The following is a 48,897-nucleotide window of genomic DNA, read 5'->3' on the forward strand; positions in this document are numbered from 1 at the left end:
TTTCACTATTGAAGACGAAACTGATGGCGGTGAAGACATCCGCATGAAATACCGTTACCTTGACATTCGCAGAAATCCGGTAAAAAACGCTTTGCTTTTTCGTCATAAAGTGGCTCAAGCCGTTAGAAATTATTTATCTGCTTTAGACTTTTGTGAAGTAGAAACACCTTATTTAATTAAATCTACTCCAGAAGGAGCTCGCGATTTTGTGGTGCCAAGCCGTATGAATGAAGGACAATTTTATGCGCTTCCGCAATCACCTCAAACCTTCAAACAGTTATTAATGGTGGGCGGAATGGATAAATATTTTCAAATTGTAAAATGTTTCAGAGATGAAGATTTGCGTGCCGATAGACAACCCGAGTTTACTCAAATCGATTGTGAAATGGCATTTGTGGAACAAGAAGATATCTTAAATGTTTTTGAAGGATTAACACGCCATTTATTAAAAGAAATCCACGGATTGGAAGTAGAAAAATTCCCAAGAATGACCTACGATCATGCCATGAAAACCTACGGAAATGACAAGCCAGACATCCGTTTCGGAATGGAGTTTGGCGAATTAAATGCCGTAGCACAACATAAAGATTTCCCTGTATTTAACTCGGCCGAATTGGTAGTTGGAATTGCAGCTCCGGGGTGCGCCACATTCACAAGAAAAGAAATTGATGCCTTAATTGACTGGGTAAGACGTCCACAAATTGGTGCAACAGGAATGGTTTATGTAAAATGTGAAGAAGACGGAACCTATAAATCATCGGTAGATAAATTTTACGATCAAGCCGATTTAGCGCAATGGGCAAAAATTACCGGCGCAAAAGCAGGTGATATGATTTTTGTTCTTTCGGGTCCTAGCGATAAAACAAGAAGTCAACTTTCAGCCTTGAGAATGGAATTAGCAACACGATTGGGATTAAGAAATCCTGCAGAATTTGCTCCATTATGGGTAGTTGATTTTCCATTATTAGAATTAGACGAAGAATCAGGAAGATGGCACGCCATGCACCACCCATTTACTTCTCCTAAACCAGAAGATATGGAATTGCTTGCAACCAACCCAGGTAAAGTTCGTGCCAATGCCTACGACATGGTGTTAAATGGAAATGAAATTGGAGGAGGTTCAATTCGTATTCACGATAAAGCAACTCAACAATTGATGTTTAAATATTTAGGTTTCACCGAAGAAGAAGCCCGCAACCAATTCGGATTCTTAATGGATGCCTTCCAATTTGGCGCGCCACCTCACGGAGGTTTGGCATTTGGATTGGATCGATTAGTCGCTATTTTAGGTGGACAAGAAACCATTCGTGATTTTATTGCCTTCCCAAAAAACAATTCGGGTAGAGATGTAATGATTGATGCTCCATCCGTAATTGATGAATTGCAATTGAATGAATTACATATCAAATTGGATATGAAGTAATTAATATCAAATTCGCAACTAATTAGAAAGCAGTTATTTAATAAATAAAAAATAACTGCTTTTTTATTTAATTTATTGAAAAATATTCAAACATTTACCTGAAAATCATTTATTTATAAATGAACTTTGTTAAAAATAATTTCATTTTTTATTTATTTTTTGTTTGCTATGTCATAAATAAGTATATCTTTGAACATTATTAATTTTTTACATTACAAAATGCGCACAGGAACAGTTAAATTTTTCAATGAATCAAAAGGTTACGGATTCATTACAGATGATGAAAATGGAAAAGACATTTTCGTTCATGCTACAGGTATTAAAGCGGAGTCACTAAACGAAGGTGACAAAGTTTCTTACGAAGAAGAAGAAGGAAGAAAAGGTAAAGTGGCTGCTCAAGTAGTAGTTATCGAAGACTAATATATATTATTTTTTGGTTACCTCAATGGTCAAAACGCCCCGAAAAATCGGGGCGTTTTTTTATGCCTAATTATTTTATTTAGAATTGATTTAAATAAGTGTTTTTAAGCAATAAATAAGAAACGTTTAACCTTAGCTTTTTGCGAATTAAATAATGCAGTGTATATTTGTGCAAATTTTGAATAAGACTATAAAATTTACACTATGCAATCTACACAACACGACTATATTCCAATTCTAATGCAAGCACTTCTTGCCATAGGATTTGTTGTTGCAACTATCATTGGATCAAGCTTTTTGGGTCCAAAAAGACATTCAAAAAATAAAGATAAGAACTTTGAGTGCGGAATTGAATCGGTAGGAAATGCACGTATTCCTTTTTCTGTAAAATACTTTTTAGTTGCCATCCTTTTTGTACTATTTGATGTGGAGGTAATATTTTTATACCCATGGGCTGTTAATTTTAAAGAATTAGGCATCGATGGGATGATAAAAATGATTGTTTTTATGTTATTGCTTTTAGTTGGCTTCTTCTATATCATCAAGAAGAAAGCTCTTGAGTGGGAATAATTAATCTTGAATTTAATTACGAATTTAAATGAGTGATTCTAAAATAAATATGGTTGCTCCTCCAGAAGGAGTTACAGGAGAAGGATTTTTTGCAACCAAGCTTAATGACGTAGTTGGTTTAGCAAGAGCTAATTCTTTATGGCCACTTCCATTTGCAACTTCTTGTTGCGGAATTGAGTTCATGGCAACAATGGCATCGCATTATGACTTAGCACGTTTTGGAATGGAGCGTGTGAGTTTTTCTCCTCGTCAAGCGGATATGTTATTAGTAATGGGAACTATTTCTAAAAAAATGGCCCCAATTTTAAGACAAGTATACGAGCAAATGAGTGAGCCAAGATGGGTAATCGCCGTTGGAGCTTGCGCAACCTCGGGTGGTGTCTTTGACACTTATTCTGTGTTGCAAGGGATAGACAAAGTAATCCCTGTGGATGTATACGTTCCAGGATGCCCACCTCGACCAGAACAAATTGTAGACGGCGTAATGCAATTACAAGAATTGGTAAAGAACGAATCGGTAAGACGAAGAAATTCTCCAGAATATAAAGAATTATTAGCTTCTTATAACCTATAATATGGCTTTAGAAACGACTACAATACAAGAAAAATTGACTTCAAAGTTTGGCGATAAAGTGTTAAACTTTCACATGAGTCGCGACATTTTTTCTTTCGAAGCTACCCCGGATGCAATTCACGAAGTAATTCGAACCCTTAAAGTTGAAGAAGATTTAAACTTCCATTTCCTAACTGATTTATGTGGCGTTCACTATCCAGAAAATGAAGTAAGCCATCAATTTGCTGTAGTATATCACATGCACAATTGGGTAGAAAATGTTCGTTTAAGAATCACAACTTATTTATCAGGAGAAAATCCAGAATTAAATACAATTACCGATTTATTTTTAACTGCCAATTGGATGGAAAGAGAAACTTTCGATTTTTATGGCATTAATTTTATCGGTCATCCGCAATTGAAACGAATTTTGAATATGCCTGAGATGGTTTCGCATCCGTTGCGTAAAGAATTCCCAATGGAAGATGGAGGAAGAACAGACAAAGACGATCGTTTCTTTGGAAGAACACCAAATAATGGATAATTATTAATTATCAATTTATAATTTAAGATGTCAGACTTATTATTATTACCAGAGCATCGTTATGCCAAAATCATTGAACAGACGCGCAACGAAGACGGAAGCGAACTTTCAATATTAAATCTTGGGCCAACGCACCCTGCTACACACGGTATTTTTCAAAATATCTTGTTGATGGATGGAGAACGAATTCTTGATGCAGAACCAACTATTGGTTACATTCATCGTGCCTTCGAAAAAATTGCAGAAAACCGTCCTTTTTATCAAGTAAATGTCTTGACAGACCGTATGAACTACTGTTCATCGCCTATCAATAACATGGCATGGTGGATGACTGTAGAAAAATTATTAGAAATTGAAGTTCCAAAACGTGCTCAATACTTAAGAGTAATCGTAATGGAGTTAGCGAGAATAGCTGATCACCTTATTTGTAATTCGATTCTTGGAGTGGATACTGGAGCCTATACCGGGTTCTTATATGTATTTCAATTTAGAGAAAAAATATACGAAATCTACGAAGAAATTTGTGGTGCTCGATTGACTACAAATATGGGTAGAATTGGTGGATTTGAAAGAGAATGGTCTGAAGAGGCATTCAAAAAATTAGACACCTTTTTACAAGATTTCCCAGTTGCTTGGAAAGAATTTGAAAACCTTTTCGAAAGAAACAGAATCTTTATTGATCGTACGGTTAATGTAGGTCCGATTTCTGCCGAACTTGCAATGCAATACGGATTAACAGGTCCGAATTTAAGAGCAGCAGGAATTGATTATGATGTAAGAAAAGCACAGCCTTATTCGTCTTATGAAGATTTTGATTTTGAAATTCCAGTAGGAAAATCAGGAGATACTTACGATCGTTTTTGCGTTCGTAATGCCGAAGTTTGGGAAAGTATAAGCATCATCCGTCAAGCCTTAGCAAAATTACCAGAAGGTCCAATACATGCTGATGTGCCTGATTATTACCTTCCTCCAAAAGAAGATGTATACCACAATATGGAAAGCTTAATATATCACTTCAAAATTGTGATGGGTGAAGTTCCTGTTCCAGTTGCCGAAATTTACCATGCTGTAGAAGGTGGAAATGGAGAATTAGGATTTTATTTGGTAACCGACGGAAGTAGAACGCCCTACCGTTTACACTTTAGAAGACCTTGCTTTATCTATTACCAAGCCTATACCGAAATGATTAAAGGCGGCATGTTATCGGATGCTATTGTAATATTATCCAGTTTAAATGTAATTGCAGGAGAATTAGACGCATAATAATTATGGAAAGATCACATATCAAACAAGAAATAAACATGACTGAATCTTTGATGTCTCGCATCAATGAATTAATTAGTCATTATCCAGAAGGCAAAAAGAAATCGGCTTTACTTCCCGTATTGCATGAAGTTCAAGATGCTCATGACAATTGGTTAAGCACCGATTTACAAATTAAAGTAGCTGAAATTCTCGAAATACAACCAATTGAAGTTTTTGAAGTGGTGACTTTTTACTCCATGTTCAACCAAAGACCAATTGGAAAATACATGTTTGAATTTTGCCAAACTTCTCCTTGTTGTCAAAACGGAGTTGAAGATTTAATGGATTACACCTGTTCTAAATTGGGAGTTAAAGTGGGTGAACCAACTGCAGACGGACAATTTGAAGTACGTGGAGTAGAATGTTTGGGTGCTTGTGGTTATGCACCAATGATGCAATTGGGAGATTTTTACCAAGAGCATTTAACCAAAGAAAAAATTGATCAGTTAATTTCTGACTGTAAAGACGGAAAAATCACTTTACACGATAAATAGTATCATGGGAAGAAAAATATTATTAGACAAAATCAATGTTCCGGGAATTAAAACTTATGAAGTATACCGTAAAGAAGGCGGTTATGCATCGGTAGAAAAAGCCTTGAAAAAAATGACCCCGGATGAAGTTGTAGAAGAAGTAAAAACTTCGGGACTTCGTGGTCGTGGTGGTGCAGGATTTCCGGCTGGAATGAAATGGAGTTTCATCGATAAAAAATCGGGCAACCCAAGACATTTAGTTTGTAATGCTGACGAATCAGAACCAGGTACTTTTAAAGACCGTTTCTTAATGGAATACATTCCGCACTTATTAATAGAAGGAATGATTACTTCAAGTTACGCTTTGGGTGCCAACCTATCCTACATCTACATTCGTGGAGAATACATGTGGGTTTATAAAATATTAGAAAAAGCCATTGCCGAAGCAAAAGCTGCTGGGTGGTTGGGTAAAAATATATTAGGATCTGGATACGATTTAGAACTTTATGTTCAAATTGGTGGTGGAGCCTACATTTGCGGTGAAGAAACTGCACTTATTGAAAGTTTAGAGGGTAATCGTGGAAATCCTAGATTAAAACCACCATTTCCAGCTGTAAAAGGACTTTGGCAAAATCCAACCGTAGTAAATAATGTAGAAACTATTTCGGCTGTGCCATGGATTATCAATAATTCAGGTGCTGATTATGCAGGAATAGGAATCGGTCGATCTACAGGAACCAAATTAATTTCGGCTTCAGGTAATATTAAAAATCAAGGTGTTTACGAAATTGAATTGGGGTTATCTGTTTATGAATTCATGAATTCAGATGAATATTGTGGCGGAATGCAAACCGACAGACCTCTTAAAGCCTTAGTTCCTGGAGGTAGTTCGGTGCCAATTTTACCAGCTGATTTAATTTATAAAACAGCTGCTGGAGAAGACCGATTGATGACCTACGAAAGTTTATCTGACGGAGGATTTGCAACCGGATCGATGCTAGGTTCTGGAGGATTTATCGTGTATGATGATAGAGCTTGTATCGTTCGTAATACTTGGAATTTTTCTCGTTTTTACCACCATGAATCTTGCGGACAATGTACACCATGTCGTGAAGGAACAGGATGGTTAGAGAAAGTATTGTGGAGAATTGAAAACGGCCAAGGTCGTGAAGAGGATATCGAATTGTTATGGAGCATCCAATCTAAAATTGAAGGAAACACCATCTGCCCACTAGGAGATGCTGCTTCTTGGCCAGTTGCTGCTGCAATTCGTCATTTTAGAGACGAGTTTGAATACCACATTCGTTTCCCAGAAAAAATAAAAAATAGAGATCACTTTGTAGCAGAGCCTTTTGAAAAAGTAAAGCACTTAGTAGCAAAACAAATAATATAATTTAAAAGTCAGAAGTTGGAAGTTGGAAGTATGAAGTGGAAACGCTTAACTCAAAACTTTTAATCTTTTAAACAAATAGATAATGAAAGTAACCATAGACGGTCAAGAAATTGAAGTTGAAGCAGGAACAACCATCCTGCAAGCGGCTCGTATGATTGGTGGAGAATCCGTTCCGCCAGCCATGTGTTATTATTCTAAACTAAAAGGTACTGGTGGGAAATGCCGTTGCTGCTTAGTTGATGTAACCAAAGGTAGCGAAGCAGATCCACGACCAATGCCAAAATTGGTAGCATCTTGTATTACAGGATGTCAAGACGGAATGGAAGTTGCCAGCAAATCTTCAGAAAGAGTAACGGAAGCGCGTAAAGCTGTAACCGAATTCCTTTTAATCAACCACCCATTAGATTGCCCAGTATGCGACCAAGCGGGAGAGTGTGATTTGCAAAACTTAAGTTTCGAACACGGTAAATCAGAAACGCGTTTCATTGAAGAAAAAAGAACTTTCGAGCCCGAAGATATCGGTCCCTATATTCAATTACACATGAACCGTTGCATCGTTTGTCAACGTTGTGTGGAAGTTGCCGATCAATTAACCGATGGTAGAGTTCACGGTGTTTTAAATCGTGGTGATCACTCTCAAATTTCGACTTGTATCTCAACGGCAATTGACAATGAATTCTCTGGAAACATGATTGATGTTTGCCCGGTTGGAGCATTAACCGATAAAACCTTCCGTTTCAAATCGAGAGTTTGGTTTAACAAACCATTCAATGCACACAGAGAATGTACCACTCCAGGATGTTGCGGAAAAACAACCGTTTGGATGTTTGGAAACGAAATTCAAAGAGTTACTGCAAGAAAAGACGAGTACCATGAGGTAGAAGATTTCATTTGCAATACGTGTCGTTTTGATAAAAAAGAAGTTTCGGATTGGGTTATTGAAGGTCCGAGAAAATTCGAAAAAGATTCGGTTATCAACCAAAATAAAAAATACAATACCACTGAAAAAGTAGTTATTGAAACTGAAAAAGGTATTCTTCTAGGTAGAGATCAAGACCGTAAAAAAATAAGTATGGCCGAGATTGGATACAATGAAAAAATAGATGGTAACCCAATAAATTCAAAGCAAAATGGATAGTAGTACCACCTTCATTATAGAAAAAAGTGTGATTATAGTTGTGGTTTTTGCTGTAACTATGATCATGGCGATGTATTCTACTTGGGCAGAACGAAAAGTTGCGGCTTTTCTTCAAGATCGAGTTGGTCCTAACCGTGCCGGATGGGGAGGATTATTACAACCCCTTGCAGACGGAATGAAACTTTTTGCAAAAGAAGAATTTGAACCAGACACCAAAAATAGATTTTTGTTTTTTGTAGGACCTGCCATTGCAATGAGTGCGGCCTTAATGACTAGTGCTGTAATTCCGTGGGGTGATAAATTACATATTTTTGGAAGAGATGTAGTGCTTCAAGCTACGGATACCGATAGTGCTTTACTTTATATTTTTGCAATTGTTTCTATTGGAGTATACGGAATCATGATTGGTGGATGGGCATCTAATAATAAGTTCTCGTTAATGGGAGCCGTTCGTGCTGCATCTCAAATGGTTTCCTACGAAGTTGCCATGGGATTATCAATGATTGCTTTATTAATGTCAACCGGAACATTAAGCTTGAAAGAAATATCGGTTCAACAATCTGGTTTGCATTGGAATGTTTTTTACCAACCGCTATCGTTTCTTATCTTTTTAATTTGTGCTTTCGCAGAAACCAATAGAACCCCTTTCGATTTAGCAGAATGTGAATCGGAATTAATTGGAGGTTACCACACCGAGTATTCTTCCATGAAAATGGGATTCTATTTATTTGCTGAATATGCAAATATGTTTATTTCTTCTACTATTATATCCGTATTATTCTTTGGTGGTTATAACTATCCTGGAATGAGTTGGGCAGTAGAACATTGGGGAGTAAACCTTGCAAATATTATTGGTATGGGAGCCTTGTTTGCAAAACTTTGCTTTTTCATTTTCTTCTTTATGTGGATTCGTTGGACGATACCAAGATTTAGATACGATCAATTAATGAATTTGGGTTGGAAAATATTAATTCCACTTTCAATTGTAAATATTATCATCACGGGAATTATCAATTTAAGAGGTGAAATTTTAACTTATTTTGGGTATTAATTAGGAAATAACAATTATGTCATCAATACAAAATATTTCATTATCAGGTAGTAAAAAGCAAGTTTCCAACAAGGAAATGACCTTTTTAGAAAGATTATACCTGATTGCCATAGTAAAAGGTTTGTGGATAACCATCAAACACTTTTTTAGCAAAAAAGCAACCATTCACTATCCAGAACAAGTTAGAGAATTTAGCCCTGTTTATCGCGGAAGACACATGTTAAAACGTGATGAACAAGGTAGAGAAAATTGTACAGCTTGTGGTTTATGTGCACTTTCTTGCCCAGCAGAAGCTATTACTATGAAAGCAGCGGAGCGTAAGCCAGAAGAAAAACATTTGTACCGCGAAGAAAAATATGCTGAAATCTATGAAATCAATATGTTGCGTTGCATTTTCTGCGGATTGTGTGAAGAAGCTTGTCCTAAAGACGCGATTTACCTAACTATTTCAAAAGAATTAGTGCCAGCACAGTACGATAGAGAAGATTTTATTTTTGGAAAAGACAAATTGGTTATGCCTCTAGAAATGGCTATAGCAAATACTAAAAACCTAAATTAATATGGCACCAGTACTAATTATATTTTATATCCTAGCGGCTTTTACACTGGCAACAGCCTTTTTAACTATTTACAGTAGAAACCCAATTCATAGTGCTATTTACTTGGTATTATGTTTCTTCTCAATTGCTGGACATTACCTATTGTTTAATGCGCAATTTTTAGCAATTGTACATATCATCGTTTATTCGGGAGCCATAATGGTACTCTTCTTATTTACCATCATGTTGATGAACCTTAACAAAGAAGACGAAGTCCACAAACCGAGAATTACCAGACTTGGTGCTATTACTGTTTTTGTATTATTAAGTACCGCTTTAGTGCTAATCTTTATGTACTCTAAACCATTCGTGGGTGAGTATTATACAAGCCACGAAGATTTCCAATCAATAAAAAAATTAGGAACCGTTTTATTAGACGACAAAGACGGATTTATGGTTCCGTTTGAATTTGCTTCAGTATTGTTATTAGTAGCCATGATTGGAGCAGTATTATTGTCTAAAAAAGAAAAAACATCTAAATAATATGGAAAATATTTTAAATCAAATAGGTATAGAAAATTACATTTTCCTTTCCGTTTTACTTTTTTGTATCGGAATTTTTGGAGTGTTGTATAGAAGAAATGCCATCATCGTGTTCATGTCAATCGAAATTATGCTGAATGCAGTCAATTTATTATTCATTGCATTTTCAACTTATTGGCAAGATGCGAAAGGAGAAGTATTTGTATTCTTCTCGATGACAGTAGCCGCTGCCGAAGTTGCCGTAGGATTGGCATTACTTGTTTCGGTTTTCCGAAATATAGGATCGGTAGATATTTCAAATTTAAAGAACTTAAAAGGATAATCCCTAATGGACAATAACTTAGTTTTACTCTTATTATTAACCCCATTTGTTGGGTTCTTATTTAATATTTTCTTCGGAAAAAAAGCAGGAAAAGGAATTGCTGGCGCCATCGGAACTGGAGCAGTTGTAGTATCTTTTGCTATGAGCGTGTATTTCTTCATGCAATTAAACGCTACCGGAAAACCAGTTTCTGTTACCTTATTGGATTGGATCCAAATAGGAAAACTTAAAGTAGATTTAGGAATTTTATTAGACCAATTGTCGTTATTATGGTTGCTATTTGTAACCGGAATTGGTTCTTTAATTCACTTATATTCGATCAGCTACATGCACGATGACGAAAATATGCACAAGTTTTTTGCGTATTTAAATCTATTCGTATTCTTCATGATTACTTTAGTAGTTGGAAGCAACTTACTAGTTATGTTTATCGGTTGGGAAGGCGTTGGACTTTGCTCCTACTTACTTATCGGATTTTGGCATAAAAACCAAGACTACAATGATGCTGCTAAAAAAGCATTCATCATGAACCGTGTTGGTGATTTAGGTTTCTTGATTGGAATTTTCATTTTAGCAGGAATGAGTAATACATTGGATTATTCTGGGATGAAAAGTATGATTGAAATAAACAATGCTACACATACTTCTATATGGTATTCGGTTGCTGCTTTATGTTTATTCATCGGAGCAACCGGTAAATCAGCGCAATTACCACTTTACACTTGGTTACCTGATGCGATGGCGGGACCAACACCTGTTTCTGCATTAATTCACGCGGCAACGATGGTAACAGCTGGTATCTTTATGATTACTAGAATGAACTTCTTATTTGATTTAACACCAGAAGTTCAAAACATCATCGCTATTGTTGGAGCAATAACTGCATTATTAGCAGCTTCAATTGGATTGCTTCAAAATGACATAAAAAAAGTATTAGCATATTCAACAGTTTCACAATTAGGATTAATGTTCTTAGCCTTAGGATTGGGCGCTTATAACGTGGCTGTTTTCCATGTAATCACACATGCATTCTTTAAGGCATGTTTGTTCTTAGGATCTGGATCAGTAATTCACGCCTTACATGGCGAACAAGATATGCGTAAAATGGGTGGTTTGCGTAAAGCAATGCCAATAACTTTTGCAACCATGTTAATTTCAACATTAGCCATTGCAGGTATTTTCCCATTCGCAGGATTCTGGTCTAAAGATGAAATCTTAATGGTTGCTTTTGAGCACAATAAAGCGTTATGGATTATCGGATCTATTGCATCCATCATGACGGCTTTCTATATGTTTAGATTGATGTATTTAACTTTCTTCAGAGACTTTAGAGGAACCGAAGAACAAAAACACCATTTACACGAAAGTCCGAGTTTAATTACCTTACCGTTAATCATTTTAGCTGCTTTAGCAACTGTTGGCGGATTAATTAATTTACCAGGAAGCAATTGGTTAAACCATTTCCTAGAGCCAATTTTAGCAGGAAAACACGAAGAACATGCTCTTGGAAGTCAAGAATATATGTTAATGGGAATTGCATTAACAGGTGCGATTATTGGGATTTTTTGGGCGTATGCCAAATATATCAAACAAGGTTTTGTTCCAAAACAAGATTCAGAAATTGTTGGTGTTTCTAAAACCATTTACAACAAATATTATGTTGATGAATTGTACACCTTTTTAATTGTAAAACCATTAAACTCACTTTCTAATTTCTTCAGAACTACTCTAGAGCCAGCTCTTGGTGGAATCGTTTATGGATTTGGAAGTGTTGCAAATGGATTAAGCAATCAAGGTAAAAAAGTACAATCTGGAAGTATTGGATTGTATCTTTTTGCTTTTGTAATTGGAGTTTTGGCAATAGTTAGTTATTTATTTTTAGCACAATAATTTAAAGAAAATGAACGTATCCCTAATATTATTTATCCTTTTAATTGGTGCCTTAGTAACCTTCCTTTCTGGAAATAAATTGGCTTCCAAAGTGGCCCTGTTCTTTAGTTTGGCGGCTTTAGGTTGCACCACTGTTTTAGTAAATCACTTTCTAGGTGGAGTAAACATCAGCCTTAATAATCCTTGGATTTTACAACCTAATGTTTCTTTTGCATTAAAAGCAGATGGATTGGCCCTTGCTATGGTTTTATTAACGGTGTCTTTGATTCCGATAATCATCTTATCTTCCTTTGCAAATAAATACAATAACTCCAAAAACTTCTATGCTTTAGTATTGTTCATGGCTTTTGCAATGACCGGAACTTTCCTTGCTGAAGATGGTTTGTTATACTATATTTTCTGGGAGTTGTCTTTAATTCCAATCTACTTTATTGCATTAGTTTGGGGTAACGGAGATTTAGAAGAACGCAAAAAAGCAGTAGTAAAATTCTTTATTTACACGCTGGCAGGTTCGTTATTTATGCTAGTTGCTTTTGCTTATTTATATGACAAAGCAGGTAGTTTCATGCTGTCTGATTTAACTAAATTAAACTTATCTGTAACTGAACAATTCTGGATATTCTTCGCTTTCTTTTTAGCTTATGCGATTAAAATTCCGATTATTCCATTCCATACATGGCAAGCAAAAGTGTACCAAAAAGCACCAACTGTTGGAACCATGCTTTTATCAGGTATCATGCTTAAAATGGGATTGTACAGCGTGATCCGTTGGCAGATTCCTATTGCTCCATTAGCAGCTAAAACCTACATGCCAACCTTAATTGGGTTGAGTATTGCGGGAGTAATTTATGGTTCGATTGTGGCTTTACGCCAAAAAGATGTGAAAAAATTATTAGCCTATTCATCATTAGCTCACGTAGGGTTAATTGCTGCAGGTTGTTATACATTAACAGCAGATGGTATCAGCGGAGCAGTATCACAAATGATTGCACACGGTTTTGTAGTTGTTGGATTATTCTTTGCTGCTGAAGTAATTTACAGAAGATTAAATTCGAATAAAATTGAAGAACTTGGCGGAATTCGTTCACAAGCACCAAAGTTTACATCGCTGTTTATGATCTTAGTCTTGGCGTCTGTTGCTTTACCAGGAACATTCAACTTCATTGGAGAATTTACCGTTTTGTATAGTTTATTTCAAGTAAATATTTGGTTTGCCGTTCTTGGTGGAACAACCATTATTTTGGGAGCTTACTATATGTTGAAAATGTTCCAAAATGTAATGCTTGGTGAAACCAATACTAAAGCATTTGCAGAAGTATCTATAAATGAAACAATTGTTTTTGGGATACTAATTGCCTTTTTATTATTCTACGGAATCCATCCAAAACCAATTGTTGATTTGGTAAACCCAAGTGTACAAGAAATTCTAACTCAAATTAATAGATTTAACTAATACAAATGAATACACTAATAGCAATATCAGGTTTAGGCGTTTTTTGTCTTATAGCTGAAATCTTTAATTTAAGAAAAGCAATTGTTCCGGTAGTAATTTTAGGATTACTAGCTCTTTTAGGAACTACTTTACACCTTTGGACTTTAGGTTTTTCTGCAAATGAAAAATACAGTAATATGATTGCAGCCGATTCAACTTCTTCTGCATTTACTTCGCTGTTTATTCTACTTACAATTTTTATTGTTGCTATGGGAAGTGAGGTATACAAAGAGCATGAAACTAAAATTTCCGATTATATTTCGATCAAAGTTTTTCTTTTGGCTGGAGCTATTGCCATGGTTTCTTTTACCAATCTTGCCATGTTCTTTATAGGAATTGAAACCCTTTCAATCGCATTATACATTTTAGCCGGTAGCAGCCGATTGGATATAAAAAGCAATGAAGCAGGAATGAAGTATTTCCTAATGGGATCTTTTGCTTCTGGAATTATTTTATTCGGAATTTGCCTTATTTATGGTGCTATGGGAAGCTTTGATATTGCAGAAATTTCGAATGCATCTTTATCTGCCGAATTACCTTCTTGGTTTCCAATTGGGGTAATTTTAGTAGTAGTGGGAATGTTATTTAAAATTGCAGCGGTTCCGTTTCATTTTTGGGCTCCCGATGTTTACGAAGGTGCTCCTTCACTTGTAACAGGTACCATGAGTACTTTAGTAAAAGTGGTTGCTATTGCTACCTTATACAAATTAGTAACGGCATTAAACCTGAATTCATCGTTTGATAATCAAGATATCTTAACCTCATTTCAACTCATAATTATTGTGGTTTCTATTGCCTCAATGACTGTTGGAAATATTATGGCTTTACGCCAAAATAATGTAAAAAGAATGTTGGCATTTTCCGGTATTTCTCACGCCGGATTCATGTTAATGGCTTTACTAACCGTAGCTAATTCTTCTTCTACTTTATTGTATTATACTAGCGCTTATGCACTAGCCGGAATTGCAGCTTTTGCTGTGATTATTACTGTAACTAGAAACAAAGACAACGAAGATGTTGTTAATTTTAACGGCTTAGGAAAAACCAATCCATTAATGGCAGCGGTCTTAACTGCAGCTTTACTTTCTATGGCGGGAATTCCTATTTTTTCTGGTTTCTTTGCGAAATTTATGCTGTTTACACAAACCATTAAAGCAGGTTACCTAGTGGTAGTTATTGCCGGGGTAATCAACTCAATTGTGAGTGTTGGCTATTATTTCAAATTAATATTGGCTATGTACACCAGAGAGCCAAATGAAGAAAAACAAGAAACTCCGTTCGTGTATTATGCAGTGTGTGTAGTTTCTATTTTACTAAATGTAATCATCGGATTGTATCCTTCATTAGTGACCAATTTATTGAAATAAGAAATCCTTTTTCAAATCATATCAAAACCATCAAAAGCAATTTTGGTGGTTTTTTTTAATATAAATTAATCCGAAAGGAATCCCTATTTGACTATATTTTATAGAGAAAATAAAATGGGTTTTGACGGGGAAGCATCATTTTCAAAAGATGCAATTTGTAAATTCAGAAAATAACTTCCATCTCTAACAGAATCATCAATATAAATCAACTCGGTAATGGTACAATTTAATCTTGCATCTGCATTTAAATTAGTTGTATTTTTCACATTCCAAAATGCCTTATGTGCAAGTAATTTTCCTTCATCTTCCTCTCGGTCAACACTTGGCAAATCAATTAGAAGGTGTTCAATTCCAATTTCTCTAATAAAAATTGCCGCTTCCTCAGCGAGATAAGGCGGATTTGTTTTTGAATAATTTTGATGTTTTTTGGATTCTAAGTTAGGTAGTGTTCGAATAACAATTGCTTCAGGAGATTTACCATTTAAAGCATTTTCAATTTGAGATTTGGAGATTATACTGTCTTCCCCAACGCGTTCTGGAGTAACCGAAATCAATTCGGAAGTGAAAAAAAACTGCTTTAAACATTGATTAATCGAGTAAAATTCTCTTGTAATGTGCCCTAAACATTCGGTGTGAGTGCCATGACCATGTGGATTAAAGAAAATGTTATTGAAATTTGTAGAACTTCCCTCAGAAACTTTCCCTATCCAATCTCCAAATTTTACCGGTTCTATTTCGGGCTTTTCAATATACCAAGCAATAGGATTTGTATCGGTATTGGTTAAAGGAATCGAAATGTCTATAGGTTTTGACAAATCAATTTCAAAAGTCTGGTTTTTATGGATAATCGTTGTTTTCAAAAGAATGATTTTATTCCAAATTTAGTAAAAATAAATCGGATGCAATTCCATCGCTCAAGAACTTCCCTTTTTGAGTAGTTCTTAAAATTTCATCATCCATAAATAATAAATGATCCTCAATATATCGCGCTGCTTGCTTGTTTAAATAGTGTAAATAGATTGGGCCAAATTCCTTTTCAATTCGTTTTAAAGAAACGCCCCACATGGTTCGCAATCCAGTCATAATGTATTCATTATAACGGTCTGTTTTAGATAAGATTTCGGTTTCTAAGGGCAAAATGCCTTCCGAAATAGATTTTATATAAACCGAATTATTAGAAACATTCCAGCCTCTTTTTTGTCCGTCATAACTATGAGCAGACGGACCAATACCAATGTATTTTTTACCCAACCAATAACTCGAATTGTTTTTTGAAAAATAATTTTCTTTTCCAAAATTGGACAATTCGTAGTGAATAAAATTATTTTCGTTGAGTTTTTCTACCAATATTTGAAAATGCTCTTGGGCTACTTCTTCGTCTGGTTGTGGAATTATTTCTTTTTGAATGAACGAATACAAAGCCGTTTTTGGCTCCACCGTTAAGGCATAACTAGAAATATGCGGAACATTAAAAGACAAAGCCATTTCTATATTTTGCATCCATATTTCATTACTCATTCCGGGGATACCGTATATCAAATCAATGGAGATATTGTCAAAATATTGGGTCGCTTCTTCTAAACATTTTTTGGCTTCCGCCGAATTATGAGCCCGATTCATCATCTTCAAATCATCTTCAAAAAAAGATTGAATCCCAATAGAAAGTCGATTGATTTTGAGATTGGAAAGTGCAACTATTCGTTCTTTTGATAAATCATCCGGATTGGCTTCAAGGGTTATTTCTGGATTCTTAACAACATTATAATTAGAGTAAATTTCGGCTATCAAAAATCTTAAATCTTCAATCGCTAATAAAGAGGGTGTTCCTCCACCAAAGTAAATGGTTTCTACAACCGCATCTTCAAACTCGTTTTTTCGCATTTGAATTTCTTTGGCTAAAGCCAAAATCATTTCGTTTTTTTTCTTCATTGAAGTAGAAAAATGAAAGTCGCAATAATGACAGGCTTGCTTGCAAAAAGGAATGTGAATGTAGATGCCGCTCATTGATTATTTCTTTACGCGATCTTCATTTTGTTTTACAAAAGCATCCCAACCAGAATAACTTTTTGCACCAACAACTTTCCCTGAGTTGAAAAAATGACAAACCGCAGCAGCTAAACCATCAGTGGAATCTAAATTTTTAGGAAGTGTTTTTAGTCCCAATAACTGTTGTAGCATTTTAGCAACTTGCTCTTTTGTGGCGTTTCCGTTTCCGGTTATAGCCATCTTAATTTTTTTCGGCTCGTATTCAGTAATCGGAATATCTCTAGACAATCCTGCTGCCATTGCAACACCTTGAGCTCGTCCTAATTTCAACATCGATTGCACATTCTTACCAAAAAAAGGTGCTTCAATAGCTATTTCATCGGGGTGATGGGTATCAATCAATTCAATGGTTCGCTCAAAGATGACTTTTAGCTTTTGATAATGGTTGTCGTATTTACTCAAAATCAATTCATTCAACTGAATGAATTCCATTTTTTTATTTACAACCCTAATCAAGCCAAAACCCATAATCGTGGTTCCAGGGTCAATACCTAGTATGATGCGCTCGTTTGCCAATTATTTAGTTTCAAGATTAAAAAATCTAAGCAAAGTTTTGTGTTTCTTTGCAACAATGATTTCAATTTCTCACAAAGCTAAACAATTCGGCGTTTTTATAATCAAACTTTTGATTGTAATTGCAGCTTTTTATTTCATCTACCATGAATTAGCAAATAATAGCCAGCTCGATTGGAATAAATTTTTGGTTTTGTATCGAAAAAATCAGTCGGTAGCTGGAATTAGTTTTTTATTGTTCCTAAGTTTTTGTAATCGCTATTTTGAAATTTTAAAATGGCAAAATTTAGCACAAGAAGTTAAAGTAATTTCAAAACTTGAAGCAACCAAGCAAGTACTTGCCGCCCTAACACTTGGGGTATTTACTCCGGTTGGTGTAGGTGAATATGTTGGAAAGGCTTTGTATTTTGATAAAAAAGACACCAAAAAAATTGTTTTTTTAAACCTTCTTTGCAACGGAATTCAAGTGTTCGTTACAGGAGTATTTGGTTTAATAGGAATGCTCGTTTTAGGCTATTATTATTGGAGTGCCTTGTTAATATTAAGTTGCTTTTTAGTGCTTTTAATTTCATTTTTTACCAAAAGAATTTTGATTCAAGGACACTCTATTGAGAATTTCATTTCTAGAATCAATGCCATTCCAAAAAAAATACATCACAATAACATCCTACTTGGTTTGGCTAGGTATTTGGTTTTTTCACACCAATATTATTTTTTGTTTGTAGCTTTTGATGTTAATTTGCCATACGTAAATTTAATGGCGAGTATAACTACGGTTTACTTATTGGCCTCCATTATTCCAAGTTTTCAGTTTTTAGACTTTGCTTTAAAAGGAAGTTTGGCAGTTTATTTCTTCGGAGAATTGGGAGTTAATCAATGGATAACGGTATTTGTAACTACATTAATGTGGTTTTTAAACATTGTATTACCTGTTATTATTGGAAGTTACTATGTTTTAATATTTAAATTAAAGAGCGTTAAATTATAGGTTATGGTATTTGTGTTATTTTTTATTTTGTTGCTATATAGTGTGTTTATTGTGCAATTATTATTTGGGTTTAACAAACTAAACTATTTTGAAAAAACTGAAAAACCACCTCAAAATTCGTTTTCAATTATTGTCCCATTTAGGAATGAAGAAAAAAACCTGCCTAAGCTTTTAAAATCAATTGCCAACCTTAATTATCCAGTTGAAAAATTTGAAATTATATTGGTGGATGACTTTTCTAGTGATGCTTCCGAAAGAGTTTGCATCAACTGGCGTTTGGCTAATGGCTTAATCGAATCGACACTTTTAGAAAACTTACGGCTATCCAATTCTCCAAAAAAAGATGCTATTTCACGAGCCATACCCATTGTAAAGCACCCTTGGATAATCACTACGGATGCCGATTGTGTGGTCCCAAAAAACTGGCTTACAACTTTAGATAATTTTATACAAGAGAAACAACCCGAAATGGTAGTGGGTGCTGTAGTTTATAAAACTAAAAACAATTGGATGCATCATTTTCAACAACTCGATTTAATGAGCCTCCAAGGAACTACAATAGGTAGTTTTGGACTTGATAAACCGTTTATGTGCAATGGCGCTAATTTTGCCTATACGAAGCAATTATTCCTAGAAATTGGTGGCTTCGGAGGAATTAACAGCATGGCAAGTGGTGATGATGTTCTTTTGTTACAAAAAGCAATTGCTCACAATTCTGATAAAGTGGGTTATTTAAAAAATAAAAACTTCATTGTAAAAACCAAACCCATTAATGACTTGTTTGAACTCTTTATGCAGCGCGTTCGGTGGGCAAGTAAAACTTCAAGTTATAAAAATAATTACGCCAAAATACTTGCAGTAATTGTATTGGGAATGAATTTATCTTTATTGCTTTCTCTCGGACTTTGTTATTATGGTAAAATAAACTTTTGGTATTTAGTCTTTGCTTTTGGAATTAAATACTGCATTGATTATTTATTACTTTATAAAACAAATTCTTATTTGAGAAAAAAGAAACTATTTCCCCCTCTTGCAAGTAGTCTTTTATATCCTTTGTTTTCATCTTTAGTTGCCATTTACTCAATTTTTGGAAGTTATAGATGGAAAGGCAGAAGCTTTTATAGTTAAAAACTAAGATCAGAATAATACTATTATTTATAAGAAAATACTTATAAATTCTTATTTTTGACAAAAAAAATGATTAGATATTCCCCCTTATCTATCTTAATCTTTTTTCTGTTTACATTATTTTCGGGAGTTGCTCAAGAAAGTATAGCTGAAAAAGATTTTATGGTGCGTTATTTTTCAGATCGATTAGAACTTGCTTTTGATAAAGCAAAATTACCAAGTACTTTAAAAGTTATTGATGTTTTTTCAAATAATGAAATAGCTATTGAGAAAACTACCAATCCAAATTATTTTATAATAAATTCCATAAAACCTTCTCAGTTTTTCAAAATTGAATACACCTTGAAGGATGCTAAAACAAGCACTTTAAGTACCGTGATTGCATCAAAATCAGCATCGAGCGGAACAATAAATGTTTATTTCAATCATCCAGTTGACACTAGTTTTAGTCAAACGCAAGTCGCAGTGAATTTGGCTGATACTTTAGATAATATGCTGATAAGCTATATTGATAATTGTGTTGCAACATTGGATATTGCCATTTACAATTCTTATTCTCCCTCTGCAGCAGCAGGTATTGCCGGAGCTATTAATGCAGCCTATGCAAGAGGTGTTCAAGTACGAATTATTTATGATGGAAGCACAAGTAGCGTAATGATACCATTGTTAAATAGTGCGATTCCTACCCTTGCAAGCCCTACAACTTCGAGCTATTCCATAATGCATAATAAGTTTGTCATTATCGATGCCAATTGTAATAATCCATTTTTATCTTATGTATGGACCGGCTCTACCAATTGGACAGTAGCTCAAATTGATGGTCCAGACAAAAATAATGCAATTGTAATTCAAGATCAAACTCTAGCGGCAGCCTATACACTAGAATTCGAAGAAATGTGGGGAAGTTCTACAGCTCAACCGAATACTACAAATTCAAAATTCGGTCAGTACAAAACAGACAATACTCCGCATAATTTTATTATTGGTGGGAGAACCGTTGAAAGTTATTTTAGCCCATCTGATGGAACTACATCTAAAATAATTTCTTCAATAAATTCGGCCAACTCCGATATTGAAATTGCAGTAATGAATTTCACAAGAACCGATATAAGTTCAGCAATTTTCAATAAATATGCTGCAGGTGTTACGAATATTAATGTTTTGGTAGATAGTAGTAATCCAACAAGTAATCAAATATCCAATTTACAGGCAGGCTTATTACCTAATCATGCAGTTGTTGATGCAGCTACAGGAATTATGCACCACAAGTTTATGGTTGTAGATAATTTTGATAACAATTCAGATCCGCAAGTTCTTACCGGTTCTCATAATTGGAGTACTTCTGCCGAAACTAAAAATGATGAAAATACACTGATCGTTCATGATGCCAATATTGCCAATCAGTATTATCAAGCTTTTGCAAATGTATATCAAGCTGCTGGAGGCATAATAATCAATCCATTAGCCAATTCAGAAAACCAACTTGAAGATTTCAAAAATCTAAAAATAATACCAAATCCAAATAATGGTGTTTTCCAATTGTTCTCAAGTGTACCAATAGACTCTTTAGATATTAAAATTTACGATGTATTAGGAAAACTTGTGCAAGAAAAGCACTTTACTGAATTCGTCAATAGTTTGATTGATATGACTTCAGAAATGGCTGGTTTTTATGTAATGGAAGTAAATCATGACGGTAATTCTTTTCACTATAAAATAGTAAAAAATTAATTATTTTTTGCCGTTTTCCGTTTTAATAATAACAGGTAAAATAAATTGAGTTTTTACCGGAATTCCTCTTTTTATTGCTGGATTGACTTTAGGGAAATCAACTAATTTTATTTTTAAAATGCTATCTATTTTAATGGTGTCATATGCAATCGTATCGCGAGGAAATTGGGGTTCAAATTGCAATGAAGCGTCCGAGTTAATAGTAACTTTTACTTCAATAGTATCTAATTTTGGAAATAAAATTTTTAAAGTGTCAATGCTTAATTTCTGCTGAATTGTGCTTTGCATAAATTCAAAAAAACATTGTTTGCGTTGTATGGGATTCGTTAATTTCTCACAATCGGCTATAGTTGGATATTGATCTACTTCTTTCCAATTGATTTCTTTCATTCGTTGATTCAATAAATCTTTTTCATTAGGCACTTGCTTCTCAAAATATTGACAAGATTGAAAAAGGACCACTAAAAAAAATAAACTTATCTGTTTCAATTGTTTGCTAATTATACAACTCCCCAAAAATAGTAAAAAATAAAATAGTTTCCTAAAAGCAAAAAAGCCATCCATTAAAGGATGGCTTTGATTATGTGAAAAACTTAATCAATTAGTTTACAATTATTTTCTTGATTTCCTTTTGATTGGAATCTGATGTTACTTCTACAAAATAACTTCCTTTTGCTACTTCTTTGAGATTTAAAGTTTCAATTGCATTGGCAGAATTGTAATTTTCAGTTTTTATTGTTCTACCAAGCATATCAATTAATCTAATTTGTTTTACAGTTGTATTTCCTGATAACTGAACCGTTAGTTGTTCTCTAGCAGGATTTGGAAAAACACTGAAATTTAAATTTGAAAATTGATCAGAAGCAAGTGCTTCAACTGTCACATCAATAGTTGTAACACCTGCACATTGCCCAGCATTTGGAATAAAAGTATAGGTTTGTGTTCCTAAGGAAGTAGTTGAAATTGATGATGGTGACCAAGTTCCTGTAATTCCATTATTAGACACTGTTGATAAACTATCAGGAGTTGCATTTTGATAATACGGTCCATAAGTGTTAAATAATGGAGCAATAGTTGTATTTACTGTATCTGTTGTTAGAACAAAAGATCTCGTTTCAACGCAACCGGTTGATATTTTTTTAACCCCAGCCCAAATTACTTCTCCATTAGTGCCTACATAATTGGTATTATTGGTTATTGGATTGGTTAAATTTTGTGCATCAGTTTGATTATGATAATAGGTTACTGCATAACCATTTGCTATTAAACCCGTTAATATTACTGGAGTATTGGATGTTAAATTATAAGTAGACCCTTGACATGCTGTTAAATTAGTAGGATTTGTGATGATCATTGGTGCAGCAAACTCAACATTAATACATTGTGTAGTTGGACACGAAATACCCATAGGATAAACAGTAACACATAGTTGCCCTGATTGATTAATAGGCACACATGACCCCGTTACATTTGGTATTGCAACTCCATTTAACGACCACTGATGTAATATTGAATTAGATAATCCAGTACATATTTGCTGTGTAGTTCCATAACAAGGAGCTGATCCATTAGACACTAAAAAATCATTGGGTAAATTCACTAACTGATTAGCATTAAAACTATTAGCTTCAATAAAAACTGCGGAATCAAAAGCATTATCACTCACATTTGCGATTGCTAATTTAATATGATAGGTTTCTCCACATTGAACCGTTGTAGTTGCAGGTAATACCTTGGTGTGACCATCATATTGAGAACCAAAATTAACATTTGGAGTAGATCCAGTACCATTATTTATATAAAAATCTGAATTCAAAACATTGTTTATTGTGTTAATTGTAATTGGAGTATTTGTTGAAGGCAAAACCGCAAGATTTTTAGCATTACCACTAAAAGGACCCGTAATTCCGGGACCGCTAATAAAGAATCCAAAAACGTCATTATAATTTGAATTAACAAATTCTAAATATTCTTCGGAAGCAAAAACAAAATTGAAACTTAAATTTTGTCCAATTGGAACAAAATCAAATTCTATAGATGCTGTATTTCTTACTGTACTAGTGGTTAGCAAAGCTAAATCTGGATCTCCAGTTATTGGGCTAGCAGGCGCCAAACTTGCTCCTGAAAGATCATTAGGCCCTTCAGCAACCATGGAATTCCCAGTAGAAAGGATAATTCCATTAGTAATTCCTACACTTGCTGTTCCATTCGAGAATTTTCCTATTTGATCAACAATCGTATTTGCAGCAGTAGTCGAACCATTAAATTTAATATTGGTTACAGTGACTCCACTTCCTAATAAATAATTTTGAATGTATTCTGCTGGTGTTAAAGCATTATTTCCAACTATAATTTGGGCGTGAATTGTATTAATTGAAATAATAAACACGAAAAGTAGTATTTTTTTCATAGGAAATCTATATGTTAAATAATTGAGCAAAGTATTAATTCATTGCTAATTACAAATATATAATTTTAATTTTAAGTTGATCTCAAAAAAATTAACATTAACAAAAAAAGTGAGTTGAAAGTTATTAAAAGCAAAAAAGCCATCCACAATAAAGTGGAAAGCTTTTCATTGGTCTAACTACTAAACCGTGATGCGAGTTACAAATTCGCATCGAAAACAACACAACTAATTTTGAATGAACTACTGAAAAATAACTATTCAGCACTTGCATTTCATATGCTTTATTGGGCAAAAAAGCACTTTGTTTCCAAAGTGCTTTTTCCCAATTTTAGCGGTCTGGACGGGACTCGAACCCGCGACCCCATGCGTGACAGGCATGTATTCTAACCAACTGAACTACCAAACCTTCGCTTTATTGCGGTTGCAAATATACACCCATTTTTAAAATTAGCAAGTGTTTCAATGCTTTTTTTTATTAATTTTTTACTTGATTTAGCATTAGTTAACCAAACATTTGTTTTTCAGCTAAATATGTAGTCAAGATTTTATCAAAATTTGCCCCAACATTTACAGGAACATACTTGATTTTATTTTGTGCACAAACTAGAGAGAGATTTTTAAAGTAATCTTTCAGATTTTTCTCATACTCCTCTTTTACATTTTCCGCAAATAGATTCACAACTTCTCCAGATTCTACATCTATAAATTTTCTTGGGGTATTGTCAAAGTCAAAATTTAATTCTGTTTTATCATCAATAACATGAAATAAAACTACCTTATGTTTGTTGTGTTTTAAATGCTGTAAGGCGTTGAGTAATTCCTCTTGATTCCCGTCTTGAAACATATCTGTGAAAATAACAATCATCGATCTGCGATGAATTTTTTCTGCCACTTGATGTAAAAAAGTGATGGTATCTGTAGCTTTGGATTGCTTTGGATGATCTAGCAAATCTTCTAGCCTATGTAATAACATTCTATGGTGGCGATCACTTCCTTTTTCGGGAGCATAATATTCATAATTATCCGAAAAAACACTCAATCCAACTGCATCACGCTGCTTTTTCAACAAACTCATAAGCACCGCAGAAGCCAAAACCGAAAATCCGATTTTACTTTCATAAAAATTTTGATTTGCCTCCAACTTTGGATAATGCATGGATGAGGAATTGTCAATTATCAAATGACAACGAAGATTGGTTTCTTCCTCAAATCGTTTGGTAAATAATCGATCTGTTTTGGCAAAAAGCTTCCAATCGATGTGCTTCGTGCTTTCACCGATGTTGTAAATTTTATGTTCGGCAAATTCGGCAGAAAAACCATGAAAAGGTGATTTATGCATCCCCGAAATAAAGCCTTCCACAACTTGGTTAGCCAATAGTTCGAGATGTTTAAATCCAGAAATAAGTTCTTTTTGTTCTTCTATTTTCATAATTCAAATATAATTTGAAAATTTCAAAATGTTTCTATTTCTAATAAATTATATTAATAAAAAAAGGTTCAGCTTTCACTGAACCTTTTAATCTATTTATTTTCTTTAATTATAACAAAGCGTCAATTGCATCGGTATAGGTTTTTTTCGGAGCAACTCCAACTTGACGACCAACTACTTCTCCGTTTTGGAAAATTAATACCGTAGGAATGTTTCTCACACCATATTTCGCAGCAAATTCTTGGTTTGCATCTACATCTACTTTTCCAACTACAGCTTTGCCTTCGTATTCTGAAGAAACCTCATCGATAACTGGTCCGACCATTCTACATGGTCCACACCAGGCTGCCCAAAAATCAACTACTACTGGTTTATCTGATTTTAAAACTACTTCATCAAAAGTAGCATCTGTTATTGCTAATGCCATATCTTTTTTATTAAATTTATTTATGTTTTCGTTTATCTAGGCAAATATAATTAATTATTTTATGGATGAAATGTAACAAGTATTACTTTTCGCTATTTATTAATTAATTTAGTTTATAGTTAACCGGAACTTTATCTAATTCTTCCAATAATTCTTTGGAAATTTTGACTTTCAATTTTCTGCTTGGCATGGCCAATCTTGTAACAACTCTATTCTCTTCAACTGAAATTGGCATATTCACCTCCATGTCGGGCTCGTTTAATTCGGATTCCAAATCAACTGCCACCTCATCCAAATCACCTTCTTCAGATTCAGCAGGAATTGGTAGTGCTACCGGCATATTTTGCTCTAGGATTTTGGTTACTTTTTCTATTTCTAATACTTCAAAATTAACCGAATTCTCTCCAGTATTTGCTTTAAAAAGTTCGCTCAATCTTTGAATTAAATTTGAATTCAAATCTTGAATATTCAAATGAATGGATAACTTTTTGGCGAAAGCCGGCAAAACATCAGCCAAGAATTTTGCGTCTTGAAAGGTAATTCTTGGATCCGATTTTTTTCCGGTGTCCCGATTTACCCAACCGTCTTTTACGCTAATTTTGAAATAAATGAATTGATTGTTGACTAAAAAATGTCGGAATTTCAGATATTCTTCGTCAAATATTCTAAAGTCATGGCTTTCATCATAACCTTCTAAAGTGAAAGAGGCCCAATCTTTACCTTTCTGCCCAGTGCGGTATTGTACATTAGTTACAATCCCTCCAAAAGTTAAGTTTTTACCTACAAGTGGTTCTAAATTTTTTAATTGAGCCAATTTAATATTACAGAAATAGTTCATTTCATATCGATAATCATCCAGTGGATGACCAGAAATATAAATACCAACTACTTCTTTTTCCTTAGCCAGTTTTTCCATCGTACTCCATTCGGCACAAGGAGGCACGATTGGCTCGGCAATTTGTACTTCACTGGCTTCGCCAAACAAACTGACTTGCGATGAATTTTCATTTTCCTGAAATTTCGAACCATAACGAATTGCCTTCTCTAAAAAGGTAATTCCATCTCCATCCAAGTGGAAATATTGCGCGCGATGGGTATCTTCAAAACAGTCGAAGCCACCTGCATATGCTAAACTTTCAAAAGCTTTTTTATTGGCTGCACGCAAATCTATTTTTTTGGCTAAATCAAATATTGATTTATAAGGAGCGTCTTTTCTATTTTGTACAATGGTATCTACGGCATTTGCTCCAACACCTTTTACGGCTCCTATTCCAAATCGAACAGCATAATTATCATTTACCGTAAACTTATAAAACGATTCATTCACATCTGGTCCTAGCACCTTCAATCCCATTCGCTTACATTCTTCCATAAAGAAAGAAACTTGCTTAATGTCGTTCATGTTATTAGACAAAACCGCTGCCATATATTCGGCTGGATAATTGGCTTTTAAATAGGCTGTTTGATAGGCAATCCAAGCGTAACAAGTAGAATGCGATTTATTAAACGCATACTCTGCAAAGGCCTCCCAATCTTTCCAAATTTTCTCTAATTTATCGGCTGGATGTCCTTTAGCTTCCGCTTGAGAAATGAATTTAGGCTTCATTTTGTCAAGTACATCTCGTTGTTTTTTTCCCATTGCTTTACGCAACACATCGGCATCCCCTTTGGAGAACCCTGCCAATTTTTGGGACAAAAGCATTACCTGCTCTTGGTATACGGTAATTCCGTAGGTGTCTTTTAGTAATTCTTCGCAAGCTTCAAGATCATATACAATTTCTTCTTCCCCATTTTTTCGCTTAATAAAACTCGGAATATATGCAATAGGTCCGGGTCTATACAAGGCGTTCATGGCAATCAAATCAGGAAAAACCGTTGGTTTTAATTCCTTCATGTATTTTTGCATTCCCGGACTTTCATACTGGAAAATCCCTACCGTTTCTCCTCTTTGAAAAAGTTCATAGGTTTTAAGATCATCAATTGGAAATTCATCTGGATTGAGCTCAATACCTGTTCTATATTTTACTAATTTAACCGTATCTTTTATCAAAGTTAGGGTCTTCAAACCCAAGAAGTCCATTTTCAATAAGCCGGCACTTTCAACCACCGAGTTATCAAACTGGGTTACATACAACTCCGAATCTTTGGCAGTAGCAACAGGAACGAAATTGGTAATATCGTCTGGAGTGATAATTACCCCGCAGGCATGAATACCGGTATTTCTTAAATTTCCTTCTAAAACTTGCGCTTGCTGAATAGTTTCTCCACCTAAATCACCAGATCTTCCCAGAGCAATTAAATCTTTAACTTTATCAAATTCTTCAGGACGAAGTGCCTTTTTCAAACTGGCTTCATCCATTGAAAATATCTTAGCTAAATTCAAGTTATTAGGAATCAGTTTGGCAATTTTATCCGCTTCAAACAAAGGTAAATCCAATACACGAGCGGTATCTCTAACCGAAGATTTTGCCGCCATGGTTCCGTAGGTAATGATTTGAGCCACCTGTTTTGAACCGTATTTTTGAATTACATAATCCATTACTTTCCCTCTACCTTCATCATCAAAATCAATATCAATATCGGGAAGGGAAACCCTGTCTGGATTCAAGAATCTCTCAAAAAGCAGATTGTACAACAACGGATCAATATTGGTAATTCCCAAACAATAAGCCACAACAGATCCGGCTGCAGAACCCCGCCCAGGGCCAACAGAAACTCCCATTTTTCGGGCTTCGGCAATGAAATCTTGAACAATCAAAAAATATCCTGGATAACCCGAATTTTCAATGGTTAGTAATTCAAAATCAATGCGTTCCTGAATTTCAAGAGTAATGTCTTTGTATCTTCTTTTGGCGCCTTCATAAGTTAAATGATGAAGGTATTTATTTTCACCTCGCTTCCCGCCGTCCTGTTGATCTTCAGCAACGAGAAATTCCTCGGGAATTGAAAATTTTGGTAACAATACTTCACGAGCAAGATCAAAAATTTCAATGCAATCTACAATTTCTGCAATATTTGAAATTGCCTCAGGCAAATCTGCAAAGAGTTGCTTCATCTCTTCGCTCGATTTGAAATAATATTCTTGATTTGGCAAACCGTATCGGAAGCCACGACCTCTACCTATTGGCGTAGATTGCTTTTCTCCATCTCGAACACAAAGCAAAATATCATGGGCATTGGCGTCTTTTTTATCAATATAAAAGGTATTATTGGTAGCCACTAATTTCACATTGTGCTTTCTGGCTAATGTAATCAAGGAAGCGTTTACTCGGTTTTCATCCTCTTGATTGTGGCGCATTAATTCGATATAGAAATTGGCGCCAAACTGTTCTTTCCACCAAAGTAATGCCTCTTCTGCTTGATTTTCTCCAAGATTCAGCACTTTGTTTGGAACCTCACCATACAAACTTCCCGAAAGAACAATAATGTCTTCTTTATATTGTTTGATTATATCTCTATCAATTCTAGGAACATAATAAAACCCATCTGTGTAAGCTATAGAAGCCATTTTGGCTAAATTGTGGTATCCCTTTTTATTCTTGGCTAAGAATACCACCTGAAACCCATTGTCTTTTCGAGTTTTATCTTTATGATTTTCACAAACAAAAAATTCGCAACCTAAAATTGGCTTAATCGTAATTTCTTCTGGAGTATTTCCAGCCTCAATTGCGGCTTTGTTTTTTGCTTCCGCAGATTTGTTATGGTACAGAATGTCCCTCACAAAGTGGAAGGCTCCCATCATATTTCCCATATCGGTCATTGCAACCGCCTGCATTTTATTCTTTACTGCCGCAGCAACTAAATCTTTGACAGAAACGGTTGATTGTAATACCGAAAATTGGGTGTGATTGTGCAAATGAACAAACTCCGAGTCCACAAGAATTTGTTTGTTTTCGGTAAGCGTTTCATTTGAAATTGGAACATGGTCTTTATCACCAAATTGTTGTCTTATCTTACTAGAAGCCTCTTTAAGATTAACATGTTGTAACCCAATTAAAGAAATTGTCTTGGGATTTTTTAATTTAAATTCTTCAAAATATTCTGAAGTAACTCCAAGTTCTTCTTTGGTAAATTGTTGAGTTCGTATTAATTCGAAAAAACATCTCGTGGTTGCTTCAACATCGGCAGTAGCATTGTGAGCTTCTGCAAAAGGTTGCCCAAAAAGATATTGGTGTAATTCGGTTAAAGTGGGTAATTTAAACTTTCCTCCCCTTCCTCCCGGAAGCTGTAACAAAGAAGCGGTTACTTCGGTACAGGTATCAAGTATTGGCATTGAAGACATGGGTGACTGAATTCCCATTCGATGGAATTCGCAGCCCATAATATTCACATCAAAACCAAGATTTTGCCCAACAATAAATTTAGCTTTGGAAAGCGAAATATTAAATTTCTCTAGCATTTCAGCTAAAGAAATTCCTTGTTGTTGCGCTAGTTCGGTAGAAATTCCGTGAACGCTTTCGGCATCATACGGAATATTAAAACCCTCGGGTTGTATTAAATAATCTTGATGCTCCACAAGATTTCCCATTTCATCATGCAGCTGCCAAGCAATTTGAACGCATCTTGGCCAATTATCTGTGTCGGTAATTGGTGCTGCCCATTTTTTAGGAAGTCCGGTGGTTTCGGTATCGAATATTAAATACATCTGAAAGTAATAAGTAAATAGGGATTGGTAATTAGCTAAAAAACTAACATCCAATTACAACTTCAAAAGTACATTTTAAGGAGTGAATTTTCAATTTTAGTTATTAACAAAAAAAAAACATCCGAAAAATCGAATGGTTTTTGTAGTATAATAAGCTTGAAAAACTAGTATCTTCCTCTGTTACCGTCACCACTGTTTCTATCGTTGTAGCTTCCGCCACCACGAGAATTACCTCCACCATTGTAACCACCGCCTGAACGGTTGTTAGAAAAAGATCTTCTTTCTCCTTCTGGTTTTGGCTCTGATTTGTTTACTACAATTGTACGGCCTTCAACAGTTGCTCCGTTCAATTCAGCAATTGCTTTTTCAGCTTCTGCATCGTTTTCCATTTCAACAAATCCGAATCCTTTACTTCTTCCAGTAAATTTATCAGTAATAATTTTAACAGAACTAACCGATCCGTACACTTCAAAAGACTCTCTCAAATCTGCTTCCTCTATACTCCAAGGAAGACTTCCAACAAAAATATTCATATTTATTTTTTAAAATTCCTTACAAATGTACTCATAATAAATGGGGTATGTGTAGTATTAAGGTTTTATTATGATTAATAAATAAAAAACCCATTTGTTTCCAAATGGGTTTGCACTCTATTTATATAAATTTCTTTATGGAATTGCTTGAATAGGTAGTTTATAAAAAGTACCGTATTGGAAATTCACTAACTCTCCTCCTAAAGGATTTCCACTGGTATTTACAGCGTTGAATTTAAAATTTCCGGATACTGTATCGCCCGTATATTCAGTGATATTCACTTCACCATTACTTCCTTCAACATTTAATACTGCAATTTTAGCATTAGCTCCACCACCCAAAATTGTAACTACATCACCCGTTTTATATCCGGTTCCTGGCGAAGCAACTTTAACAGAAGTTACATGACCTGCAGCATTTGCTATAACATTAAGGGTTAATCCACTTCCTGTTCCTGTGCTGGTTGTAGCGTGAGAATTTCCGCACACATATACTCCGTTTAATAAATTACAATCTGTAGAATATCCTGTTCCTTCATTAATCATGTAATTGTACATTTTAGCAACTGGACCAGTAATGTTATTTGTACGATAAGACAACGCTAATCCATTAAATGTAGAACTGTAAGCAGCATTGGTAGATAAATCATTTGTTCCAAAGTAGTAGGTTCCAACATTTGCATTTGAAATATTTATTTCTACTTTTTCATCTTGAGCTAAAGCTACAAAAGAAAGGTCACCAGTAAAAGCAGATCGGGTTGCCTTCACGTCTAAGGCTCTAAATAAATTTCCGTCACGGTAAGCTTGAAAACCAGGATTATTGAATTTCACATCGGTAGTACACGACAAAGTAGCGAATAATACTACAATTAGGGAAACTATTTTTTTCATCATTAATAATAATTAGTAATTACAAAAATAGTTTTTTTTGCAATAATTCCAAGTCAAACTATTTTTTTTATTTACAATTAGTTAGAATCAAAAAGTTTTATATCTTTGCACCCTTAATTAACCGAGGTCGAGAACCTCAATTTAATCATTTAGATTTATGTCAGTAAAAATTAGATTACAAAGACACGGTAAAAAACAAAAACCTTTTTACTGGATCGTAGCAGCAGATGCTCGCGCGAAAAGAGACGGTAGATTCCTTGAAAAAATAGGAACTTACAATCCAAACACTAATCCTGCAACTATTGAATTACACCTTGACCAAGCGGTACAATGGTTACACAATGGTGCTCAACCAACAGACACAGCTAGAGCTATCCTTTCTTATAAAGGTGCTTTATTGAAACACCAACTAGATGGAGGAGTTCGTAAAGGAGCTTTAACTCAAGAGCAAGCAGATGCTAAACTTGAAGCTTGGATTAAAGAGAAAGCTACTAAAGTTGAAGCTAAAAAAGAAACTTTAACTAAAGCACAAAAAGATGCTAAAGCTAAAGCTTTGAAAGCGGAACAAGCTGCTAACGAAAAAAGAATTAATGCTGCTGCTGAAGCTTTAAAAGCTGCTGAAGCACCAGAAGTAGTAGAAGAAGAGGTTGCTGAAGTTGCTGAAGAAACTGCTACAGAAGAAGTAGTAGCTGAAGTTGCTGCTGAAGAAGAAGTAGCTGAAGAGGCTCCTGCTGCTGAAGTTACTGAAGAAGAAGCTGCTCCTGCTGAAGAGGCTGCTCCTGCTGAAGAAAATAACGAAGAAACAGAGGCTTAATATCTTGCAATAATGCGTAAAGAAGATTGTTTCTATTTAGGCAAAATTGCAAAAAAATTTAGTTTCAAAGGCGAAATCTTAATCTATTTAGATACAGATGAGCCAGAGTTATATGAAAATATGGAATCGGTTTTTGTTGAATTCAACAAAAACTTGGTTCCATATTTTATTGAAAATTGCAACCTTCACAAAGGCGATTTTCTTCGAGTTAAATTTGAAGATGTTGACAACGAAGCAGATGCCGATGAAATTATTGGTTGTGAAATTTACCTTCCTTTAAACATGTTGCCAAAACTAGAAGGCAACAAATTTTACTTTCATGAAGTAATTGGTTTTGAAATTGAAGACCAACGATTGGGAGTATTTGGAAAAATTGTTTCCATTAACGATACTTCGGCTCAACCACTTTTTGAAGTAGTAAATGGATCCGTTGAAATTTTGGTTCCTATGATTGATCAATTTCTTGTAAAAATAGATAGGACCAACAAGAAAGTCATCATGAACCTCCCAGAAGGATTAGTAGAAATGTATCTTTAAAGATTTTTAGATTCGCTACGCTTTTATATTATTAGAAACGCCTGCGACTTAGGAAATATCTAAATTGTCTAATATTCTAAAAAGTCTCAATTGTCCAAATTCCAATTCAAACAATTCTCTGTATCCCAAGACCGATGTGCCATGAAAATTGGAACAGACGGAGTTTTACTTGGTGCTTGGTGCCCTATAGAGAACAATCCGTATTCTGTTTTAGATATTGGTGCAGGAACCGGAATATTATCTTTAATGCTAGCCCAACGAAGTAATGCCGAACAGATTGATGCCCTTGAAATAGACGAAGATGCCTACGAACAATGTGTAGAAAACTTCGAAAATTCACCTTGGGGAGATCGATTATTTTGTTTTCATGCCGGTTTGGATGAATTTGTTGAAGAGCCAGAAGACGAATACGACCTCATCGTTTCCAATCCTCCTTTTTATTCGGAAGATTATAAAACCGAAAATAAGCAACGTGACTTAGCACGCTTTAAAGATGCATTACCTTTTGAAGAGTTAGTTGAAGCAGCCCACTTATTACTGTCTGAAAACGGAATTTTCGCAGTAATCATTCCTTTTAAAGAAGAAGAAAAATTTATTGATTTGTGTGCCGAAGTAGAACTGTTTCCTATAAAGGTGACTCGTGTAAAAGGCACCCCAACTACCGAAATTAAACGAAGTTTATTAGCTTTCAAACGCTATGAGCTAAGTACTTTAACTGCAGATGAATTGGTTATTGAAACGGCCCGACACCAATATACAGAGGAATATATAGAATTAACCAAAGCATTTTATCTAAAAATGTAAATTCTATTATTGTCATTATTTGACTTGATTTTTCGAAATAAATTATCATATCATTAAAAATTATAACATTCGTTGAATGAAATACTAAATTTGTTTATGTAAATTTGTGTCATCAAAAAAACAATCGAATGAAACCAGATTTATTTCAAGCTCCCGATTACTACTTGTTAGACGATTTGCTAACTGAAGAACATAAATTAGTTCGCGATTCTGCCCGTGCCTGGGTAAAACGTGAAGTTTCTCCAATCATTGAAGAGTATGCTCAAAGAGCAGAATTTCCGAAACAAATTATTAAAGGTTTGGGTGAGATTGGTGGATTTGGCCCTTATATTCCAGAAGAATATGGCGGAGCAGGATTGGATCAAATTTCTTATGGTTTAATCATGCAAGAAATTGAAAGAGGGGATTCTGGAGTTCGTTCTACTTCTTCTGTTCAATCTTCGTTGGTGATGTATCCTATTTGGAAATTCGGAACCGAAGAGCAACGAATGAAATATTTGCCAAAATTAGCAACCGGAGAATTCATGGGTTGTTTCGGCTTGACCGAACCCGATCATGGTTCTAATCCTAGCGGAATGGTAACTAATTTTAAAGATATGGGTGACCATTATTTATTGAATGGAGCCAAAATGTGGATTTCCAATGCACCATTTGCTGATGTAGCAGTGGTTTGGGCTAAAAATGAAGAAGGAAGAATTCACGGACTTATTGTGGAACGTGGAATGGAAGGATTTACAACTCCTGAAACACACAATAAATGGTCACTTCGTGCTAGTGCAACTGGAGAATTGATTTTTGATAATGTAAAAGTTCCAAAAGAAAATTTATTGCCAGGAAAATCGGGTCTTGGAGCACCAATGATGTGTTTGGATTCTGCTCGTTACGGAATTGCTTGGGGTGCTATTGGCGCTGCAATGGATTGCTATGATACCGCATTGCGTTATGCTAAAGAGCGAATTCAATTTGATAAACCAATCGCTGGAACCCAATTACAACAAAAGAAATTAGCCGAAATGATAACTGAAATCACCAAAGCACAATTGTTAACTTGGAGATTAGGTGTTTTAAGAAATGAAGGCCGTGCAACAACAGCTCAAATTTCGATGGCTAAAAGAAACAATGTGGATATGGCTATAAATATTGCTCGTGAGGCGAGACAAATATTAGGTGGAATGGGAATTACTGGTGAATATTCTATCATGCGTCACAGTATGAACTTAGAATCGGTAATTACCTACGAGGGCACCCACGACATCCATTTATTAATTACAGGTGCCGATATTACTGGAATTCCTGCATTCAAATAATTGATTAAACAATAATTAAAATTGATATAAAAAGCTTCTCTATAACGAGAGGCTTTTTTATTTTTACGAAAAATAAATAAGATGACTATTTCAACGATAAACGAGAATATTCAGGAATATAAAAATCAATTACTGACGCATAGTTTGTATGAAAAGGTAAAAACAATTGAAGATCTTCATTGTTTTTTAGAAAATCACATTTATGCCGTTTGGGATTTTATGTCGTTGCTTAAAGCATTACAAAGTAAACTTACCTGCACAACAACTCCATGGTTGCCTGTTGGAAATCCACAGGTGCGTTATTTGATTAATGAAATTGTTGTTGCTGAAGAAACCGATTTGGCTATGGACGGTACCCGTCAAAGTCATTTTGAAATGTATTTGGATGCCATGCAACAATGTGGCGCTACTACCAGCGTAGTTACTGAATTTCTTGAGAATGTAAAAAACACACAAAACATATTTGTATCCATCAAGCAAAGTAATTTACATCCTAATGTGAAAGCGTTTTTAGATTTTACTTTTAGAGTAATTGAAGAAGGAAAAGCACACAAAATTGCAGCCGCTTTTACCTTTGGAAGAGAAGATTTGATTCCGAGTATGTTTACCGAAATATTGAAGAATTTTCAATCGAATTTTCCAGAAACTGATTTGTCAAAATTGATTTATTATTTTGAAAGACACATCGAATTGGATGCCGACGAACATGGACCAATGGCAATGCAAATGATTTCTGAATTATGTGGTTCAAGTGAAACAAAATGGAGTGAAGTTGAAGAAGTTTCTGTCGAAGCATTACAAAAACGAATCGGACTTTGGGATGCCATTGAGGAACAAATGACCAAAAAAGAATTGGAACTAATTTAAACAAAAAAGCGAGAATTTATCTCGCTTTTTTGTTTATTGCTCTGGAGCTATCTCTAATTCAAGTCCATCGATATCCTCTGTAATTTGAATTTGACATCCAAGCCTGCTATTGGATTTTACATGATAAGCATCTAACAACATGGCCTCTTCGTCGTCATTGCGTTCTGTCTTTAACACATCATTCAAAACATAGCATTGGCATGAGGCACACATTGCCATACCACCACAAACACCTACAGTGCCTTCTTCAGCTAATTCATACATTCGAATCAACTCCATTACATTCAAGTTCATGTCGGTTGGCGCCTGAACTTCATGTAAAACACCGTTTCTATCGGTAATTTTTATGGTAATATCTTGTGGCATTCTTCTTAATCTATTGATTTTACAACGGCTTTTTCAGCTTCTTTTCGGGTACCGTCAAAACCATCCACTCCGGAAACAGTAGTGTATTTAAGCACGTATTTTTTTCCTGGATTGATTCGTTGGTAAACACTTTGACACATTAATGTGGCTTCATGAAATCCGCAAAGAATTAATTTCAATTTTCCTGGATAAATATTCACATCTCCAATGGCATAAATTCCTGGGATATTGGTTTGATAATCTAGAGCGTTATTTACTTTGATTGCATTTTTTTCTATCTCCAATCCCCAATTGGCAATCGCTCCTAATTTTGGCGTAAGCCCAAATAAAGGAATAAAATAATCGGTTTCTAAAAGTTGTTGGTTGCCCTCGTTTTCAAGTACAATACTTTCTACGTGGTCTTTCCCATTAATAGCAACTACTTCTGCTGGAGTCACTAGATTGATTTTTCCTGCTTTTTTAAGTTCCTGAACTTTTTCAACTGAGTCTAAAGCACCACGGAATTCATTTCTTCGGTGAACCAAAGTCACTTCGGAAGCTACATTAGAAAGAAAAACACTCCAATCTAAAGCGGAGTCACCTCCACCCGCAATTACCACTCGTTTATTACGAAACAATTCGGGGTCTTTTACAAAGTACTCCACTCCTTTTTCTTCATAATAAGCAATGTTATCTAATTGAGGTTTTCTAGGTTCAAAAGTTCCTAATCCACCAGCAATAGCTACTGCTTTTGCATGGTGTTTTGTTCCTTTATTGGTAGTAACAATAAATGTTCCATCCTCTAATGTATCGATAGTTTCGGCAGTTTCGGCAAGTGTAAATCCGGGTTCAAATTGTTTAATTTGCTCCATTAAATTAGTAACTAAATCACCTGCTAAAACTTCGGGGTAACCCGGAATATCAAAAATTGGTTTTTTAGGATATAATTCAGCTAATTGCCCTCCGGGTTGCGGAAGTGCATCTATAATATGGCATTTTAACTGCAATAATCCAGCCTCAAATACAGCAAATAATCCGGTTGGTCCTGCACCAATGATAAGTATATCGGTTTCTATCATTTTTCTAATCCTATTTTACTAGGCGATATTTTCTACAGTTTCTATTTGAGGAGCGTATTTTTTAATAGTAGTTTCAACACCTGCTTTTAGTGTCATTTGATTTACGCTACAACTAGTGCATGCCCCTTGAAATTTCACTTTCACATGTTTTTGATCTTCTATCGAAATCAAACTAATATCGCCGCCATCGGAATTCAAGAAAGGTCGAATTTCCTCAAGTGCTTTTTCGATATTTAAAGTCAACTCTTCGTGTGTCATAATTTTGACATTTTAGATTAATTGGATTTTTAGACTACTTAGAAATTTAGTTCTTTAGACATTAAAGAGATCTAAAAGCCTTATTGACTATTTCTTTACTGCAGAACAACCTGCCATTGTTGTAATTTTAATTGCTTCTGTTGGCGCCAAATTTTCATTGCGTTTCACAGTTTCTTCAACCACGTTTCTTGCTATTTCTTCAAATACAATTTCCAAAGGCGAATCGGTTTGTAAAGCTGCTGGACGACCATAATCTCCGGCTTCACGAATGCTTTGTACTAACGGAACTTCTCCTAAAAAAGGTACTTTTAAATCTTCTGAAAGATTTTTTGCTCCTTCTCTTCCGAAGATATAATATTTGTTTTCTGGTAATTCTTCTGGTGTGAAGTAAGCCATGTTTTCAATAATTCCTAATACCGGAACATTGATGCTATCGGCCATAAACATAGAAACTCCTTTTCTTGCGTCTGCAAGGGCAACCGCTTGAGGCGTACTTACTACAACCGCTCCTGTGATAGGCATTGATTGCATAATCGACAAGTGAATGTCCCCTGTTCCTGGAGGTAAATCGATAAGCATAAAATCCAGTTCACCCCAATCGGCATCAAAAATCATTTGATTTAATGCTTTGGCAGCCATTGGTCCTCTCCAAATCACTGCCTGACTTGGGGATGTGAAAAATCCAATGGAAAGTAATTTTATTTCATAACTTTCAATAGGTTTCATTTTAGACTTGCCATCCACTTCAATAGAAATTGGTTTTTCATTTTCTACATCAAACATGATCGGCATACTTGGCCCGTAAATATCGGCATCTAAAACACCAACTTTAAAGCCCATTTTTGCTAAAGAAACTGCAAGGTTTGCTGTAATTGTAGATTTACCAACACCTCCTTTACCTGAAGCCACCGCAATAATATTACTAATTCCTGGGATGGCTTTCCCTTTTATTTCATTCGGATTTTCTTTAGCTTCAACTTTGATATTTACTTTTACCTCAGCCTCTTTCGAAAATTGTTCGTGAATTAATTTTTTTATATCGTCTTCAGCACGCTTTTTTATGTGCATGGCTGGAGTAGAAAGTACTAAATCAACCACTACTTCATTTCCAAAAGTGATGACATTTTTTACTGCACCACTCTCAACCATGTTTTTCCCTTCACCAGCAATAGTAATGGTTTCTAACGCTTTAAGGATTTCTTTTCTATCTAGTTTCATTTTTTTTTGATAATAAAATCTAACTATCTTATTAAGATTGATTTTAGATTGCAAAGGTAATAGTTATTTACAGAAAAATATCATTTTTTATAAATTCTATACCTATAAAACATAAAAAAAAGCAGCTGTAAAACAGCTGCTTTAACTAACTAAAAAATAAATCAATAAAGTAAAAATAAATTAAAATTGATGTCAACGTTTTCTTCGACTTGAATCAAACCAAACATTTTTTTTGGCGATTTTAAATTAAAATCTTTGATATTCAACTTTAAAGTTCCTTTTACATTATTATTTTTTTCATTGAAAGTAGTGGGGACTAAATAATCTTTAGTTTTTCCAGCAATTTCAATTTCAATTCGTGTAATTAAATTAGAATTCTCGATTTCTATTTCTTTCAGTTGAATATTAATTGTGTTATAACTATCTGCTTTTAAAGTAGTTTTAAAATCTTTAGTTATCAAATTGTTACAACAATCAAAACCATTACTGCTAATAGAAATCTTAGCATTATTGAGATAAATAATATTATCGGTACTTTTTACTGAAGTAACTAAAATCTCTTCATCTAGTAAATTAGAATTGTATTTGCATTGAAATGAATTAATATTTGATTTGCCGCAAATTGAAACTTCACTTTTAGGTGAAATTTTAACTTTGGTCTTAGTCATAGAATTAAAACTAATTAGAAATAACCCAAATACAACTATACAAATACTAATAAATTTCATGACTTTAAAAAGAGAAAAGCCGAAGCTTTTCTCTTGTATTTATATTAATTAGAACGTAATTACAGATTCAAACATTAATCCATTGAATTTACCATTATATAAATCATTTGGATTACCACTTACAAATTGAGAGTAGTTATTATAAGTTTGATTAATATACGCCAATTTTGCTAGTATATTTTTAGTCATAAACCAACCACCACTTAATTCTACTCTATTAATGCTTATAGCATTAGCATCTGCATTAGCTAATTTTCCAGTAACTGTATTGTATTTAGCACCTAGATATAAATTTTCTGTTTTACCAAATCTATATACAACATCGCCAGAATATTGATTTACGGTACGTTTATCATCATTCCCTTTTACATCGCCACCTGAAGCTAGTTCAAAAGTTCCAAAAAATTCTAATCCTTTGTATTTCAAAAATGGATTAATCATTATTGAAGTTGCCCAGTTTCCAAATCCAGGATTAAATCTTCCAGTATCTTTATTTGCAGTCACGTCAAAGTTATTTGCAACAGCACCAGCAACACCTGTGTATGCTTGGTGAGACATTACTCCATAATAGTGACTTCCCGCTCTATCAGAAGAATATAAATTACTACTCATATTAGAAACATGGTATAAAGATCCAGTTAATCTTACTCTTAAATCTTTATCTAATTGTTTGTCATAACCAAATTTTGCTAAGATAGTTGGACTAATAGTGGTGTTTTGATTTGGTAATGCTACAGTAGCTGTTGAAGGTACAATTTCTGCAACACTTTGATTTAATTTAGAATTCGTAACACCTAACATGCTAACCCATCCGCTTCTATTATAGTATACTTCTATACCTGGCTCTGTTGTGAATGCGTCCATTACATTATTTTCAATAAATGGATTCACTAATGCACTTCCATTATCTGATCTTCTAAAATGTGCATCTCCATAGTTATTTTCCATTTGACCTATTTTAATAGTAGCATATTTCATGAAGTCTTTAAGGAAATCTTTTTTAATAAAATCTAATTTATCAATTTGCAAATACCCTCCTTTAACCCAAGTTTCATTGTGGTGTCTTGCAGAAAGATATAAATCCAAATGCACTCGAACTCCATCGGCTAATTGAGCTCCAAAGGTCATGTTGGCAATTGGTAGGTTTAAATTATTTGCTAAATCATTTAAACGATAATTTGCTATTGGTGCTGATAAGTTTTCTTGTCCATTAAATGAATTTAATGCCTGAAATTGTAATGCAAATGCGCCGCCCATATAAACACTTAATCCTTTAAAAGGGACGCTGTCTTTTTTTACATCAAACTTATTTATTCCGTCTTTGTCTCTTGGGATGCTATTTTGAACATTCCCAAAAGTAGTTTGAGCATTACTATTGGTACTTAAAAATAGTAGAGTTACCAATAAAGAGAATTTAATAATTGTTTTCATAATATTGATTTTTAATTTGTTTAATTATAAGTTACTTTAAAATCTGCGGTTACATCTGGCCCTGTTTTTATAGTTCCGAAGAGTGCTGTAGGTGGAACTACTTTATATTGAGTCATTGTAATTTTTGTTTTACCTGAGAGAGTTATTTTTTTTCCAGTAATTACAGCTGTAAAAATTTGATTTATGTTTCTTGTAGTTCCTGCTATACTTAAATCTCCCTGCACTTCAATGGTGTAAGTGGTTGAAGAAACTTTAGTGATTTTTGAAACATTGGTAAGCTTATAGTTGATGGTTTTGTATTTTTTAGTATTTAATGCTTTAAAGGTGTTTTCATCCATTCCAGATCGGCCACTTAGCAATTGTTCAGAATCTACTACAAAATCTAAATTTTTAATATCTGAAAGTATAGAATTATCAAAAATAAAAGTTGCTTTACCGCTCATTGCATTAGCAACTATATCCCAATCATGTAAATTAGAAGTACCAAATACGGTTAATTTACTTTCAGCTAAAATTAATTTAGATTCTTGAGCGAAAAAAAAGGTTGGAAGAAGTAATAGAAATGCAACTAAGGCATTTTGCAAGTTTTTTTTAAAAGTATCCATCGCAGTATTCGTTTAATATTATACTGCAAATTTCTACTGAATTAAAAGGGTAATATATGACTTTTGTCAGTTTCGAATAAAAAAGTCAAAAAAATCTAAAAAATTGATTTCGAAAACGTTTGAAATGAAAAAAATAATCAAAACTATTTTTATATGTTGACTTCTGGCTCCCAAAAAACCGAGTCAAAATCTAAAATTTGATTGTTCTCTACTTTAATTCCTTCGTTTTCTAATAGTTGTTGCATCAAGTTGGTTCCTTGAAAATGGTGTTTACCAGTAAGTAGTCCATTTCGATTAACCACTCGATGAGCCGGCACATCGGCTCTATTATGGGAAGCGTTCATTGCCCAACCTACCATTCTAGCAGATCGAGCTGTGCCTAATGCTTTGGCGATAGCACCATAGGAAGTGACTCTACCTTCAGGGATTTGCTTTGCAATAGTGTAAACTCTTTCAAAAAAATTATCTTCCATTAAAGTACATTTTCAAAAGATGAAATAAGGTAAATAGTGCTACTATTCCGGTTATGGTTCCTATCATTTTATTCATGTTAGCAATAAAATAATCGGCTTTGCTTTTCATTTTGTTAAATAAAACAACATACAAATAAAAGACCAAACTAGATCCTAAAACAACACCTAATACAAACAGAATTTCTTGAAGTAATTCAAATTTTAATAAATTATAGCTGGCTAGAGTTATGCTAATTAACACATAATAAGGAATAGGAAAAAAGTTAATTACTGAAACCAACATACCAACCAAATACCGGTTGCGTTTAACTTTTATTACCTTGGGTGCTTCGGAAATTACTGCTGTTTTTTTAGCAAATTTTAGAAAATAGATAGACAAAATAACAAAAATTACAAGTCCAATTTCTCTAATTAAAATAATAATATCTTGGTTTCGATTAATGTACTGCGCAAAGAAAACTGAGATAAAGGTTTGCGCTACAATTACCGTTAAAGCCCCAAAAACAAACTTCATTGCCATTTTTTTTCCATCAATAAGGCTAATTTTTGCAGCGGTTAAATTGATTAATCCTGGAGGAATAATCCCAACTACGGCGGCCATAAACCCAAATAAAAATGGAAGGAAAAACTGCATTTATTTTATTTTAAAACGAATATACGTAATTGCTTTATTAATTTCTAAATATTGCTTTTCATAAAAGGTTTGAATACTTGTTACCTCAGCTGGTGCCCCTTCATTTTTATACACATTATGGTTTGCATATTCTACCTCGTGCCCTTCTCCGTGTAACAATCCAAGGGTATATCCGTGCATAAATTCTGAATCGGTTTTTAAGTTTACAACACCATTTGGTTTTAGAATTTTCTTATACATTTTAAGAAATTCAGAGTTGGTCATACGGTGTTTGGTTCGCTTGTATTTTATTTGTGGATCAGGAAAAGTAATCCAAATTTCATCTACTTCACCATCCGCAAAAATATGGTTAATCAATTCGATTTGGGTTCTAACAAAAGCTACATTATGCATCCCTTCTTCAACAGCAGTTTTTGCACCACGCCAAAAACGAGCTCCTTTTATATCAATTCCAATAAAATTTTTATTTGGATAATGTGCGGCCAATCCTACAGAATATTCTCCTTTTCCACAACCTAATTCTATAATAATTGGATTTTGATTTTGAAAAAAATCAGAATTCCACTTTCCTCTTAACGGAAAACTATTACTTACTACTTCTTCTCTTGTTGGCTGAAAAACATTTTGAAATGTTTCGTTTTCTTTAAATCTCTTAAGCTTGTTTTTACTTCCCACGATTTGTTGTCTATTTTTTGGTATAAATTACCATAATTTTAAGATAACAAAACTAAGGAATTAAAAAGTAACACAGTTAAACTTTTAGTAATGTTAAAATAACCTTAACAAAAAACAACATCATTTAATTTGTAGAAAACAATTACACTTGGAAAAAAGAAAAGTTGAATTAGTAGTAATTTCCGATGTGCATTTGGGCACGTATGGTTGTCATGCTAAGGAATTATTAGAATATCTATCTACAATAAAGCCAAAAACATTAATTCTTAATGGAGATATTATAGACATATGGCAATTTAGAAAATCGTACTTCCCTAAAAGTCACTTAAAGGTTATCAAAAAAATAATATCCTTAAGTTCAAAAGGAACTAAAGTGTATTACATTACAGGCAATCACGATGAGTTTTTAAGAAAATTTACCGATTTACAACTTGGAAACATCAGTCTATTAAACAAATTAGTTTTAGAATTAGACGATAAAAAAGCATGGATTTTTCATGGAGATGTATTTGATGCTTCCATAAATCATGCTAAATGGCTAGCCAAACTTGGCGGTTGGGGGTATGATTTATTGATATTATTAAACCGATTTATTAATTGGGTGTTAGACCGATTAAATAAAGAACCTTATTCGTTATCAAAGAAAATAAAAGGAAATGTAAAATCGGCTGTTAAATTTATTTCTAACTTTGAAAATGTATGTATCGAATTAGCTATAGAAAACAAGTTTGATTATGTAATTTGCGGACACATTCATGAGCCAAAATTTGAAAGTGTAGAAACCGAGAAAGGGAAAACAATTTATCTAAATTCTGGCGATTGGATTGAAAATTTAACGGCACTTGAATACAATAAAAAACAATGGCGTTTATATACCCATGAAAAAAAGATAAATACTCCAGAAATTGTTGAAGAATTGGATCATGAAAGCAATTTGGCAGAGCAATTTATTTCTATACTAAACAAAGATTAAGATGAGTAAAAATATATTGGTTGCTCCATTAAATTGGGGATTGGGTCATGCCACGCGTTGTGTTCCAATAATTCAAGAGTTACTAAACAATGGTTTCAATCCGATTATTGCTTCGGATGGAGTGGCATTGGCTTTGCTTAAAAAAGAATTTCCCGATTTAATTGCTCTAGAATTGCCTTCTTATAACATTGAATATTCTAAAAAAGGAGAAAATTTTAAATGGAAATTATTAAAAAATAGTCCGAAAACTATCAAAGGTATTTTATCCGAGCATAAAATAATTGAAAAATGGATTAAAGAATACCAATTAATCGGAGTCATCTCAGACAATAGACTCGGATTGTATACCAATAAAGTGCCTTCTGTTTTTATTACACACCAACTCAAAGTAATGTCTGGAAATACTACTTGGCTAAGTAGTAAAATGCACAGTATTATTATTAATAAATACCAAGAATGCTGGGTTCCTGATGCTGAGGGAACTCCAAATCTATCGGGAAAATTAGGCCATTTAGAAAACACCAATTTAAAAATTAAATACCTTGGTGTATTGAGTCGATTGAATTACAAAAAACTCAAAAAACAATACGATGTAATGGTTTTGCTTTCAGGACCAGAGCCCCAACGAACTATGCTTGAAGAAAAACTACTTTTTGAATTTAAAGAATATCCAAAAAAAGTGGTTTTTGTGAAAGGAAAAGTAGAAGCCGAACAAAAAATGGAGCAAATTGGTAACGTTACGGTCTATAATTATATGCAGGCGACCCAATTGGAAAAAACAATCAATCAAAGTGAAATGGTACTTTCACGATCGGGTTATACTACCGTAATGGATTTGGCAAAACTAAAAAAGAAAGCCTTTTTTATACCTACGCCAGGACAGTTTGAACAAGAATATTTAGCAATACAATTAGCTGAGGACGGATTAGTTCCTACTGCAACGCAAGAGGAGTTCACTATAAAAAATTTAGATTCAATAGATGAATATAAAGGACTTCCAGAAATAAATACAGAGGTAAATTGGAGCGAATTATTCAGCCTTTTCAAGGGTAAATGAAAACTCTGATCCTTTAGAAAATTCACTTTCTACATAGATTTTTTCATTGTGCCCTTCAATGATGTGTTTTACAATAGAAAGACCCAAACCGGATCCTCCTTCGCTTCGAGAGCCACTCTTATCAACTCTAAAAAAGCGTTCAAAAAGTCTTGGAATGTATTGTTGTTCTATACCTTCACCATTATCTTTAACTCTAACAATGATTTTATTCTCAACTAAATCTTCAATTGCTACTTCGGTGGTCCCGTTTTCTTTACCGTATTTAATAGAATTAGTAATTAAATTAGTAAGTACTTGTTGAATTTTTTCCTGATCAGCAAACACATTAATAGGCTTACTGTATTTTCGGTCAAACATTAAAATTATATTCTTGTTGTCTGCTTTCATTTCTAGCAAATCGAAAACATTTTGAATTAACTCAATTATGTTAAAATTGGATTTTTCTAAATTTAATTGTCCCATTTCTAATTTAGAAATCATATCTAAATCTTCCACAATATATATCAGACGTTCCACGCCTTTTTCGGCTCTCTCTACATATTTAACCCTTAATTCTTTATCTTTAATTGCTCCATCGAGTAAGGTAGACAGATAGCCTTGAACTGTAAATAAGGGCGTTTTTAATTCATGCGAAACATTTCCCATGAACTCTCTACGGTATTCCTCTCTTACTTTTAAGTTTTCAATTTCAATTTTTTTATCGGTAGCAAATTTCTTAACCTCTCGAGTTAACGTAGCCATATCGGTAGTTATTGATTGAGAACTGAGGGTTGTAGAGTCTAAAAGAGATACATCATCATAGATTTTTTTAACCCTTTTATAGATAAAATGTTCTACTCTGTATTGCAATACGAAGAAAGAAAATAAAGCTACAGAAACCGAAAATGCCAAGCAAAATTGCCATGAAAAAGCTGAAAAAAGAAACGACAAAATAACTACCAACGCAGTAGAAAAAATGGTAATATAGGTTGTTGAAACTACCGCAAAAGTATAGGTTTTTTTAAAACTTAATGACATTAATATGATGTGAAATTAAAGTATTGTTATAGTTTACAATTCAAATTTATAACCAACCCCTTTGGTGGTTTTAAAATAATCATCGCCAATTTTTTCACGTAATTTTCGAATATGAACGTCTATGGTTCTTCCTCCAACAATTACATCATTTCCCCAAATTTTATCTAGAATTTCTTCTCTTTTAAAAACTTTTCCAGGTTTTGATGCAAGTAAATAAAATAATTCAAATTCTTTACGCGGTAAGACAATTTCAATTTCGTCTTTTATTATTTTATATTCCTCTCTGTTTATTATTATAGGTCCAACCGTAATAGTTTCTGGATTTTTATTTTCGTCACTTTTAAGTCTTCTTAAAAGGGCTTTTACTTTACTTACCAATAACTTCGGTTTAATTGGCTTCGAAATGTAATCATCGGCTCCAGCCTCAAAACCAGCAACCTGAGAATAATCTTCACTTCTTGCTGTTAAAAAAGTAATTATAATATTATTTAATTCTGGGATTTTTCTAATATTTTCACAGGCTTCTATTCCGTCCATTTCTGGCATCATCACATCCATTATGATTAACTGCGGGAGTTCTTTTTTTGCCATTGCAATTGCCTCTTTTCCATTAGAAGCGGTTACAATATTATATCCTTCTTGAGAAAGATTATATCCAACAATTTCAAGGATATCTGGTTCATCATCTACCAATAAAATTTTAATGTCTTTTTTTTTCATAACAGAAGAAATGGTTTTGTTGTGTGAATGTAAAGATAATATAAAACATTAAAAGATATCAAGCTACTTAAAATATAATAACATTATAGTAACATTATAAAAACAAGAAATTAATATATTTAAATTTTTGAATGATTAACAAATAGCTTATGAATCGTAAATATACCTTAGGTTTATTTTTATTACTAAATTTTACAAATGCACAAATAAAAACTACAGGGCTAGTGCCATTAGGAACAGGAGAAATGACTGTTCAAATTGATCTAAATGACACTACTTCTAAAGTAACCGCTACATTATCTGGGCCAGCGGCTAAATGGTTTTCAATAGGACTAAATATAGACTGTATGTGTGTTGCAGATTGCTTACTTTATAAAGATAATACATTTTACGATGCGCAATTACAAGGTGGTCATAATGCCCCAATAATAGACATTGAAAATAATTGGACTCTAATGAACGATGTGGTAAACAATTCGACTAGAACAATTATTATTACAAGAGATTATGCCTCTAGTGATCCTAGTGATTATAATTTTTCTTCAAATATTAATTCGATGAATATAATTTGGGCTTATGCATGTGATGATCCCGCTATTCTTTTTTCACATTGTGATTATTTTGGAGTACAAAATTTGACATTTGTAGAATTAAATTCTTATTCATTTGATAATGAATTATCCAATTTTGGTTTGTTCCCAAATCCTGCTTCAAAAATGATTAACCTGATAACAAGATCTTCTATTGAAATTGAAAAAATCAGTATCTTTAATTCTATTGGACAATTGATTACGACTAAAACTATTGACAACCGTATTTCTAATTATGCTTTAGATATTGCAAATTTAACTAGCGGTTTATATTTTATTGAAATATCAAATTCAAGAAGTAAATCAATAAAAAAGTTTCTTAAACTATAAAAGAATTATTAGTAATGTTAAAAGCCTCGAAAGTTAATTTATTTCGAGGCTTTTTAATTTATATAAATATATTTTTCTTCTGAATCCTTTTGTAACAAATAAAAAAAGCCTCATGAAAATCATGAGGCCTTTTTCAATTTACTAAAAAACCTATTTACTATTTTTTAATGATTCGGAATGATTTAGAAAAATCACCTTGTTTAACTACAACAATGTAAACTCCTGAATTGTAATCGTTACCAAATTCTAGATTGTTAACATTACTATATTCAACCTTTTTCATTTCGATTAATCTTCCTGTCATATCGTATACTCCTACATTTACATCATCTGAAGAATTAGAAGTTAAATATAATTTGAAATTATTTCCAAATGGGTTTGGAGCTAATACTAAGTTCATTTCTGATTCAGTAGCAAAAGTATCATTTGCTAAATTAAAATCAGCTCCAGTAGCAGCGATTGACCCTACAGCTGGTCTGTAATCTAATCCTGTATAAACAGTTGCATTAGTTGCATCGTAAGGATTAATTAATATTCCTGCACTTGCAGTTACAGTTGTATTGTTATTTGCATTATACCAAGTTGTAATATCAAATGTAGAACCTGTATTTACTTGTAATGTTTTTGCAGGTGTAGCAATTCCAGCTAAAATGTTGTTTTTCCATTTTAAT

50 protein-coding genes and 1 tRNA gene are annotated in these 48,897 nt (G+C 33.9%); 27 read left to right on the forward strand and 24 right to left on the reverse strand.

All coding sequences use genetic code 11. The features are described from left to right. The 16 genes from aspS to ACKOWY_RS00340 form a co-directional block, all read left to right on the forward strand. Positions 1 to 1,423 (forward strand): aspartate--tRNA ligase (gene aspS, locus ACKOWY_RS00265; RefSeq protein WP_408939440.1); only part of this gene is annotated, 1,423 nt, incomplete at its 5' end. A gap of 219 nt (positions 1,424 to 1,642) precedes the next feature. Continuing rightward, a complete protein-coding gene (locus ACKOWY_RS00270; protein ID WP_326369134.1) occupies positions 1,643 to 1,843 on the forward strand; it encodes a cold shock domain-containing protein in 201 nt (66 codons plus the stop codon). Positions 1,844 to 2,047: 204 nt separating this feature from the next. Beyond that, a complete protein-coding gene (locus ACKOWY_RS00275; RefSeq protein WP_408939441.1) occupies positions 2,048 to 2,413 on the forward strand; it encodes an NADH-quinone oxidoreductase subunit A in 366 nt (121 codons plus the stop codon). A gap of 28 nt (positions 2,414 to 2,441) precedes the next feature. Beyond that, complete coding sequence (locus ACKOWY_RS00280; protein WP_396145167.1) at positions 2,442 to 2,987, forward strand: NADH-quinone oxidoreductase subunit B; 546 nt, start codon at positions 2,442 to 2,444, stop codon at positions 2,985 to 2,987. Position 2,988: 1 nt separating this feature from the next. Then, positions 2,989 to 3,510, forward strand: coding sequence for an NADH-quinone oxidoreductase subunit C (locus tag ACKOWY_RS00285; protein ID WP_408939442.1), 522 nt, complete (start codon positions 2,989 to 2,991; stop codon positions 3,508 to 3,510). A 27-nt stretch (positions 3,511 to 3,537) separates the two neighbouring features. Further along, positions 3,538 to 4,773 carry an NADH-quinone oxidoreductase subunit D gene (locus tag ACKOWY_RS00290; protein WP_408939443.1) on the forward strand — a complete coding sequence of 412 codons (1,236 nt, stop codon included), beginning with the start codon at positions 3,538 to 3,540 and terminating at the stop codon, positions 4,771 to 4,773. 5 nt (positions 4,774 to 4,778) lie between these two features. Next, positions 4,779 to 5,309 (forward strand): complex I 24 kDa subunit family protein, encoded by a 531-nt coding sequence (locus ACKOWY_RS00295; protein ID WP_408939444.1) that lies wholly within the window; start codon positions 4,779 to 4,781, stop codon positions 5,307 to 5,309. Between the two features lie 4 nt (positions 5,310 to 5,313). Then, positions 5,314 to 6,681, forward strand: coding sequence for an NADH-quinone oxidoreductase subunit NuoF (nuoF, locus tag ACKOWY_RS00300; RefSeq protein ID WP_408939445.1), 1,368 nt, complete (start codon positions 5,314 to 5,316; stop codon positions 6,679 to 6,681). Positions 6,682 to 6,763: 82 nt separating this feature from the next. Then, positions 6,764 to 7,819 carry a 2Fe-2S iron-sulfur cluster-binding protein gene (locus ACKOWY_RS00305; RefSeq protein ID WP_408939446.1) on the forward strand — a complete coding sequence of 352 codons (1,056 nt, stop codon included), beginning with the start codon at positions 6,764 to 6,766 and terminating at the stop codon, positions 7,817 to 7,819. Next, entirely contained in the window at positions 7,812 to 8,870 is a 1,059-nt protein-coding gene (nuoH, locus tag ACKOWY_RS00310; protein WP_408939447.1) for an NADH-quinone oxidoreductase subunit NuoH, read from the forward strand. The genes ACKOWY_RS00305 and nuoH overlap by 8 nt, the downstream gene beginning before the upstream one ends. A 16-nt stretch (positions 8,871 to 8,886) precedes the next feature. After that, positions 8,887 to 9,429, forward strand: a complete 543-nt coding sequence (locus ACKOWY_RS00315; protein WP_408939448.1) for a NuoI/complex I 23 kDa subunit family protein — start codon at positions 8,887 to 8,889, stop codon at positions 9,427 to 9,429. A 1-nt stretch (position 9,430) separates the two neighbouring features. Then, on the forward strand, positions 9,431 to 9,952 hold the full coding sequence (locus tag ACKOWY_RS00320; RefSeq protein WP_408939449.1) for an NADH-quinone oxidoreductase subunit J: 522 nt from the start codon (positions 9,431 to 9,433) through the stop codon (positions 9,950 to 9,952). Position 9,953: 1 nt separating this feature from the next. Continuing rightward, positions 9,954 to 10,274, forward strand: a complete 321-nt coding sequence (nuoK, locus tag ACKOWY_RS00325) for an NADH-quinone oxidoreductase subunit NuoK (protein WP_408939450.1) — start codon at positions 9,954 to 9,956, stop codon at positions 10,272 to 10,274. Between the two features lie 6 nt (positions 10,275 to 10,280). After that, positions 10,281 to 12,164, forward strand: a complete 1,884-nt coding sequence (gene nuoL, locus ACKOWY_RS00330; protein ID WP_408939451.1) for an NADH-quinone oxidoreductase subunit L — start codon at positions 10,281 to 10,283, stop codon at positions 12,162 to 12,164. 10 nt (positions 12,165 to 12,174) lie between these two features. Then, positions 12,175 to 13,617, forward strand: coding sequence for a NuoM family protein (locus ACKOWY_RS00335; protein WP_408939452.1), 1,443 nt, complete (start codon positions 12,175 to 12,177; stop codon positions 13,615 to 13,617). Between the two features lie 5 nt (positions 13,618 to 13,622). Further along, the gene (locus ACKOWY_RS00340) at positions 13,623 to 15,023 is read left to right on the forward strand and encodes an NADH-quinone oxidoreductase subunit N (protein ID WP_408939453.1); all 1,401 of its coding nucleotides are present in this window, start codon (positions 13,623 to 13,625) and stop codon (positions 15,021 to 15,023) included. A gap of 98 nt (positions 15,024 to 15,121) precedes the next feature. Here ACKOWY_RS00340 and ACKOWY_RS00345 read toward each other — a convergent pair whose 3' ends face one another. The 3 genes from ACKOWY_RS00345 to ruvC are packed head-to-tail and all read right to left on the reverse strand — an operon-like array spanning position 15,122 to position 17,585. Beyond that, positions 15,122 to 15,883: a cyclase family protein gene (locus ACKOWY_RS00345; protein WP_408939454.1), complete on the reverse strand. Its 762-nt coding sequence runs from the start codon at positions 15,881 to 15,883 to the stop codon at positions 15,122 to 15,124. A 10-nt stretch (positions 15,884 to 15,893) separates the two neighbouring features. Next, positions 15,894 to 17,027 (reverse strand): radical SAM family heme chaperone HemW, encoded by a 1,134-nt coding sequence (gene hemW / locus ACKOWY_RS00350; RefSeq protein ID WP_408939455.1) that lies wholly within the window; start codon positions 17,025 to 17,027, stop codon positions 15,894 to 15,896. A 3-nt stretch (positions 17,028 to 17,030) separates the two neighbouring features. Then, positions 17,031 to 17,585 carry a crossover junction endodeoxyribonuclease RuvC gene (ruvC, locus tag ACKOWY_RS00355; protein WP_408939456.1) on the reverse strand — a complete coding sequence of 185 codons (555 nt, stop codon included), beginning with the start codon at positions 17,583 to 17,585 and terminating at the stop codon, positions 17,031 to 17,033. Positions 17,586 to 17,640: 55 nt separating this feature from the next. On the opposite strand from ruvC, the gene ACKOWY_RS00360 reads away from it, so the two are divergent. The 3 genes from ACKOWY_RS00360 (at position 17,641) to ACKOWY_RS00370 (ending at position 21,429) form a co-directional block, all read left to right on the forward strand. After that, a complete protein-coding gene (locus ACKOWY_RS00360) occupies positions 17,641 to 18,570 on the forward strand; it encodes a hypothetical protein (protein WP_408939457.1) in 930 nt (309 codons plus the stop codon). A 51-nt stretch (positions 18,571 to 18,621) separates the two neighbouring features. Further along, positions 18,622 to 19,698, forward strand: coding sequence for a glycosyltransferase family 2 protein (locus ACKOWY_RS00365; protein WP_408939458.1), 1,077 nt, complete (start codon positions 18,622 to 18,624; stop codon positions 19,696 to 19,698). 69 nt (positions 19,699 to 19,767) lie between these two features. Next, positions 19,768 to 21,429: a phospholipase D-like domain-containing protein gene (locus ACKOWY_RS00370; protein WP_408939459.1), complete on the forward strand. Its 1,662-nt coding sequence runs from the start codon at positions 19,768 to 19,770 to the stop codon at positions 21,427 to 21,429. Here ACKOWY_RS00370 and ACKOWY_RS00375 read toward each other — a convergent pair whose 3' ends face one another. The 8 genes from ACKOWY_RS00375 to ACKOWY_RS00410 form a co-directional block, all read right to left on the reverse strand. Then, the gene (locus ACKOWY_RS00375; protein ID WP_408939460.1) at positions 21,430 to 21,918 is read right to left on the reverse strand and encodes a hypothetical protein; all 489 of its coding nucleotides are present in this window, start codon (positions 21,916 to 21,918) and stop codon (positions 21,430 to 21,432) included. A 112-nt stretch (positions 21,919 to 22,030) separates the two neighbouring features. After that, positions 22,031 to 23,839: a choice-of-anchor L domain-containing protein gene (locus ACKOWY_RS00380; RefSeq protein WP_408939461.1), complete on the reverse strand. Its 1,809-nt coding sequence runs from the start codon at positions 23,837 to 23,839 to the stop codon at positions 22,031 to 22,033. Between the two features lie 332 nt (positions 23,840 to 24,171). After that, positions 24,172 to 24,245, reverse strand: a tRNA-Asp gene (locus ACKOWY_RS00385). A gap of 96 nt (positions 24,246 to 24,341) precedes the next feature. Continuing rightward, positions 24,342 to 25,268 (reverse strand): DUF58 domain-containing protein, encoded by a 927-nt coding sequence (locus ACKOWY_RS00390; RefSeq protein WP_408939462.1) that lies wholly within the window; start codon positions 25,266 to 25,268, stop codon positions 24,342 to 24,344. 109 nt (positions 25,269 to 25,377) lie between these two features. Beyond that, entirely contained in the window at positions 25,378 to 25,719 is a 342-nt protein-coding gene (gene trxA, locus ACKOWY_RS00395) for a thioredoxin (protein WP_408939485.1), read from the reverse strand. A gap of 79 nt (positions 25,720 to 25,798) precedes the next feature. Beyond that, positions 25,799 to 30,340, reverse strand: a complete 4,542-nt coding sequence (gene dnaE / locus ACKOWY_RS00400) for a DNA polymerase III subunit alpha (protein ID WP_408939463.1) — start codon at positions 30,338 to 30,340, stop codon at positions 25,799 to 25,801. A 164-nt stretch (positions 30,341 to 30,504) separates the two neighbouring features. Continuing rightward, positions 30,505 to 30,873: an RNA-binding protein gene (locus tag ACKOWY_RS00405; RefSeq protein ID WP_353084106.1), complete on the reverse strand. Its 369-nt coding sequence runs from the start codon at positions 30,871 to 30,873 to the stop codon at positions 30,505 to 30,507. Between the two features lie 135 nt (positions 30,874 to 31,008). After that, positions 31,009 to 31,767, reverse strand: coding sequence for a DUF6252 family protein (locus ACKOWY_RS00410; protein ID WP_408939464.1), 759 nt, complete (start codon positions 31,765 to 31,767; stop codon positions 31,009 to 31,011). A 154-nt stretch (positions 31,768 to 31,921) separates the two neighbouring features. On the opposite strand from ACKOWY_RS00410, the gene ACKOWY_RS00415 reads away from it, so the two are divergent. From ACKOWY_RS00415 to ACKOWY_RS00435, 5 genes are all read left to right on the forward strand, one after another. Beyond that, positions 31,922 to 32,578: a 30S ribosomal protein S16 gene (locus ACKOWY_RS00415; RefSeq protein WP_408939465.1), complete on the forward strand. Its 657-nt coding sequence runs from the start codon at positions 31,922 to 31,924 to the stop codon at positions 32,576 to 32,578. Positions 32,579 to 32,590: 12 nt separating this feature from the next. Further along, a complete protein-coding gene (gene rimM, locus ACKOWY_RS00420) occupies positions 32,591 to 33,115 on the forward strand; it encodes a ribosome maturation factor RimM (protein WP_408939466.1) in 525 nt (174 codons plus the stop codon). A 141-nt stretch (positions 33,116 to 33,256) separates the two neighbouring features. Then, entirely contained in the window at positions 33,257 to 33,919 is a 663-nt protein-coding gene (locus tag ACKOWY_RS00425; protein WP_408939486.1) for a tRNA1(Val) (adenine(37)-N6)-methyltransferase, read from the forward strand. Positions 33,920 to 34,047: 128 nt separating this feature from the next. Next, complete coding sequence (locus ACKOWY_RS00430; protein WP_408939467.1) at positions 34,048 to 35,226, forward strand: acyl-CoA dehydrogenase family protein; 1,179 nt, start codon at positions 34,048 to 34,050, stop codon at positions 35,224 to 35,226. Positions 35,227 to 35,307: 81 nt separating this feature from the next. Beyond that, the gene (locus tag ACKOWY_RS00435) at positions 35,308 to 36,093 is read left to right on the forward strand and encodes a DUF3050 domain-containing protein (RefSeq protein WP_408939468.1); all 786 of its coding nucleotides are present in this window, start codon (positions 35,308 to 35,310) and stop codon (positions 36,091 to 36,093) included. Between the two features lie 33 nt (positions 36,094 to 36,126). Here ACKOWY_RS00435 and ACKOWY_RS00440 read toward each other — a convergent pair whose 3' ends face one another. The 10 genes from ACKOWY_RS00440 to trmB all read right to left on the reverse strand — a co-directional run bounded on the left by ACKOWY_RS00440 (position 36,127) and on the right by trmB (position 43,539). Then, positions 36,127 to 36,459, reverse strand: coding sequence for a ferredoxin (locus tag ACKOWY_RS00440; protein WP_408939469.1), 333 nt, complete (start codon positions 36,457 to 36,459; stop codon positions 36,127 to 36,129). Positions 36,460 to 36,464: 5 nt separating this feature from the next. After that, positions 36,465 to 37,517 carry an NAD(P)/FAD-dependent oxidoreductase gene (locus ACKOWY_RS00445; protein ID WP_408939470.1) on the reverse strand — a complete coding sequence of 351 codons (1,053 nt, stop codon included), beginning with the start codon at positions 37,515 to 37,517 and terminating at the stop codon, positions 36,465 to 36,467. Between the two features lie 18 nt (positions 37,518 to 37,535). Continuing rightward, complete coding sequence (locus ACKOWY_RS00450) at positions 37,536 to 37,775, reverse strand: NifU family protein (protein ID WP_408939471.1); 240 nt, start codon at positions 37,773 to 37,775, stop codon at positions 37,536 to 37,538. A gap of 87 nt (positions 37,776 to 37,862) precedes the next feature. Beyond that, entirely contained in the window at positions 37,863 to 38,993 is a 1,131-nt protein-coding gene (locus ACKOWY_RS00455) for a P-loop NTPase (RefSeq protein WP_408939472.1), read from the reverse strand. Positions 38,994 to 39,154: 161 nt separating this feature from the next. Then, on the reverse strand, positions 39,155 to 39,661 hold the full coding sequence (locus tag ACKOWY_RS00460; RefSeq protein ID WP_408939473.1) for a YceI family protein: 507 nt from the start codon (positions 39,659 to 39,661) through the stop codon (positions 39,155 to 39,157). A 108-nt stretch (positions 39,662 to 39,769) separates the two neighbouring features. Then, entirely contained in the window at positions 39,770 to 41,152 is a 1,383-nt protein-coding gene (locus ACKOWY_RS00465; protein WP_408939474.1) for a hypothetical protein, read from the reverse strand. 20 nt (positions 41,153 to 41,172) lie between these two features. Continuing rightward, positions 41,173 to 41,757, reverse strand: coding sequence for a YceI family protein (locus ACKOWY_RS00470; protein ID WP_408939475.1), 585 nt, complete (start codon positions 41,755 to 41,757; stop codon positions 41,173 to 41,175). 149 nt (positions 41,758 to 41,906) lie between these two features. Further along, positions 41,907 to 42,230, reverse strand: coding sequence for an MGMT family protein (locus ACKOWY_RS00475; RefSeq protein WP_408939476.1), 324 nt, complete (start codon positions 42,228 to 42,230; stop codon positions 41,907 to 41,909). Beyond that, entirely contained in the window at positions 42,220 to 42,864 is a 645-nt protein-coding gene (locus ACKOWY_RS00480; RefSeq protein ID WP_408939477.1) for a lysine transporter LysE, read from the reverse strand. Before ACKOWY_RS00480 ends, ACKOWY_RS00475 begins: the two co-directional genes overlap by 11 nt. Then, positions 42,865 to 43,539: a tRNA (guanosine(46)-N7)-methyltransferase TrmB gene (trmB, locus tag ACKOWY_RS00485; protein ID WP_408939478.1), complete on the reverse strand. Its 675-nt coding sequence runs from the start codon at positions 43,537 to 43,539 to the stop codon at positions 42,865 to 42,867. Positions 43,540 to 43,687: 148 nt separating this feature from the next. Here trmB and ACKOWY_RS00490 point away from each other — a divergent pair, with 148 nt between their 5' ends. Together ACKOWY_RS00490 and ACKOWY_RS00495 are read left to right on the forward strand one after the other, a co-directional pair. Then, complete coding sequence (locus ACKOWY_RS00490; RefSeq protein WP_408939479.1) at positions 43,688 to 44,512, forward strand: UDP-2,3-diacylglucosamine diphosphatase; 825 nt, start codon at positions 43,688 to 43,690, stop codon at positions 44,510 to 44,512. A 1-nt stretch (position 44,513) separates the two neighbouring features. Continuing rightward, positions 44,514 to 45,569: a glycosyltransferase gene (locus ACKOWY_RS00495; protein ID WP_408939480.1), complete on the forward strand. Its 1,056-nt coding sequence runs from the start codon at positions 44,514 to 44,516 to the stop codon at positions 45,567 to 45,569. Here the strand turns inward: ACKOWY_RS00495 and ACKOWY_RS00500 are convergent. After that, positions 45,543 to 46,586 carry a sensor histidine kinase gene (locus ACKOWY_RS00500; protein WP_408939481.1) on the reverse strand — a complete coding sequence of 348 codons (1,044 nt, stop codon included), beginning with the start codon at positions 46,584 to 46,586 and terminating at the stop codon, positions 45,543 to 45,545. The genes ACKOWY_RS00495 and ACKOWY_RS00500 overlap by 27 nt on opposite strands. A gap of 33 nt (positions 46,587 to 46,619) precedes the next feature. Then, a complete protein-coding gene (locus ACKOWY_RS00505; protein WP_408939482.1) occupies positions 46,620 to 47,306 on the reverse strand; it encodes a response regulator transcription factor in 687 nt (228 codons plus the stop codon). A 149-nt stretch (positions 47,307 to 47,455) separates the two neighbouring features. Between ACKOWY_RS00505 and ACKOWY_RS00510 the strand changes: the two genes are divergently transcribed. Further along, entirely contained in the window at positions 47,456 to 48,226 is a 771-nt protein-coding gene (locus ACKOWY_RS00510) for a T9SS type A sorting domain-containing protein (RefSeq protein WP_408939483.1), read from the forward strand. A 157-nt stretch (positions 48,227 to 48,383) separates the two neighbouring features. On the opposite strand, the gene ACKOWY_RS00515 is transcribed toward ACKOWY_RS00510, so the two are convergent. After that, positions 48,384 to 48,897 (reverse strand): T9SS type A sorting domain-containing protein (locus ACKOWY_RS00515; protein ID WP_408939484.1); only part of this gene is annotated, 514 nt, incomplete at its 5' end.

The sequence above is a fragment of the Flavobacterium sp. genome, from assembly GCF_046073885.1.
In the GTDB taxonomy this organism is placed as follows: Bacteria; Bacteroidota; Bacteroidia; order Flavobacteriales; family Flavobacteriaceae; genus Flavobacterium.

Coding starts and splice junctions, on each gene's coding strand:
- ACKOWY_RS00505 (WP_408939482.1), bottom strand. CDS start 47,306: ATGAAAAAAAAAGACATTAAAATTTTATTGGTAGATGATGAACCAGAT.
- ACKOWY_RS00340 (WP_408939453.1), top strand. CDS start 13,623: ATGAATACACTAATAGCAATATCAGGTTTAGGCGTTTTTTGTCTTATA.
- ACKOWY_RS00425 (WP_408939486.1), top strand. CDS start 33,257: ATGAAAATTGGAACAGACGGAGTTTTACTTGGTGCTTGGTGCCCTATA.
- ACKOWY_RS00280 (WP_396145167.1), top strand. CDS start 2,442: ATGAGTGATTCTAAAATAAATATGGTTGCTCCTCCAGAAGGAGTTACA.
- nuoH (WP_408939447.1), top strand. CDS start 7,812: ATGGATAGTAGTACCACCTTCATTATAGAAAAAAGTGTGATTATAGTT.
- ACKOWY_RS00390 (WP_408939462.1), bottom strand. CDS start 25,268: ATGAAAATAGAAGAACAAAAAGAACTTATTTCTGGATTTAAACATCTC.
- ACKOWY_RS00315 (WP_408939448.1), top strand. CDS start 8,887: ATGTCATCAATACAAAATATTTCATTATCAGGTAGTAAAAAGCAAGTT.
- ACKOWY_RS00380 (WP_408939461.1), bottom strand. CDS start 23,839: ATGAAAAAAATACTACTTTTCGTGTTTATTATTTCAATTAATACAATT.
- ACKOWY_RS00445 (WP_408939470.1), bottom strand. CDS start 37,517: ATGATAGAAACCGATATACTTATCATTGGTGCAGGACCAACCGGATTA.
- ACKOWY_RS00500 (WP_408939481.1), bottom strand. CDS start 46,586: ATGTCATTAAGTTTTAAAAAAACCTATACTTTTGCGGTAGTTTCAACA.
- hemW (WP_408939455.1), bottom strand. CDS start 17,027: ATGAGCGGCATCTACATTCACATTCCTTTTTGCAAGCAAGCCTGTCAT.
- ACKOWY_RS00480 (WP_408939477.1), bottom strand. CDS start 42,864: ATGCAGTTTTTCCTTCCATTTTTATTTGGGTTTATGGCCGCCGTAGTT.
- ACKOWY_RS00270 (WP_326369134.1), top strand. CDS start 1,643: ATGCGCACAGGAACAGTTAAATTTTTCAATGAATCAAAAGGTTACGGA.
- ACKOWY_RS00450 (WP_408939471.1), bottom strand. CDS start 37,775: ATGACACACGAAGAGTTGACTTTAAATATCGAAAAAGCACTTGAGGAA.
- ACKOWY_RS00440 (WP_408939469.1), bottom strand. CDS start 36,459: ATGCCACAAGATATTACCATAAAAATTACCGATAGAAACGGTGTTTTA.
- ACKOWY_RS00320 (WP_408939449.1), top strand. CDS start 9,431: ATGGCACCAGTACTAATTATATTTTATATCCTAGCGGCTTTTACACTG.
- ACKOWY_RS00475 (WP_408939476.1), bottom strand. CDS start 42,230: ATGGAAGATAATTTTTTTGAAAGAGTTTACACTATTGCAAAGCAAATC.
- nuoF (WP_408939445.1), top strand. CDS start 5,314: ATGGGAAGAAAAATATTATTAGACAAAATCAATGTTCCGGGAATTAAA.
- ACKOWY_RS00460 (WP_408939473.1), bottom strand. CDS start 39,661: ATGACTAAGACCAAAGTTAAAATTTCACCTAAAAGTGAAGTTTCAATT.
- ACKOWY_RS00305 (WP_408939446.1), top strand. CDS start 6,764: ATGAAAGTAACCATAGACGGTCAAGAAATTGAAGTTGAAGCAGGAACA.
- ACKOWY_RS00435 (WP_408939468.1), top strand. CDS start 35,308: ATGACTATTTCAACGATAAACGAGAATATTCAGGAATATAAAAATCAA.
- ACKOWY_RS00295 (WP_408939444.1), top strand. CDS start 4,779: ATGGAAAGATCACATATCAAACAAGAAATAAACATGACTGAATCTTTG.
- ACKOWY_RS00410 (WP_408939464.1), bottom strand. CDS start 31,767: ATGATGAAAAAAATAGTTTCCCTAATTGTAGTATTATTCGCTACTTTG.
- ACKOWY_RS00370 (WP_408939459.1), top strand. CDS start 19,768: ATGATTAGATATTCCCCCTTATCTATCTTAATCTTTTTTCTGTTTACA.
- ACKOWY_RS00290 (WP_408939443.1), top strand. CDS start 3,538: ATGTCAGACTTATTATTATTACCAGAGCATCGTTATGCCAAAATCATT.
- ACKOWY_RS00495 (WP_408939480.1), top strand. CDS start 44,514: ATGAGTAAAAATATATTGGTTGCTCCATTAAATTGGGGATTGGGTCAT.
- ACKOWY_RS00465 (WP_408939474.1), bottom strand. CDS start 41,152: ATGAAAACAATTATTAAATTCTCTTTATTGGTAACTCTACTATTTTTA.
- nuoL (WP_408939451.1), top strand. CDS start 10,281: ATGGACAATAACTTAGTTTTACTCTTATTATTAACCCCATTTGTTGGG.
- nuoK (WP_408939450.1), top strand. CDS start 9,954: ATGGAAAATATTTTAAATCAAATAGGTATAGAAAATTACATTTTCCTT.
- ACKOWY_RS00275 (WP_408939441.1), top strand. CDS start 2,048: ATGCAATCTACACAACACGACTATATTCCAATTCTAATGCAAGCACTT.
- ACKOWY_RS00405 (WP_353084106.1), bottom strand. CDS start 30,873: ATGAATATTTTTGTTGGAAGTCTTCCTTGGAGTATAGAGGAAGCAGAT.
- ACKOWY_RS00360 (WP_408939457.1), top strand. CDS start 17,641: ATGATTTCAATTTCTCACAAAGCTAAACAATTCGGCGTTTTTATAATC.
- ACKOWY_RS00285 (WP_408939442.1), top strand. CDS start 2,989: ATGGCTTTAGAAACGACTACAATACAAGAAAAATTGACTTCAAAGTTT.
- ACKOWY_RS00510 (WP_408939483.1), top strand. CDS start 47,456: ATGAATCGTAAATATACCTTAGGTTTATTTTTATTACTAAATTTTACA.
- ACKOWY_RS00415 (WP_408939465.1), top strand. CDS start 31,922: ATGTCAGTAAAAATTAGATTACAAAGACACGGTAAAAAACAAAAACCT.
- ACKOWY_RS00470 (WP_408939475.1), bottom strand. CDS start 41,757: ATGGATACTTTTAAAAAAAACTTGCAAAATGCCTTAGTTGCATTTCTA.
- ACKOWY_RS00430 (WP_408939467.1), top strand. CDS start 34,048: ATGAAACCAGATTTATTTCAAGCTCCCGATTACTACTTGTTAGACGAT.
- rimM (WP_408939466.1), top strand. CDS start 32,591: ATGCGTAAAGAAGATTGTTTCTATTTAGGCAAAATTGCAAAAAAATTT.
- ACKOWY_RS00335 (WP_408939452.1), top strand. CDS start 12,175: ATGAACGTATCCCTAATATTATTTATCCTTTTAATTGGTGCCTTAGTA.
- dnaE (WP_408939463.1), bottom strand. CDS start 30,340: ATGTATTTAATATTCGATACCGAAACCACCGGACTTCCTAAAAAATGG.
- ACKOWY_RS00455 (WP_408939472.1), bottom strand. CDS start 38,993: ATGAAACTAGATAGAAAAGAAATCCTTAAAGCGTTAGAAACCATTACT.